Here is a 54,891-nt window from a genome sequence, read left to right as displayed (position 1 = left end):
GCCCCCAGGGATCGATGGCCAGCGCATGGCCCCAGGTTTCGCGCTGCGTACCGGCAACATGGGCGTGCCGCCCCACCTGTGCGGGGGCCAGCACGAAGCTGCCGGTCTCGATGGCCCGCGCCCGCAGCAGGCTTTCCCAATGCGCCCGCCCGGTGGGCACCGCAAAAGCCGCGGGCACGGTCAGCACCTGTGCCCCGCCTTGCGCAAGCGCCCGGAACAGCGGCGCGAATCGCAGGTCATAGCAGATCGCCATGCCGATGGTGCCAAAGGGCGTCTGCGCCAGCACCGCGCGATCCCCCGGCGCAAACCCATCGGATTCGCGGTAGGTCTCGGTTTCGGACAATTGCACATCGAACATGTGGATCTTGTCATAGCGCGCGGCAATCGCCCCGTCCGGCGCGATCAGGAAGCTGCGGTTGGCAAAGCGTCCGTCCGCATCCCCGGGGCGTTTCAGTGCCAGCGAGCCGATCAGCAGCCAGACACCCGCCTCCACCGCCGCCTCGCGCAGCCCGGCCAGCACCGGATCCTCGGCCTCGGGGCGCAGCACATCGGTCATGTGGCGGCGGCTGGCGGACATGCAGTTGGTCACCTCGGGGGTCAGCACGAAGCCCGCCCCCTCGGCCGCCGCCTGCCGCACGAAGCCGCGCGCCGTGGACAGGTTGTCCAGCGGCTGGTCGGAACTGGTCATCTGGACAAGGGCTGCGCGCATCGTCTCAGCCCTTCAACAGGCGATCAAGCTTGCCGGACCGGTCCAGCGCATAGAGATCATCGCAGCCGCCCACATGGGTCTTGCCCACGAAGATCTGCGGCACCGTGTGGCGGCCATTGGCGCGCTGCATCATCTTCTGGCGCAGCCCCGGCGTGCGGGCCACGTCGTACTCGGTAAAGCTCACGCCCTTGGAGGACAGCAACCGCTTGGCGGCGTGGCAGAAGCCGCAGGTGGGGCTGGTATAGATCTCGATCGTCTGCATGGTCGGTCATCCTTTGTGGTGCCCCTGATTTAGGCATCCCGGACCGCGCGCGCCAGTGCGATCACGCGGACGTTGGCCGCGCCTTCCGCCAGACAGACCCGCGCACAGGCATCCAGCGTTGCGCCCGAGGTCATCACGTCGTCCACCAGCAGCACCTCGGCCCCGTCAATCCGCGCCCCATGCCGGTCCGACAGGGCAAAGGCCCCGGCCATGGCGGCATATCTGTCGCCGACGCTCTTGCGGTCCTGCGGCTGGGTGGCGCGCGGACGGCACAGCAGGTCGGGCAGCACCGGGCGGTCAAGCCGGGCCGCCAGGGCCGTGGCCAGCACCGCCGCCTGGTTATAGCGCCGCCGGAACAGCCGCCAGCGATGCGCCGGCACCGGCACGATCAGAGTATCCGCGCGCAACAGCGCCTGGGCCTGCACCGCCATCCAGCCCGCCAGCGCCGGCGCCAGATCCAGCCGATCGCCATGTTTCAGCGCCAGCACCAGCCGCCGCGCGCCGTGGTCGTAGATCATCACGCTGCGGCCCTGCACCCAGGGCCGGTCCAGCCCCCGGCAATCGTCGCAGGCGATGGAAAAACCAGGATCTTCCCCCGGCAACGGAACCCCGCACAGATCGCAGCGCAGCCCGTGACAGAACGGCGTGTCGCGCCAACAGGGGCCGCACAAGCCGCCTTCGGTCTGGACAAGCGCCCCGCAAAGCAGGCATTGCGGCGGGAAGACTGTCGCCAACCCGGCCCGAACCACGGCGCGCAGCCGCGCCCCGCCTTGCAAGGATCCCGAGGATGCCATCCGATCAACGCCCTCCGCTTACCGACCGTACCGCCCTGCGCAAGCATCGGGCCCGCGCGCGGGCCCGCAGGGCCCCGGCGCTGTTCCTGCACGAAGACGTGCTGGACGAGGTTCAGGAGAGGCTCGCCGAGGTTAACAGGACGTTTACCCGGCCCGCGATCGTCACCGGCTTTCCCGAGTTCTGGCAACGCGCCTTTCCCGATGCGCGGGTGGTCGAGGATACCGACACGCTGGATCTGGAACCCGGTGCCCATGACCTGGTGATCCATGCGCTGGCCCTGCACTGGGCCAATGATCCGGTGGGCCAATTGATCCAGTCCCGCCGCGCGCTGTGTCCCGACGGGCTGTTCCTGGGCATGGCCTACGGCGGCCAAAGCCTGCAGGAGTTGCGCCAGTGCCTTGGCAGCGCCGAAGCGGAACTGCGCGGCGGCATGTCCCCCCGCGTGGCCCCCATGGGCGAGATCCGCGATCTGGGCGCGCTGCTGCAACGGGCGGGATTCGCGCTGCCGGTGGCCGACAGCTGGCGGCGTGACGTGCTGTACCCCTCGCCGCTGGGCCTGATGTGGGATCTGCGCGCCATGGGCGAAACCAACGCGCTGACAGGCCGCGCGCGCAGCTTCACCCCCCGTGCGGTGATCATGCGGGCGATCGAACTTTATGCCCTGACCTTCGCCCGCCCCGACGGGCGCATCGCGGCCACCGCCGAGATCATCGCCCTGACCGGCTGGGCCCCCGCCGAAGACCAGCCCAAGCCCCTGCGCCCCGGCAGCGCCGCTGCACGCCTGGCCGACGCCCTGAACACCGATGAGGTCAAGCTGCCCGGCGACGGGTCGGATTGACGACCCCGGCGGTGCCTCTACCTCCCCTATGCACCGCTTGAACACAGACCGACGCCACCTATGCTGGGCGCAACAGCCACCGGGAAGCCAAGACACATGAAAGACCAGACCACCGACGGTTCCAATCCGCACCTGCCGGGCGATCACCCGCCGGTCCGCGCCCGTAAGCTGGGCATCCTGCTGGCCAATCTGGGCACGCCCGATGGCACCGACTATTGGTCGATGCGCCGCTACTTGAATGAATTCCTCTCGGATCGCCGGGTCATCGACTACAGCCCGTGGTTCTGGCAACCCTTGCTGCAACTGGTGATCCTGTCGAAGCGGCCCCGCACATCCGGCGAGGCCTACGAATCGATCTGGAACCACGAGGCCGGTGAAAGCCCGTTGATGACCATCACCAAGGCCCAGACCGCCAAGATCACCGACGCCTTGAAAGCGCGGTATGGTGACGCCGTCGAAGTCGATTTCTGCATGCGCTACGGCAATCCGTCCACGCCTTCAAAAGTTCGTGAGATGGTGGCCAAGGGCTGCGACAAGATCCTGTTCTTCCCGCTGTACCCGCAATACGCGGGCGCCACGACGGCCACGGCCAACGACCAGTTCTTCCGCGCCCTGATGAAAGAGAAGTGGCAGCCGGCGACCCGCACGGTACCGCCCTATTTCGACGATCCGGTCTATATCGACGCGCTGGCGCAGTCGGTCGAACGCGCCTACGGGCAGATGGAGCAGCGCCCGGATGTGCTGGTGTGCTCGTACCACGGGCTGCCGCACCGCTACCTGATGGAAGGCGATCCCTATCACTGCCAGTGCCAGAAGACGACGCGCCTGCTGAAGGAGCGGCTGGGCTGGGAGGATGACGCCATCACCACCACATTCCAGTCGCGCTTCGGTCCCGAGGAATGGCTCAAGCCCTATACGGTGGAAGAGGTCGCAAGACTGGCAAAGACCGGCAAGAAGCGCATGGCGGTGATTGCCCCGGCCTTCTCGGCCGATTGCATCGAAACCCTTGAGGAAATCAACGAAGAGATCCGCGAGAGCTTTGAAGAGGCGGGAGGCGAGTCGTTTACCTACATTCCCTGCCTGAACGATGACGATGCCCATATCGACGCGCTGACCGGCGTCATTGCGCGCAACCTGGAAGGCTGGATCTGATCCGCGCGGACCGAAACCGTCCCCGGAAAATGTAAAGGGCGGCCCGTGAGGGCCGCCCTTTTGCATTCGTGTTCCTAAAGATTAGGAAGCAGCTGCGGCACCGATCAGGGCCAGCAGAACCACGGGGATAACCCATGCGCCGCCCGAACCCGACGTATCTTCTTCGATGATGACCGGCTCGACGACCGGCTCATCCAGGCCGCCAGCGTAAGCTGCGGTGGAAGCGGTGACTGCGAGTGCGGCAGCAAGTGCAAGTTTCTTCATGTTGACCTCCAGTAGTTGCCGCCCGCTGAAATGATTGAGGACTACGGACGACGGAAAACTGTACCTCGTGTGAATCCTATAGCCGTGGATTTCCGACCAACGCAACAGAAGTTACGCACAATCAACGAGGTGATGCAATTCCGCCTCAGATAAGCAGAACCTGTGTACCGACGTTCGCCATCCCGAAAAGCTCGGCGATATCTTCGTTGTAAAGCCCGATGCAGCCGTTCGACGACTGACGCCCGATCTTGCGCGTGTCATGGGTGCCATGGATGCGATAATACTTCCACGACAGGTACAGCGCATGGGTGCCAAGGGGGTTGTCCGGCCCCGGCGGCACATAGTCCGGCCATTCCGGATTGCGCTTTTTCATCGACGGTGTGGGCGCCCAGCCGGGGCCTTCGACCTTCTGGGTCACGCTGGTGCGGCCCCGCCGCGTCAGTTCCTCCGACAGGGGCACCGACGTGGGGTACACCCGGAAAATGGTCTCGTCATCAGACCAGTAGTGCAGGGTGCGCGATTTGGTATCCACCAGGATCGCCCCGTTTCTCAGGCTGTCGAAGTAGGGCTGCCATGTCTGGGCCCGGAATCCGGACACGTTGCGTCTGACTGGCGCGTCCTCCTCATCAAGTGGCAGGCTACCGTCCTGCGCGCGCAGAATCGCTGGTGTGGCGACAAAGCCTGCTGTCATCATCAACAGCTGGCGCCGTTTCACGTCTTTATGGCTCGATTGTGACATCTGGTTCCAACTCTCAAGGGATCTCTTGCGTCTTCTATAGTGTTGGGGCGAAACATCCTCAAATCAACTCGCCGTAAATTCGTCAGACTGTTTGTGTTGCTTCTGGATGCGCGGTAGGGATTCGGGACCTGACGGAGGATCAAGATGAAGCGCCGTGCCTTTCTGGTAATGCTGGCCCTGGCCGCCTGTGACGCAGGCCCCAGCGTAAACAAGTCCGGGGTCTATGTGTTGCGTTCCGGCGACAAGGCGGAAGTTCAGTACCGAATGCTTGATTCGGTCAATGCGCTGCGCGCCGGCAGGGGGGCCCCGCCCCTGCGTCTGAACGCCCAGCTGACCTCGGCCGCCGAGACCCATGCCAACGACATGTCGCGGCAGGGCCGGGCCTGGTCCTATGGATCGGATCGTTCGAACCCCTACAACCGCGTGGCGCGCTCGGGCTACAACGGTGCGCTGGTGGCCGAGATCTATTCCCAGTCCTACGAGACCGAGCTGGAAACCCTCGCCGCCTGGGTCGATGATGGCGCCTGGGGCGACGAGATCCTTGATCCGGCGGCCACCGACATGGGCTTTGGCTGGAAACAGGACAGTTCCGGGTTGATCTGGTGGTGCATCACGCTGGGCAGCGCCGGCGGTGCCATAGCCCCAAGCGCCGGGTTCTGAACCAAAAATCGCGCCCCAAGGGGCGCGATATCCGGATTTTCCGTTGTCATGCCGTCACATCTGCCACGCCCCGCATCAGGGCGCGATATAGATCGGCGTGCCGTCCTTCACCATCGCGTAGATCTCTTCGATCTCGTTGTCGTCTACGGCAATGCACCCGGCGGTCCAGTCGCCGCCATTTGGGCCCTTGCTGTTGGCTCCGTGGATGAAGATATCCCCGCCAGGATCCAGCCCCACCGATTTGGCCGCCTCGATATCGCGGCGGTTCGGATACGAGATGCCCAGCGACAGGTGATAGGTGCTGTTGGGGTTGCGGCGGTTGATCAGGTAGAACCCTTCCGGCGTCCGCCCGTCTCCACGCATCTGCTTGTGGCCTTCAGGCGCGAATCCCAGCTTGATGTCGTAATCCGCCAGAACGTCCTTGCCGTTCAGCAAGTACAGCTTGCGATTCTCCTTCGAGATGAACAGCTGCGTCACCTCGGGCCCGTCATAGGATTTGAACTTCGAGGAACTGCAGGCCGATGTGCTGAGCACACCGAAAAGCAGAAGTACGGTCAATAATATGCGCATGTGTATAGCCTGCTCGACTGTTGTTTTCTTACGCACCACCAACATAGGGCGACGCGGGCCGCGAAGGAAGACTCAACCGTCACGATGGTGCATCTCGCCCAGATCGGCTTCGATTCGTTTCAGCCGTTCCAGCACTTCGTCGCGGTAGTTTTCGGTTTGTTCGATTTCCTCCGCCGAATGGGCGTCCTGCATCGAGTTCACGATCAGACCGACCAGCAGGTTCACCACGGCGAAGGTGGTGATCATGATGAAGGGCACGAAGAACAGCCAGGCGTGGGGGTAGACCTCCATCACCGGGCGCACGATGCCCATCGACCAGCTTTCCAGGGTCATGATCTGGAACAGGGAATAGGCCGACAGGCCCAGCGTGCCGAACCAGTCGGGAAAGGCCTGGGCGAACAGCTTGGTGGCCATGACGCTGGAGATGTAGAAGATCATCCCCATCAGCAGGAAGACCGAGCCCATCCCGGGCAGCGCGTTGACGAAACCCTCGACCACCCGGCGCAGCGCCGGCGCCACCGAGATGACCCGCAACAGGCGCAGGATCCGCAAGGCCCGCAGCACGGACAGCCCCTGCGCAGCGGGGATCAGGGCCACGCCGACGATGAGAAAGTCGAACAGACTCCAGCCATCGCGGAAGAATCGCAGCCCACGGGCATAGATCTTGGCGCCGATCTCGATCACGAAGATGGTCAGGCAGAGCCGGTCCAGCGTGACCACCAACCCGCCCGCATGGGCCATGATCGTGTCCGAAGTTTCGACCCCCAGCACGACGGCGTTGAACAGAATCACGCCAATGATGAAATTACGCACGGCCGGGCGATCCAGCCATTGGCCCACGGTGTCCCGGGTCAAACCCACGTCAAAGCTCCAGTTCCAATCCAGTACAAGGGCAGCACGGCCTATATGGGCGCTGACAGCAGGCCGCCAAGTCCCGACTTCAAATCAATCTCGAACGAATCGCGCCACCAGTTCCACATGCGGCGACCAGCGGAACTGGTCGACCACCTGCACCCAGTCCAGACGAAAGCCCCCCGCGATCAAGATCTCGGCATCGCGGGCAAAGCTGACCGGGTTGCAGGACACCGCCGCCACCACCGGCACGGTCGAGGCCGCCAGTTCCGTCACCTGCGCTTGTGCGCCCGCGCGCGGCGGATCGATGACCACGGCGTCGAATCGCTTCAGATCGCCGGCCATCAGCGGACGACGAAACAGGTCGCGCACCTCGCCCGACACCGCGTGCAGGTCTTGCCCGGCGCGCCAGCCGGCATCCAGCGCGGCAATCATCGCGCCATCGCCCTCCACCGCATGCACTTGCGCCCGCCGCGACAACGGCAAGGCAAAGGTGCCGCAACCCGCAAACAGATCGGCAATCTGGCGCGCCGCGCCCACGGCTTGCGTCACCCCGTTGCGCAGGGCGGTCTCTCCGGCCACCGTGGCCTGCAAGAACGCCCCCGGCGGCAGCGTCACCGCGACCCCGTCAAAGGCGACCTGCGGCGCGGTCAGGGTCACCACCGGTTCGCCGTTCCAGCTCAGCCGCGCCAGACGGCCCGCATGGGCCAGCCGCACCAGATCGGCGTTCAGCGCCGGATCCATGGGTTTGCCCCCGGTCGCGGCCACATCCAGCCCGCCCCGGGTCTCGGTGACGGTATAGGCGATCTCGCCCTTGCGCGATCCACCTGCCCGCGTCATCTCGATCAGGGTCTCCCGCGCCGCCAGGATCGCGGGCGTCACCAGAAGACACTCGGGCACCTCGATCACCGTGTCCGACCGGCGCGCGTGAAATCCGACCAAAGCGCCCTTCTTGGTCCGCCGTCCCGACAGAACCGCCCGCCGCCGCGACCGCGCGGGCGAGGTTACGATCGGCCGAAACTCAGCCGCGACCTTGCGCGCAGTCAGCGCCGCACGCACAACGCCCTCTTTCCAACCGGCGACGAACCCATCCGCGCCATGCTGCAATCCGCAGCCGCCACAGGCCGGAAAATGCCGGCACGGTGCCGCCACGCGCTCCGCCGACGGCGTCACGATGGCCGGTGCCTCCATGCGCCCGCCCGTCACCTCGCCCCGAACCACCTCGCCCGGCAAGCTCAGGGGGACAAGGGTGCCCTCATCGGCAATCCCGTCGCCCAGATGCCCCAAACGGTTGATCGTCAACTCTGCCATGACGCGTCCCTACCGCAGCCCGGAGGCAACGGAAACGGATTTCTTCTTGGCGAAAATACTCCCGCCGGAGGCAAGAAATCCCTGCCCGTCCTCTCACTCTGCCGCGTCGGGTGGGCAAATGAACCCGCCCGACTGCCGCTGCCAGTAGCGCGCATACAGGCCGTTCTGGGCCAACAGCGCCTCATGAGGCCCGGTTTCCACGATCTGCCCGGCTTCCAGCACCACGATCCGGTCCATCTGCGCCAGCGTTGACAGGCGATGCGCGATGGCCAGCACGGTCTTGCCCTCCATCACCTGATCCAGCGCGTGCTGGATCGCCGCCTCGACCTCGCTGTCCAGCGCCGAGGTCGCCTCGTCCAGCACCAGGATCGGGGCGTCCTTCAGGATGGCACGGGCCAGGGCGATGCGCTGACGTTGCCCGCCCGACAGTTTCACGCCGCGCTCGCCCAGATGGGCGTCATAGCCGCGCCGGCCCGTGTGATCCTCCAGCCCGAGGATGAACTCATGCGCCTCGGCCCGGCGCGCCGCCGCGATCATCTCGGCCTCGCTGGCCTCGGGGCGGCCATAAAGGATGTTCTCGCGGGCCGAGCGGTTGAACAGCGCGGTTTCCTGCGTGACCATGGCGATCTGGTGGCGCAGGCTGGCTTGCGTAACCGCGCGCACGTCCTGCCCGCCGACCAGAACCCGGCCCTCCTCCACGTCGTGCAGGCGCAGCAGCAGGCCCACCAGCGTCGATTTTCCCGCGCCAGAGGCACCGACGATCCCGACCTTTTCGCCCCGACGCAGCGCCAGATCGATGCCAGACACCCCGCCGCGCGCCCGGCCATAGGCAAAGCTGACCCCGTCAAAGCGCAGGTCGGCCGCCGTGGCAGGCAGATCGGGGGCCCCCGGCGCATCGGTCAGCGTGTGCGGCGGCGACAGGGTGCGCATCCCGTCCTCGATCTCGCCCAGGTTGGCGTAGATCCCCATCAAGGTGAAACTCACCCAGCCGGTCATCTGCGAAATGCGGATCGCGATGGTGCCCGCCGCCGCGATATCGCCGGGTGTGGCACTGCCACGGGACCAGAAATACAGCACCCCGCCCACCAACAGCACCGGCACCACCCCGGCAATGGCCATCAGCGACGAGCGGAACAGCGTCGAGGCATAGCCGAAGGTCAGCGCCTTGGTCCGGTAGCCCGCAATCGCCGCCATCGCCTTGCCGTCTTCCAGCGGATCATTGGCGAACAGCTTCACCGTCCGCATGTTGGAAATCGTGTCGACCACAAGCCCCGAGGCCGCCGCCCGCGCCCCGGCCCGGCCCGCCGCCCGGCTGCGGATCTTCGGCAGCCACCACGAGATGAACTTCAGGTAACCCGCGATCCACAGGGTCAGCAGGGCGGCGATGCGCCAGTCGATCGCGATCAGGACCACCGCCGCCGCCAGCAGCGAGGCCAGCGCGAATACCACCGTGTTCAGGCATTCCACGGTCACATCGGCCACCGCACGGCTGCACTGCATCTCTTTCTGCGAGATCCGGCCGGCAAAATCGTTGTCGAAGAAGGTAACGGCCTGCCCCAATGTCCACTTGTGCAGACGGCTCAGCGCCAGGGTGCTGACGTTGGGCGCAATCACCACCGTCTGCATCGCCGAGGAAATGCCAAGGATCAGCGGCCGCACCAGCAGGATCACCAGGGCCACGCCGACCAGCAGCGGCCAATGGGTGGCAAACAGCCCTTCGGCGCCATGATCCAGCGCGGTGTCGATGACCACGCCCAGAAGCACCGCGTTGAGGACCTCAAGCCCGCCCGCCAGCCCGGCGATGGTTGCGGCCACCGCCAGATGCGGGGTGGTGCCGCGCAGGCACCAGCGCAGGAACGGCCACAACTGGCGCGGCGGCGGTCCCTCTGATGGCGCGAAAGGATCGATCAGGGCGCCCAGCCGATGCAGCCCCATGCGCCGGGACAGGATGTCGATGGTCAGGCTCACGGCGCACTCGCTCCGTCCGGGTCGGTGCCCAGAAACCCGCCCGATTGCCGCGCCCAGAAGCCTGCGTACAACCCGCCGCGCGCCAGCAGTTCCTCGTGGCTGCCCTCCTCGGCGATGGTGCCGGCGTCCAGCACCAGAATCCGATCCATCCGGGCGATGGTGGACAGGCGATGCGCGATGGCGATCACCGTCTTGCCCTCCATCATGCCGTACAGCGTGTCTTGGATGGCGGCCTCGACCTCGCTGTCCAGCGCGCTGGTGGCCTCGTCCAGAACAAGGATCGGCGCGTCCTTCAGAATCACCCGCGCCAGCGCAATCCGCTGGCGCTGCCCGCCCGACAGTTTCACACCGCGCTCGCCCACATGGGCGTCATAGCCGCGCCGGCCTTCCGGGTCCTGCAACCCAAGGATGAAGTCATGCGCCTCGGCGCGCCTTGCGGCGGCGATCATCTCGGCCTCGCTGGCGTCGGGACGACCATACAGGATGTTGTCGCGGACCGAGCGGTGCAGCAGGCTGCTGTCCTGTTGCACCATGCCGATCCGGGCGCGCAGGCTGTCCTGTGTGACGCAGGCAATGTCCTGCCCGTCGATCTCGATGCGCCCGCCTTCAGGCTCGTAGAACCGCAGCAACAACTTCACCAGCGTCGATTTCCCGGCCCCGGACCGGCCCACCAGACCGATCTTCTCGCCCGGTTTCAGGGTGAAGCTGACCTTGTCCAGCCCGCCGCTGCCGCGTCCGTAATGGTGGCGCAGATCGCGCACGGCGATCTCGCCCGCGCGCAATTGAAGGGGCTGCGCGTCAGGGGCATCCAGCAGGGTGATCGGCTGGGCGATGGTCTCCAGCCCCTCGGCGACGATGCCCAACGACCGAAAGAACGTGCTGACCGCCCACATGATCCAGCCGGTCATGGCATTCAGGCGCAGGGTCAGTGCCGTCGCTGCCGCCACCACGCCAACACTGGCCGAACCCTGCATCCACAGCGCGAAGGCCCAGCCCACCACACCGATGATCAGCAGCCCGTTCAGCGCCGTCAGCGCCACATCCATGATCGTGAACACCCGCATTTCACGAATGAAGGTCTGCCGGGTCTCCTCGATGGCTTCCTTGGCATATTCCAACTCGCGATCGTGATGGGCGAACAGCTTGACCGAATGGATATTGGCATAGCTGTCCACCACCCGCCCGGTGGTCATCGACCGCGCGTCCGAGGCCGCCTGCGACGCCGGACCGACATGGATCACCGTCCAGCGCACCAGCACCACGTAGAAGCCGAACCAGATCAGCAGCGGCACCGCCAGCCGCAGATCAGCCTCGGCCAGCAGCACCGCGGCCCCGATCAGATAGGCCAACGAGAAGGTCAGCGCGTCGAAGACCTGGAACACCGCCTCGCCCGCCGCCGGGGGGGCCTGCATGATGCGGTTGGCGATGCGGCCGGCGAAATCGTTCTCGAACCAGCCCACCGACTGGCGCAGTACCTGCCGATGTGCGCGCCAGCGAAACAGCGTGCCATAGCTGGGCAGGATGCCGTTGTTCAACAGCATCACGTCCACACCCTGCACCAGCGGGCGCAGGAACACGATGAACAGGGCGATGGCGATCAATTCGACGCGATGCGCTTGCCAGACCTCGCCCGGCGCCCCGCCCGACAACAGATCGACGATGCGGCCCATGTAGTAGATCAGCCCGACCTCGACCGCTGCCACGACGATGGACAGCACAGCCGCCACGACGAACACCCGCCGGAACGGGCGGGAATAGGCGCGCAGAAACGGCCAGAGCCGACGCGGCGGGGCGTCGACCTCTTCATACTCCACATAGGGATCGACCAGATTTTCGAAAAAGCGGAACACGGGGGGCAGGCCTGCCAATGAGAAGGACAATGCCTCAGACCTAGCCCGAAACCGGGTCTTGGGAAACCGGGGGGGCGCGTGGAATCCGGCCGGGGCCGGGCGGAAGGCCGCTCAGCCCGCTTCGGGCAATTGCAGCAGGGCGGATTTGTCCAGCGTGAACCCCGATGCGATCCAGCGTGCTTCCAGCGCGGTCAGCGCCGTGCCCAGGGCCTTGCCCTGAAGCCGGGGCATCAGGTCGGCGGCCTTGATCGGAAAGCGCGCTGCCCCCCCCCGCGCCAGATCGGCCTCCAGCGTCGCAGGCAAGGGCTGTTCCAGGCTGGCGGCCAGCAGCAAGGCGATGTCGCGCGCCGCATCGGGACCATGACGATAAGCGGCCTCAGCCACCGGGCACGGATCGGCCAGCCCCTGCTGCAACAGGTCCAACCGGCGGGCCTGCGTGCGGCTGAGTCGCAACCGGGTCGAGACATCTTCGCCCCCCAGCACCGCAAGACGGCGCAGCGGATCGGCGGGCAGATCGCCTTCCAGGTGGATCAGCACCGGCAGCGCGTGGGCCGTCGCGCCGGGCAGCACGCGGGACAGAAGGCCCGCCTGTTCCATCGCCGCCACGGCGGGGCCGGGATCGGGGGCGGCAAGGAGTTTCAGAATTTCCTGCCCCACCCGCTCTGCCGCCAGCCGGTCCAACCCCTCGGCCCCGGCGGCACAGGCGGCCAGGGCCTCGGCGTCCATGCCGCCTGCGGGGTCGGCATACCACGCATGGAAGCGGAAGAATCGCAGGATGCGCAGGTAATCCTCGGCAATCCGCTGATCGGCGTCGCCGATGAACCGCAGGCGGCCGGCGCGCAGATCCTCCAACCCGCCCACGGGATCGAGGATCTGACCGTCGGGCGTGGCGTATAGGGCATTCATGGTGAAATCGCGCCGCGCCGCGTCGTCTTCCAGTTTGTCCGAAAACCGCACCACCGCGTGACGGCCATCGGTCTCGATGTCATGGCGAAAGGTGGTGACCTCGAAGCCCTGCCCCCCGGCGACCAGCGTGATGGTGCCGTGATCCTTGCCGGTCGGCACCGACTTCAACCCGGCGGCGGCAGCAGCAGCCTCGGTCTGTTCGGGTCGTGCATCGGTGGCCAGATCCAGATCGCTGACCGGGCGGCCCAACAGCGTGTTGCGGACGCATCCGCCGACGAAATAGATCCTGTGCCCGGCCTCGGTCAGGGCCGCACAAACCGCGCGCGCCGCCGGGTCCGCCAGCCAGTCGGCGTCAATCCGGGTCACGGGACCTGCGCCAGCCGGTCCGCCAGCCCCCGCAGAATGCGCGCCGTGGCGCCCCAGACATAGTACGGCCCGAAGGGCACGGTGTAGTAATGGCGCCTTGCGCCGCGCCAGCGTCGGCCCTCGACCCGGTAGCGGGCCGGATCAGCCAGATGGCGCAGCGGCACGGTGAAGACCTCGTCGACCTCGCCGGGTTCGGGCCGCAACGCGAAAGGCCGGGTGATTTGCGCCAGCACCGGCGTCACCCGGAAACTTGTGACGGTCTCGTGGCAAGGCAGCCGGCCCAGGATGGACACATGAGAGGCGGGCAGGCCGATCTCCTCGCGTGCTTCGCGCAGGGCCGCGGCTTCGATCCCGCTGTCGGTGGCATCGACCTTGCCGCCGGGAAAGGCAATCTGGCCGGGATGATGCGCCAGATGCGAGGCGCGCTTGGTCAGATAGATCTGCGGCCCGTCGGCGGTGTCCAGAACGGCGACCAGCACCGCCGCATCGCGCAGCTTGCGGCCCGGGGGCAAAACCGCATCCGGGTTCAGATCGAAATCCGACGAGGCCCCGGTCTGCAGGGTCAGCGCCGCCCGAAGGCGGCGCCCGGTGTCACTGGCCGGCATCGCTGTCGGCATCCGGCGCGGCGGTGGCTTCGAACCCCAGGGTCGCGGGGTCGAATTCATAATGCGCGCCGCAGAACTGGCAATCGGCGGTCACCGTGCCTTCCGGCGTGGTCATATGGCCGATGTCCTTGGCCGAATAGATCGACAGGCTTTGGCGCACCCGATCAGAACTGCAGGTACAGCCGAAGGCCACCGACTGGGCATCAAAGACGCGTGGCTGTTCCTCGTGGAAGAGCCGCACCAGGAGTTCGGTGGGCTGCACCGAAGGGCCGATCAGCTCCAACTCGTCCACTGTGTCCAGCAGCAGGTTGGCGCGCGACCAGTTCTCTTCGGCGTCGCCGTCCAGCAGATCCTCGGCCTGCATCAGCCCGGCATCTCCCGAACCGCCTTCGCCCGACGCCGGGGCCGCGCCCTTGGGCATCATCTGCAGCATGACGCCGCCTGCGCGCCAATGCGGCGTGCCACCGGCTTCGGTCGATTCGCCGAATGTCAGGGCAAAACGGGTCGGCAACTGCTCGGACTGGGCGAAATAGGTCTCGGCGCAGCCCTTCAGCGAGGTGCCCGCAAGCGGCGTGATCCCCTGATAGGGTTTGGTGCCCTTGCCCTGATCGATCAGGATCGCGAAATAGCCCTTGCCCACCTGCGCGAAGGCGGTGTCATCGGTCAGCTTGTCGGCGTCATAGCTGGCATAGGCCCGGATCCGCGCCGGAGCGCCATCCTCGGTCGGGGCATAATAGTCGGTGGCGATCAGCCGTGCCGCGCCGCTGCTGCGCACTTGCAGCGACAGCTTCCAGCGCAGCTTGATGGTCTGGCCAATCAGCGCGGTCAGCAGGGCCATCTCGGCCACAAGGGCTTCGATCTGGGGCGGGTAATCGTGCTGGGACAGGATGCCATCCAGCACCCCGTCCAGACGCGCGACGCGGCCCCGCACATCGGTGCGGTCAAGTTGAAATGGCAGGACGGTGTCGTCCCAGGCAATCTTCGATCCAAGGGTCATGGGGTTTCCTTCGCCCGATTAGGGGGGCATACCGCGTCCATATAGGCACGACAACCGAAGGTCCAAGGGATGCGCAGATACGGAGACCCGGTGGATGGCTCGCGTCGCCACGTGGCGCGGCCCGGCGTTTACGCCATTCTGGCGCGCGGCGACCAGGTTTTATTGACCCATCAGATGGCGCCGGTGCCCGAGTTTCAGCTTCCCGGTGGCGGCATCGACCCCGGTGAACAGCCCCTGTGCGCCCTGTATCGAGAAGTGTTCGAAGAGACCGGCTGGCACATCGGACGGGCCACCCGGTTCGACGCGCACCGGCGGTTCACCTTCATGCCCGAATACGACATCTGGGCGGAAAAGATCTGCCTGATCTACGTGGCGCGCCCGGCCCGCGCAGTGGCGCCACCGCCCGAGGCCGGTCACACCGCCGTCTGGCTGCCCGTGGATACCGCTGCAAAACTGGTCGGCAGTCCCGGCGACCGCGCCGCCTTGCGCCGCTATGCCCGAAAGATCGGGCTTTAACGACCCGGCTCGGCCCCGCGAAACTCGAACATCGCGACGGAGACGTCGTCGGGAAACTCCGACACGCCCGAGAAATCCTCCAGATCGGTCACCAGACCGTCCAGCAATGCCGGTCCCGCCAGAGACTTGCGTGCGGCCAGCATGGTCTGAAAGCCTGCGTCTTCCAACTGCCCGCCGCTGCGACCGGGACATTCAGTGATCCCGTCCGAGGCCAGCAGCAGCCGGTCGCCGGGGCACAGCTTGACCCGCACGGGGGCATAGTCCGCCGCGTCGATCAGGCCGACGGGCAACCCGCCCTGCCCGTGCAGTTCCACCGATCCATCGGCGCGCTGTACCACCGGGTGCGGATGGCCGGCCTGGCAGAAATCCACCACCCCGCTGTCGAGATCGACGATGGCATAGGCGATGGTGAAATAGAGATCCGTCGAGATCACCGTGGACATCAATTCGTTGAACCGCCGCACGACTTCATCCGGCGGAAGCACGCGGTAGAAATCCCCGGCGGTGTGCGACAGGGCGATATTCTGGCGCGGGCTGGCGGTGTTCAGGTGCCCGGCCAGCCGCGCGGTCATCAGAGCAGAGCTGATGCCATGCCCCGAGACATCTATGGAATAGAGCCCCACCTGGCTGGCACTGGCGCGGAAAAAACCCACCAGGTCGCCGCCCACATGGCCGCTGGACCGCAACAGAAGCGACACCTGCCCGGTGCCGAAATCGCGAAACCGCTCGCGCACCAGCGCTTCCTGCAGTTTCTGGGCTTCAAGCAGGTCTTCCTCGATCTTGCCGTAAAGGCCCTGAAGTTCGGACAATGTCTGGCCGATCAGGCGGTTCTTCTCGGACAATTCGTGCTGCATGGCGATCACCCGCATCCCGGCCTTCAGCCGCGCGCGCAACTCGTCGCCGTTCACCGGCTTGGTCAGGAAATCGTCGGCCCCGCGATCCAGCCCGTGGGCAATATCCGCCCGTTCGCTTTTTGACGTCAGCAGGATGAAATAGGCATAGCTGAGATCGGGATCGGATTTGACCCGATGACACAGTTCCGGGCCGCACATGCCCGGCATCACCCAGTCGCTGAGGATCAGCCGGATCTCCTGGCTGCGGCAGACTTCAAGCGCGCGTTCGGCACAATCGGCCTCAAGCACGTCAAAGCCGAACCGCCGCAATTGCGCCGCCATCAGCATCCGCTGCGCCGGGCTGTCGTCCACGATCAGGATCCGGGGCCGCGCCCCGGCGGTCGTGTCGGCGCCCACGAAAGGCAAGGTGTCATGTCTGGTCATCGGAACCCCCGAATGATCCTCCAGTGACAGCGCAGTGTTAACAAAAAGTGAAACCGACAATTCTACGGGTTTTATCAGTGGGTTCTTAAGGCGGCTCCGCTAGGCTCCGGGCCGGGTAATAGGTGTGGGAGTTTGGCGCATGGATTGGGCGCGACTGGATGAATTGCGGGACGAAGTCGGCGCAGAGGCGCTGGACGAGATCGTCGAGATGTTCATGGCCGAGATCGAGGAGTTGGCCACCAAGCTGCGCGCGGGGCCGGATCCGGCCACTCTGGGCGCGGATCTGCATTTCCTCCGCGGAGCGGCCCTGAACCTTGGGTTCACGCCGCTGGCCGAGGCTTGCCAGGCCGGCGAACTGCTGGCCCGACAGGGACAGGCCGATCAGGTCGATCTGGCGGGCATCCTGGCGCGATATGACCAGTGCCTGCAGGCTTTGGCCGAGCATCGGTCGGCGGCCTGAAGCTCAGATAAGGAATTCGGCCAGTGTCGTGTTGCGGGTGATGTCCTGATAGACGAAGCCATGCGCATCAAGCCGGGCAAACAGATCGTCGAAATTGCCCGCATCGGGGGTTTCGATCCCGATCAGGACCGACCCGAAGTTGCGCGCCGACTTCTTCAGGTATTCGAACCGGGCAATATCGTCATCCGGCCCCAGAAGGTTCAGGAAATCCTTCAGCGCGCCGGGCCGCTGCGGCAGGCGCAGGATGAAGTACTTCTTGATGCCCGAGAATTTCAGGGCCCGTTCCTTCACCTCCGGCAGACGTTCGAAATCGAAATTGCCCCCCGAGGTGACGCAGACCACGGTCTTTCCGGATATGTCCTGCGTGATGTCGGCCAGGCTGTCCACGGCCAGCGCGCCCGCCGGTTCCAGCACGATGCCCTCGACGTTCAGCATCTCGACCAGCGTGGTGCAGATGCGATCCTCGGGCGCCGTCAGCACCTTTTCCGGCGGCGTTGCTTTCAATACCTCGAAGGTCAGCGCGCCGATCTGGGCCACGGCCGCGCCATCGACGAAATTGTCCACCTTGGCCAGCTTCACCGGCGCCCCGGCAGCCAGCGCCGCACTCAGGCTGGCACCGCCCTGCGGCTCCACCAGACGCAGATCCACCGCCGGTGCCACTTCGGACAGATACCGTCGCGCCCCCGAGGCAAGACCACCCCCGCCCACCGGCAGCACCATCAGATCGGGTGATTTTCCCAACTGGTCCAGGATCTCGACCGAGACCGAGGCCTGTCCTTCGATCACATCGGCATCATCGAAGGGGGCCAGAAAATGGCCGCCGATCTCGCGGCAGTACGCCTGCGCCGAGGCTAGCGTGTCGTCGAAATAATCCCCTGTAAGCCGCACCTTGATGGCGTCGCCGCCGAAAGCGCGGGTCTTCTGGATCTTCTGTTGCGGTGTGGTCACCGGCATGAAGATCGTGCCGCGCACCCCGAAATGCTTGCAGGTAAAGGCCACGCCCTGCGCATGGTTGCCGGCGCTGGCGCAAACGAACTGATCCTGCTCGGGTGTCTCGGCGCGGACCTTGCGCATGGCGTTGAAGGCCCCGCGGATCTTGTAGGAGCGTACCGGCGACAGGTCTTCGCGCTTCAACCAGATGTCCGCGCCGTATCTTTCCGACAGAAAGTCGTTGCGCAACAGGGGCGTGGGCGGAAACAGGGCCCGCATGCGGGCGGTGGCGGCAAGGGCGGCATCGGCAAATGAGGTCATGGTCGCATCTGCCGCCAAGCACGTCGGATTGGCAAGGGAATTGTCCGCCCCCGGCGCACGCCACACGCCTAGCTTTGGCAGGTCAGGGTGTTGAGCTTTGCAACCAGCGCATCACCGGCCGCGGGTTCCAGAAAGCGGCTCCACCCCAGACGGGCCTGATAGCCCTCTTCATCCCGGTTGATATATTCCCACAGCAGGCTCTGGTCCGCATCCAGCGCGAACAGCCGCCCGGCATTCTGTTCCTCGATCATGATTTCGCCCGAGGCACGAATTTGCTGCAATCCCTCGGTCGCGCTGCGCAACGCCATCTCGGCCAGCACGTCCCCCCACGGCGAGGTGACCGTCTGGGTGTCGAAGTCATAGACCAGCACCTCGGAATGATCGGGAATCCACGGGATCGGATAGGCTTCGTAAGAGTTGTTGTTGAACACCGCAATCCGGTGATCGTCCAGCACATCGACATCGTGCTGGTGGCTCCAGGGACCGGACTTGGACCAGACGATGCGATCCTCGGACGGACGGTACAGCGCGATCATCGACGGATTCCGCAGGCTCAGGAACAGGTCGCCCTTCTTCCAGTAGGGGCCATCGGCCGTCACCGGCTGGATGTCGTTGAGGTGAATGGGATTGGCCAGATACTCATCCCGGCCGAAAACGAAATTGTGCATCCCCTGCTTGAGCAGAATATCGGCCACCGAACGCACCATCAGAACCTCCCCCTCGGCGCTGACGTGGGTGATGGCGTCGTCGAGAAATTCCTCCTTGTTCACACGGGCGATCGAAGGCGGATTCAGCACCGTGGCCACCCAGAGCGAGCCATCGGTGTCGACCTCGGTCGAATGGTGAAACAGGTAGTCGTCGTTGATCCAGACGATGCGGTTGCAGGCATCTACGCGGGACAGGGGCGTGCGCGACTTGATGACGATATCGCCGTTGGGCAGGATCGCCGGATGGCGCGGCAGAAAACGGCTCTGGTTCTTGTCGCGGGCCAGATCCATGGTGTCGCTCTTGAAATCCGTGGCCTGTCGGTTGATTTCGTCGATGGGCGGCAGCCAGACGTGCAATTCTGTCTGGGCGTTGAGGTCCCACAATTCGATGACGCCGCGCGCCCGATCCGGATCGTAGCGGCTGAGCAGCAGGTACCCGGCATCGACGCGAATGCCCGGCGGATAGGCAAAGGTGAACCCCGAGCGGCCCTCGAACCGCCGGTTCGAGATTTTCAGGTAGCGCTCGGCCGAGACAAGGCTGTTGAGGAATTTCGGGATGTTCGAGACCGCAAAGATCATGTCCCCCGCGACCCCGGCCTTGCGCCCGCCTTGCGCTGTGTGCACCGCGATATTGGAAAAAGCGATCGTGCCGATCAGGCCAAACACCACCAGAAGGCCGACGGCCCAAACCGGCACCCTGCGGGTTACGAAGCGCTCAAAACGGCTCATTCACTCCTCCGGAAGTCACGAAAGGAATCAGCGGAAATGGACTTTGCGGTGACATGTCAGAAAAAGGTTAACGCTAACGTCACCTTTTACAAAGCTCTGTTGAACGCCGGGACGCCACCGGCATGAATGCGCCGTTTTCCGTCTGGGCTGACGAATGTTCCGGATGGCGGACCTTCTGACCACCAGCCTCACCGCCGGGCAGAATTCAGGGGGCACGTGTCTGCCCTGTTACGAAGGGAGCCAACCGATAGAGCCTTCGCGCGGTCTGGCCGAAGATATCCTCCAGCTCCGCACGGGAACGCCCGCCAAGCACCCGTGCGAGGCTGGCAAATTGCCGGGGCACCGGGCAGTTGACCCCTTCCACCGGCATGTTCGAGCCATATAGCACCCGCTGAGACCCGAGACAGGCCAGAAGATGATCGACGAAAGGCTGCAGAACCTGCGGATCCCATGTCTTGTCGACGGTCCACAGCCCGGACAACTTGATGGAAACGTTGGGACAATTCGTCAGTCCGGCGATTCCGGCCTCCCAGGCATCAGTATTGCCAGGCTGCGACGGCTCAAGCGTCGCGAAGTGGTTGACGGCGATCCGCAAGCGCGGATGCGCGGCGGCGAAATCCGCCAACTCGCCAAGCTGTTCGGGCACCACAACCATCTCCAGGCACAGATCATGGTCGGCCATATGCGCCGCCGCCGCGCGAAATCCGGCGTCCGACAGCACCTTGGGGCGGTCGGCCACGCGCCAGCGCCCGGCGGCGTCCCAGGCCACGGGCGTGCGCAAGCCGCGCAGGGCCGCAAACGCCCGGTGCCGGTCGATGGATTGCCGCGCGTCGGGCGCGGCCAGATCAACCTGCCCAACGATGGCCGTGGGCCAACCGGTGCGGTCGGAAAGGTCTTGCAGCCAGCGGGTTTCCGCGACGGGATCCGCCCCGCAATTGGCCTGCACATGCACGCTGCCCTGCAGCGGAAGTCCGGCGAAATCGGCCAGATACTGTGGGGGCAGGTAGTCACCCGCGATGCCCGCCTTGTCCCCAAACCGCGCGGCCGGCGCCGAAGGATCCAGCCAGCGATAGGGAAACCGGCCAATCTGCCAGTAGTGGTGATGCCCGTCGATCAGCGCGATGCCCCGCAAGAGGTCTGAAGCCTCCTGCGAAACACCTGCCGTTTCAGCCGCCGTCACGAAACGGCCGCTCAATAGGTCGCGCGCCCGCCGGACAGATCAAACACCGCGCCGGTGGTAAAGCTGTTCTCCGGCGAACACAGCCAGACGATCATGGCCGCGGCCTCGTTCAGCTCCAAGAACCGGCCGCGCGGGATTTTCGACAGCATATAATCGATATGCTCCTGCTTCATCTGGTCGAAAATGCGCGTACGCGCCGCCGCCGGGGTGACGCAGTTCACCGCGATGTCCAGATCGGCAAGCTCCTTGCCCAGCGATTTGGTCAGTCCGATGACCCCGGCTTTCGACGCGGAATAGGCCGAGGCATTGGGATTTCCCTCTTTCCCGGCGACCGAGGCGATGTTGACGATGCGGCCATAGCCTTCGGCCACCATGGCGGGCACCACGGCGCGATTGGCGTGGAACGCACCGATAAGGTTGATCTCGCAGATCCTGCGGAACTCCTCGACCGGATAGTCAGCCAGCGGCGCGTTGGACCCGGCCACCCCCGCCGAATTCACAAGGATGGCAATCGGGCCGCCCTGCGCCTGCGTTGCGGCCATGGCCTGCTGCACGCTGTCCCAGTTCGAGATATCGACGGCACAGGCGAAGGCGCCCCCGCCAATCTCCTGCGCGGTTTTTTCGGCCAGGTCTGCGTCATTGTCCCAGATGGCAATGCGGGCGCCCGTGGCGGCAAGTTTCTCGGCGACGGCGCGGCCAATGCCCTGCGCGCCGCCGGTTACGATGGCAATCTGTTGCATGTCTGATGTTACTCCGTAGGGGCCGCCGGGGCGGTGGTGATGGTTTGCCGGGCGCCGCCCGAATGGGCCGATCCCAGAAGGGCGTGCAGAACCTCGACCGCGCGGGCACCGACATCGCCGGGGCTTTCGTTGCGGCCCTTGCCAAGGGCGATATCGGCCAGCCGGTTGGCGGGGCCTTCGCAGCTGTAGGTCCAGGCGCCGGGCGGCACCGTCGCGGTTTCGGAAACCCCGTCGGGCAGTTTCAGGGTCAGCCGCTGGGTTTCGATATCCAGCAGGACCGAGCCGGTGCTGCCGTAGATCCGCAGATCAACCTCGAACCCATGGCCCTGGGGCACCCCGCAACTGCCCGAAAACACCCCGGTCGCGCCGGTGGCAAAGCGCACGGTGGCGGCGTCGTGCAGATCGATGGTGGTCGGCGCATCATAGGTGATCGCCTGGATCTCGGCGGCGCGCAGGTCGGTCAGCCAGAACAGGATGCCCAGCGCGTGCGACAGTTGACCGTAAGCGTAACCACCGCCCTGATCTGGGGATTCCCACGTCGAGCGGTCCGGCTGGATCGCTACATGCTGCCATCGGCCCAGCGCGCCACCCGAGAAGATCGCCCGCGTGAACGAAGCCATGTGACAGACCACATGTTCGATCTCGCCGATCTTGCCGACCATCTCGCGCATCCGATCCAGACCGGGCTTGTAGTTCCAGCCATAGGCGACCAGCAACTCGCGGTCGGCGCGGCGCGCGGTTTCGACCAGATCCCAGGCTTCGGCGGGATCAAGGCACATGGGCTTTTCGACAAGGACGTGACAGCCCTTTTCCAGAAACGCCTTGGCCTGCGCGTAGTGGAAGTTGTGCGGCGAGGCGATCACGGCAATGTCGATGTCGCGTTCCAGAATCTCGCGCCAATCTTCGGTGGCAAAGGCAAACCCGAATTCGTCGCGGATCAGGTCTAACTCTTCCCGGCCCAGACGGCAGACACTGTCCAGAACCACCTCGGGCCGCGCAGCCAGAACCGGGATGTGCATGCGATAGGCGAAATGACCAGCGCCGATGATGGCAGCTTTTACCATGATCGGCCTCCGTTGGCCGCGAAACCACTGGCCCGGCGTGAAAGCTTCATGTGCTGCTCCTGATCTGTAACTGAAATCCGACGTCCTTGACGGTGCGATCCGCCGGGGCGCCCTGCAGCCGCTGCAATGTCTGCGCCGCGGCGGCCTCGCCGATCTCGCGACCGCGAATCTGCACTGTCGTCATGGGGACCGGCAGCAAGGCGGACAGGCTGAGATCCCCGAACCCGGCAATCGCCACATCCCGGGGCACCCGGACACCGTTCGACAGGCACCACAGCATGGCGCCCTGCGCGGGAAGTTCGGCAAGGAAGAACACCGCATCGGGCTTGCGGTCACGGGCCAATAGGCTGCGAATCAACGGGCCGCCGCTTTCGATGGTGGCGGGATTGTCGAATTCGACGATGGTCTCCGGCCCCACCTCGCGGCCCGCAGCCGTCATCGCATCGATGACCCCCTGCGTCCGGTCGGCGGCCTGGTCGTTGTTGACCGAACTGCCGCCCACCATCACGATGTCCCTGTAGCCCTTGTCGATAAGATAGCGGGTCATGTCCGCCGCCGCCGCGTGGTTGTCAAACCCCACGGCACTGTCGATCACGTTGTCGCGTGTGTTCCACGCCTCCACCACCGGCCCGTCGTACCGGTCCAGCAGCCGCCGCGCGGCATCGGTGTGGGAAAAACCGGTCAGGATGATCGCATCGGCCTGCCGCGCGATGAAGGTGCGAATCGCCTCTTCCTCTTTCTCGGGCTGCCAGTTGCTGACCGCCAGCAGAACCCGCTGGCCTTGCGGCTCCAGCGCCTTGGACACGCCCTCCGCGAAATCGGCAAACAGCGAGCTGGCGAGAATCGGCACAACGACCCCGATCATGTCGGAGCGTTGCGAGACCAGAGAGCGCGCGGCGAGGTTTGGAATATAGCCCAGCTCATCGATGGTTTTCTGAATCTTGGCGCGGGTGTCCGCGTGCACGGTCTGTGGCTGGCGCAGGGCGCGCGACACGGTGATCAGCGACAATCCGGACGCCTTTGAGACATCTTTCAACGTCACCTTCTTGCGAGTCTCTCCTGCCATCGGCCCCAGCCCTTTCACCGGTTCAAACACCCCCGGGGGTGCCCTGGCCGCCCTTCCACCGAGGGAACGAAAACGACCGTATTAGCAATTGACACACGAATATCATTGCCCTTAGGTTCCGTCAATATCGAATGATACACGTATATCATCGAGATTCGGAGGCGACAGTCCTGTCGCCACATCACCTGGGAGGATCTACCATGATCAATGCAATCAACCGTCGCCGCTTCCTTGGCACGACGGCCGTTGCCGGGGCCGTGACCCTTGCAACCGTCGGCGGCGCCTATGCGCAGTCGGGCGAACTTTCGGTCTGGAAATTCGGCGGTACGCCCAACGAGGTTGAACAGTGGGCCGGCCGGAACGACGCGTTTTCCGAAGCCAACCCCGACGTCGAGCTGAACTACTCTTACTTCAACGGCCAGATCCGCCGTCAGAAGATCCTTGCTGGGTTCCAGACCCGTCGCCTGGCCGATGTGATCGTGGCCTTCGGGCAGGACATCCCTGAATTCGTCGGCTTCGGCATGGTGCAGCCGCTGGACGACATTGCCGGTGACAGGATCGACGGCTGGAAAGAGCGCATCGTTCCCGAGGTGCTGGAATCCGGCATGGAAGACGGCAAGCTCTATGGCCTTCCGACCTATGTCGACATGGCGAGCTTCCTGGCCGTCAATCTGGACGCGCTGGAAGAAGCGGGTTTCGACCGCCCGCCCGCAACCTGGGACGAGCTGCGCAAATACGCCAAGGCGATGACCAAGCCCGGGCGTCCCGGCATTGCCTTCCCGGCAACCACCGCACCCGTGGACATCAACATCTTCGAAGGCATCGCCTATGCCAACGGCGGCCGGATATTCGACGATGAAACCGGCAAGGTCACCCTGAACGATCCCGGCATCGTGGATGCGCTGCAGCTTTATGTCGATCTGATCGCCGATGGCTCGACCCCGGCAGCCACCTCGCTGACCGAGACCTTCTTCCGCGACACCGCGCAGCTTTTCGGACAGGGCCGCTCGGCCATGTGGATCGGCCTGTCGTGGCTGAACACCCCCTGGGGTGTGAATGAAGACGTGCGCTGGACCGGCGTCCCCTTCCCCCGTCCGGATGAGGCCACCGGCTCCTTCCCGCCGGTGAACGCGATCATGGATCCGACCGCAATCCTGATGGTCTCCGCGCGCTCGGACAATCCAGAAGCGGCCATCGAGTACCTCGATTTCTGGTCGCAGAACGAGCAGCTGGAAATCTGGGGCGGCCAGCCCGAGATCGCCCGCATCCCCGCCGGCGTCGCCGCCTGGGACAATGCCGAGCTTGAGGCCGTCTGGCCGAACTGGGTGAAAGCCTACAACGAAGGCACGCTCTTCGAAGGGGCGGCCCCGATGCCGCGGTTCATCGGCGTTTCCGCCATTGAATCGGCGCTTGGCACCGCCATTCAGGAAGCTGTGCTCGGCCAGAAGACGCCGCAAGAGGCGTTGGACGACGCGACCAAGGCCGCCCAGACCCAGATCGACCTGATCCGCGGATAATCTCTCGGCCGACAGAAGAAAGGGCCCGAAGACAATGCAGAATGATCGCCTCTTGGCGTATTTCATGATTTTGCCCGTGGTGATCGCCGTTCTGGCGTTCGTCATCGGGCCCACCTACAACGTTGCCACGCTCAGCCTGACGAAGATCGTCATGGGGCAGGAGCGCGGCTTTGGAACCTTCAGCAACTTCACGTCGCTGACCGCCGATCCGGTGTTCTGGCTGGTGATGAAAAACACCGCCATCTGGATCCTGGGCGGCACCTGCCTGTGCGTGCTCGTCGGCCTGGGTGTCGGCACCTTCCTTGCCGTGGACAGCAAGCTGACCGGCACCCTGCGGGCACTGATCCTGCTGCCCTGGGTGCTGCCAGACGTGGTCACCGCCATGGCCTGGAAATGGATGCTTCACGGTCAGGTCGGCATCATTGGCCAGACCCTGGAATCGACAGGGATGACTGAAGGCACGATATCCTTCCTGGGCGATCCCAACCTTGTCATGTGGGCCCTGGTCGTGGTGCTGATCTGGCGCAAGATGCCGCTGGTGGCACTGATCCTGTGCGCCGCCATCCGATCGGTTCCCGATGATCAGATCGAAGCCGCGCGCATGGATGGCGCCAGCCCGTTGGAGCGGTTCCGCTTCGTCATCATCCCCAACATCGCGTTTTCGCTGACCGCCGTGACCGTCATCTCGATGATCTGGATCACCGCTGAATTCGCGCTGCCGTGGATCATGACCGGGGGTGGCCCGGCCAATGCCAGCCAGATCATGTCGACCTACATCTACCAGCAGAGCTTCGAATTCTTCAACTGGGGCGTGGCCTCGGCCATGTCGGTCATCAACCTGGTGATGCTGGCCTCGATCGTCGCGCTGTATCTCTACATCAACCGCCGCTCGTGGGCCTCGGAGGGTTCGGAATGAACGAGTCTCCCCGCACATTCTACTGGATCGCGCTCAGCCTTGTGGGCGTCGTGATCGCCATCTACATCCTGTTCCCGATCTTCTGGCTGTTCCTTGCGTCGTTCAAGACGCAGGCCGAATTGGCCCAGCTTCCGATCTCGTTCTGGCCGCAAACGCCGACACTGGACGCCTACAAGGCGCTGTTCTCGCCGACGCACCAGAAGGGGCAACTGCTGGACTGGCCGCGCCTGATCGGCAACAGCTTCTTCATCGCGATCACCTCGACGGTCCTTGTGGTCTTCTTCGGAACCCTGGCCGGCTATGCCTTCGCGCGGCTGAAATTTCCGGGCCGCGACCTGATCCTGGGCGGGCTGCTCATCAGCCGCATGTTCCAGGGGGCCGCCCTGCTGTTGCCGACCTACCGGCTGATGAACATGATCGGTCTGCAGGACAGCCTGATCGGTCTGGTGCTGCTTTATTCCGCCTTTGGCCTGCCCTTCGCGACCTGGATCATCGCCTCCAGCCTGCGGGAAATTCCGCGCGAACTGGAAGAAAGCGCCATGATGGACGGGGCGACCCGTATTCAAAGCATGGTCATGGTGGTGCTGCCGCTGGCGACCCCGGCGCTGATCACCGCCGCCATGTGGCACTTCGTGGGAGCGTGGTCCGAGTTCGCCTTTGCCTCTATCCTGCTGGAATCCAACGACAACAAGACCGTCACCATCGGTCTGGCCAGCTTTGTCGAACTGTTCACGCTTGAGTTCCAGTACGTCGGCGCGGCAGCAGCCATCGTGGCCCTTCCCATCATGCTCGTGTTCTTCTTCGGTCAACGCTACTTCACGCGCGGACTTCTGGCCGGGGCCGTGAAAGGATGAAGATCCGGTCCATCACTGCCCGGGCCGTGGATTGCGGCTTCCAGAAGCAGACCTTGCAAACCACAAGGATCGCGTCGCCCATGTCGCGCTTCCCCCGGTTTGCCGAGTCTCGCGCAAGCTGGATGTGGCCGACCAAGAAGGTCTTTGTCCGGGTCGAGGGCGAGGATGGCCACATCGGCTGGGGCTGCACCAATGGCGGCGAGGTTGTCGAGATGATCGTCAATGCCCATCTGGCGCGGCTGCTTACCGGCGAGGATCTGGGCGATGTGGCGCTGTTGCAAGACCAGATGACAGCCTCGCTTCTGCCCAACGATCGCTCGGGCTTTGCCATGATGGCGGTGGCCGGGGTGGATATTGCCCTGTGGGATCTTCAGGCCAAGGCCAGCAGCCAGCCGCTGGTGGATCTGCTGGGCGGCAGTGCGCAGGACACCCTGCCGGTCTATGTGACCACGCCGCGGCCCGAAGCCTTCTCCGGCGGGCCGTGGCACGGGCTGAAGGCGGCAGCACCTTACGGACCCGAGGCCGGGCAAGAGGGGCTGGAGGCCAATATCGCCCTGATGCGCCGCTTTGCCGAGGCCGCCGGTCCCGATGTACCCATCATGATCGACGCCTTCCTGGCGTGGGATGCGGATTACACCCTGCGGTTTGCCGAAGCCGCCGCCGGTCTGCCGCTGGCCTGGATCGAGGATCCGATCCCGCCGCAGAACATCGAAGACCTGCAACGGATCCGAAACGCCCTGGATCCGGGCATCGCGTTGGCGCTTGGCAACTTCGCCTTCTCGCGGGTCGATTGCGCCGACCTGTTGCGCAGCGGCGTGGTCGGGGTGTTGCAGCCGGATGTGGCCTGGGCGGGCGGCATCACCGAAACCCTGGCCGTTCTCGACATGGCCGCCGGTGCCGATGTGGCGGTGATCCTGCACAACACCTGCGAACAACCCTGGGCGCTGGCGATGGCCGCGGCCTGCCAGACCGGGGCGCAGGTGGAATGCGTCGACCGTGGCGAGACTTCGCCGCTGTACAGCCTGATGGGGCCGCGCCCCGATCTTGCGGGCGGCCAGGTGGCCGTCCCCCGTGACCCGGAGGGCAACCGCCCTCCCCAGTTTGTGCTGCCTGCGTTCGACGCGGGTGCTGAAATTTCCAAGGGAGGATGATCCGATGGGATCAGTAGCGCTTAGAAACATCCGTAAATCCTATGGCGCGGTCGAAGTCCTGCACGGCATCGACCTCGACATTTCGGACGGCGAATTCACCGTGCTGGTCGGCCCCTCGGGCTGCGGCAAGTCCACGCTTTTGCGCTCTATCGCCGGGCTGGAAACCATCTCGGGCGGCGAGATCGTGCTGGACGGCACCGTCATCAACCGGCTGCAGCCCAAGGAACGCAACATCGCGATGGTGTTCCAGAACTACGCGCTGTACCCGCATATGGACGTGGCCAAGAACATGGCGTTCTCGCTGCGGCTGGCCAAGGAATCCAAGGACGAGATCGCCCGCAAGGTCAACGCCGCGGCCGAGATCCTGGACCTCGTGCCACTGCTGGAACGCTTCCCGCGCCAATTGTCGGGCGGCCAGCGTCAGCGCGTGGCCATGGGCCGGGCCATCGTCCGGGATCCGGAAGTGTTCCTGTTCGACGAACCGCTGTCGAACCTCGACGCCAAGCTGCGGGTGCAGATGCGCGCCGAGATCAAGGAATTGCACCAGCGTCTGAAGACCACGACGATCTATGTCACCCACGACCAGATCGAAGCCATGACCATGGCCGACAAGATCGTCGTCATGCGCGGCGGTCATGTGGAACAGATCGGCTCGCCGCTGGACCTGTATGACCATCCGGCGAATGTCTTCGTGGCCGGGTTCATCGGCTCGCCCGCCATGAACTTCCTGCCCGCGAAAGCGTCGGCAGAGGGGCTGCGCACCGCCTCGGGGGTGATCCTGGGCTCCGCTGGCACCCAGTTGAAAGACGGTCATGACGTCATCGCGGGCTTCCGCCCCGAGGATCTGCGCCTGGCCGACACCGGCATTCCCGCCAAGATCGTCGTCATCGAACCCACCGGCGCGGAAACCGAAATGGTGCTGCGCACGCCGGATGGCACCGTCACCCTGACCACCCGCGACCGCATTCCTCATGCGCCGGGCGACCAGGTGCATCTGTCGATCGTTCCCGGCAAGATGCATTGCTTCGACGCGGCCACCGAAGTGGCGCTTGGTCAGGTCGGCGGCGCGTCATGAAGATCAGCGACGTCAAGGTCACGCGGTTCCGCACCTACGCGGACCGCTGGGACATCGGCCATGCCCGGCTGAAACCCGGCGCCGAGGTGATCCAGACCGTGACCACCATCGAGACCGACGCGGGGCTGGTCGGCCATTTCTTCGGCGGCGGCAAGCATGGCGATCAGGACGGCATGACGCCGGACGAACAGCGCCTGATCGAAGGCCAGGTCCGCGACATGATCCTTGGGGCCGACCCGTTCGACCGCGAACTGATCTGGAAATGGATGTGGGTGCGCAACACTCCCGAAGTGGCGCAAAGCGTCATCGATTGCGCACTGTGGGATCTGGCGGGCAACCACGCCGGCCTGCCGGTCTACAAGCTGATGGGCGGGGCACGCGACAAGGTGCCCGCCTATGCCTCGACCTATCCCAACATCGGTCCGCCGCAGGTCTATGCCGAGCATGCGCTGGCCTGCAAGGCCGAGGGCTACAAGGCCTACAAGATCCATCCGCATTATTTCTGGAACCCGGACACCGGCAAACCCACCAACGGCCGCCCCTCGAACATCCGCGCCGATATCGAGACCATCAACCTGGTGCGCGAGGCGGTCGGGCCGGACATGGTGCTGATGTACGACGTCTGGGGCACCTACCACACGCTGGAAGAGACGATCAAAGTCGGCCGCGAGCTGGAGAAGCTCGACTTCTACTGGTTCGAACATCCGATGCCCGAATACCGGGTCGAAAGCTATCGCCGGCTGTGCCGCGAACTGTCGATCCCGATTTTGGCCCCCGAAATCGCCGCAGGCGGCGTTTTCACCCGCGCCGAATGGATCCTTCAGGGCGCCTCGGACATGAGCCGGATGGACATTCGCCGGGGTGGCATCACCGGCTGCCGCAAGACCGCCGTGGTCTGCGAAGCCTTTGGCCAGCGCTGCGAGATTCACATGGCGGGCTGGGGCAACCTTCAGGTCATGGGCGCCACCTCGGAAGACACCAGCGAATGGTACGAGAAAGGGCTGCTGGCCCCCGGCGTCGACTATGACGCTCCGCACCCCTATCTACGCCGCAACTGCGATCCGATGGATGCCGAGGGCTATGTGGCGATGCCCACTGGTCCCGGCCTGGGCTACGATGTGGTCTGGGACTACATCGACGACAACCGGGTGACGTCATGACCCTGCATCGACGCGCCTGGACCATGCGCCTGAAGGACGGCGCGGAAGCGGCCTATGACAAGGCCCATGCCGCCGTCTGGCCCGAGCTTCTGGACCAGATGACCGCAAGCGGCATCCGCCAGTTCCACCTGTTCCGCACCGGCACCACGATCTTCGCCTTTCAGGAACGGGACCGCCCGTTCCCGGCCCCCGGTGCACCGGCCAGCGAAACCACCACCCGCTGGTGGAACGAGATGGCGCAACTGATGGTGACCGACGCCGACGGCCGCCCCGAGCACTACCCCCTGAAACCCGTATTTTCCCTGACCCTGACGGAGAGCGCCGAATGACTGGGCTGACCGGAATCGTCCCGATCCTGCTGACCCCCTTCACCGCCAATGGCGCCATCGACTATGGCAGCCTGCGGCTGGAGGTCGATGACATGCTGGAGGCCGGTGTACACGGCATCGGCATCGCCATCGGCAGCGAGATCTTCAAGCTGACCCAGCAGGAACGGCGCGTCATGCTGAGCGCGGTGGCCGATCAGGTCGATGGACAGATGCCGGTCATCATGAACGTCTCGGCGCCCGGCACCCATGTGGCCGTGCAACTGGCCACCGAGGCCGCCGAGGCCGGCGCCACCCGCCTGATGATCTGGCCGCCCGATTTCTTCCCCAGCGGGCCAGACGCGGTGATTGAACATCTGCACCAGATCGCGTCGGCCACAGGTCTGCCCATTGTCCTTCAGGATGTACCCCAATCGCCGATCCCGCCGGCGCTGGCCCTGCGCATCGCCGACGCCGTGCCGCTGGTCGACACCATCAAGGTGGAAACCCAGCCCACCGTCGCGCAGGTGCAGGCCATGACGACCGCCGTTGGCGACAAGCTGGCGATCCTGGGTGGTGCGGGCGGCGGCACGCTGGTCGAGGAATTCCGCCGTGGCGCGCGGGGCACCATGCCCTTTGCCAGCCAGGCACGCGAATTCATGCTGGTCTGGAACGCCCTTTGTGCCGGTGAATTTGACACTGCCGCCGCATTGGTTGAAACCGGGATACTGCCGGTCAGCCGTCTGGGCTTTCAGTCGGGCGATCTGTTTTATCACATTCACAAGGCGTTGCTGGTGCAGCGCCGCATCTTCAAATCCGCCTATGTGCGACCGCCCACCAGCCAGCCCGACGCCATCACTGCCAAGGAACTGGAACAAATGGTGCAGCGGGTCGCCGCCAACACAGCGAAACACAAGGAACTGACATGAAACTCATGCGCGTCGGCCCCAAGGGCCAGGAACGTCCCGCAGCACTGCATTCCGATGGATCGATTCGTGACCTGTCGGGCGAGATCGAAGATGTTGCAGACGCAGCACTTCTGCCTGAAACCCTGGACCGCCTGCGCGGCCTGTCGCTGGACAGCCTGCCGGTGATCGACGCCGACAGCCGCATCGGCGCCTGCGTCGGCAATGTCGGAAAATTCATCTGCATCGGCCTGAACTACGCCGATCACGCCGCCGAAAGCGGTATGGAAGTGCCGAAAGAACCGGTGATCTTCATGAAGGCGACCTCGGCCATCATCGGCCCCAACGACACCATCGTTCTGCCGCGCGGTGCCGAGAAGGGCGATTGGGAAGTCGAACTGGGCGTGGTCATCGGCACGGAAGCCAAGGATGTGTCCGAAGAGGACGCGCTGGACCATGTGGCGGGCTATTGCGTCGTCAACGACCTGTCCGAACGCGCGTTCCAGCTGGAGCACGGCGGCCAGTGGGTCAAAGGCAAATCCGCCGACACCTTCGGCCCCATCGGCCCCTGGATGGTGACGCGGGACGAGGTGGCCGATCCGGCGCAACTGTCCATGTGGCTGGAGCTGAACGGCAAACGCGTGCAGGACGGCTCGACCCGCACCATGGTGTTCGGCGTTGCGCACGTTGTGTCCTATCTGTCGCGCTACATGTCGCTGCAGCCCGGCGACATCATTTCGACCGGCACCCCTCCGGGCGTGGGTCTGGGCATGACGCCGCCGCGTTTCCTGAAGGAGGGCGACGAGATGCGTCTGGGTATCGAAGGGCTGGGCGAACAGCATCAGCGCGTCACCGCCAGCTGACCCGAATGATGAGGCGTGTGGACGACGCCTCATCCAGACCACCGCGCGGCGTCCTCCCCGTCGCGCGGTGATGTCCCGTTTCGGCAGGGGGCGCTTGGCGATTGCGCGGCCACCCGCCCATCAGGCCCTATGACAGGGTGATCGCGGCACAGGCTGCCGTGTTGCCGATATGGGCGCACATGGCGTTGTCGGCCCGTACCCCGTCGCCTATCCGCAAGGCCGACAGGATCTCGCCACATCAGGCCGTCTTGGACTCGGGCGTTTCCGGTTCCGGTTCGACGCGTGGATCCAGTGCCATGGCAACCGGCGAGATGTCTGGCAGCGGCACGAACTTTTCGCTTCCTTCGGCGGGCAGATCAGGCCGCGCCCGGACACAGAACAGAACGAAGATGGCGTAGGAAATCGCGACGGCGGATTCGAACAGAAAGAACGAATAGGGCCCGTAGATCGACATCAGCGTTGACGCAAGCAGCGGTCCGATCGTCGCGCCGATGGAATAGACCATCAGCAGACGCCCCGACGCCGCGACGTAGTATTTCCGCTCCAGCCGGTCAAAGGTCTGGGCGACGCAAAGCGGGTAGACACTGCTGATTGTACCCCCGAAGGGCAGCGCCAGGACCATCAGCCAGGACAGCGGAACCCCGCTGGCAATCGAGTTCGACAACAACCCCCAGGACAGCCCGACGGCGATCAACATGCAGGCCATGACAATGCGTCGGTCGAACCTGTCCGCCAGCATGCCGACCGGCACCTGGAAAGCAAGACCGCCGATCACCACGGTACTCATGAACATGGCGGCTTCGGTCACGCCCAACCCGATCTGACGGGCAAAGACTACACCCATGGCGTAGAACGAACCGACAAGAATTCCGGCGACGGCCGCGCCGATCACCCCAACCCGCGACGCGGCGTACAGTTTCTTGACGCCCAGAACGCGCAGATCACCAAGCTTGGGTTCGCCCAGCCCGGTCATGGCGATCGGCACCAGCGACAACCCGATCAGCGCCGCGGAAATCATCAGATGATCACTGCCGCCAACCGGAGCAACGTTCACCAGGGTCTGGCCAAACGCAATCGCAAGATAGAACGCCAGCATGTAGAAGCCCAGAACGCGCCCCCGCGTTGCATTGCTGCTTCTTTCGTTGAGCCAGCTCTCGATCGAAGTTGTCATCCCGGCGATGCAGAAACCGTTGAGAACCCGCAGGGCCACCCAGGCAGCCGGCGTGAAGAAAAAGTCATAGGCAAGGCATGTGGCCGCGGTCAGCGCCGCGAAGGCGGCGAAGGCGCGGATATGTCCGATCCGAAGGATGACATGCTTGGCCTTGTAGCCACCAAGGGCCAGCCCCAGATAGTAGGCCGCCATGATCGCGCCGATCAAAGCCACGGAATAGTCCGCCGCCTGCATCCGAAGCGGCAGCACAACACCCAGCAGGCTGTTGCCGGCCATGAAAGCGATGGTGCCGCCAAGCAGGGATTTTACAGGCGACAGCAGACTGCGAAAATTATGGGGCACGGCTTGATCGGGAATCTTCTGTCTCCAGCAAACGGTTTAGGGCGGGCTGTCATGCTGCCCCAAGCGTAGATTGCCCCCGTCAGGAACGCACCAAAAAAAAGCCCCGGCTATAGCCGGGGCTGATCTGACGGGCATCGTGGTGCCCGCGTGGACCTAGGACGCGATCGCGCGCAGCATCCAGGCCGCCTGTTCGTGGAAGCCGGCACGTTCGGTGGCAAGGTCCGCGGTCACCGGATCCTGCGCGGACTCTGCGGTTTCGACCAGCGCACGCATGCTTTCTGCCAAAGCCTCGTGGTCGGACAGAAGGTCCTTGACCATCTCTTCCGCCGACAGGCCTGCGTTCAGGTCCTGCCCGTCCGGCCCCGCAGCCAGACCCGCCGGACTGATCAAGGCAGGCTTGCCCAGGGCCCGTATGCGCTCGGCCAACACATCAGCGGCGGCGAACATGTCGGTATACTGTTGCTCGGTGATGTCGTGGACCGAAACGAACAACGGGCCGGTCACGTTCCAGTGGTAGACGTGGCTTTTCAGAACAAGCCGGTAGGTGTCGCTCAGAACCTTGCCCAGGGCATCAGACACGGACAGGGCGTTCGACAGATCGGTCTTGGAGTCTTTGGTTTGCGGGTTTTGTTTCAAAGTGTTCGTCATGGGAACCTCCTATTTCGAGCGTTATTGGGTATCGGTCTTGGTGCCACCGGCCGCCCATGTGCCAGTCCAGTCTACATCCCGGATACAGGCATCGAGCGGCGGCCGACCAGCACATCGCAGGCAGCGTCGCGCAGCAAGCTTTGGGTCACACTGCCCATGAACACGCGCCTGACCAGACCGGACCGGTTGGGTCCAAGCGCGATCAGGTCCACATCAGCGTCCTGCGTCACACGGGTGAGTTCCGCCGACGGCTCGCCAAGCAACACCTGCCAGGTCACACCGGTCTCAAGTGCGCCCGTCAGCGCGCGAAGGTGGCTTTCGGCGGCCTGTGCAAGGACATCGTGATGCGCCACCAGGTCGGACCGAGGCAGCCCCACACGCAGCATTGACTCTTCAAGCTGTTGTGCCACTTCGACGGCCTGAACCAGGTGCAAGGCCGCATCCGGCAACAGCGCCCCCACGAAAGACAGCGCCGCCGGTGCCGCGTCGGGTCCGTCGATCGCCAGCACCACGCGTCCGTACGGCTTTTCGACGGGGTGCCGGACAAGTAGGACCGGCACGATGTCAGCGGCGATCACCTTTTCGGTGGTCGATCCGATCAGCTTCTTGACCAGCCAGGGCTTGTGATGCGCGCGCATCACGGCAAGCGCCGGCTTCAGACCTTTGCAGATCTCGACAAGAACCCGCGGGGGGGAACCGGTCTCGATCCATATCTCGGTGTCCGCCGGATCGAAACCATGCCGGTGCAACGCCGTTTCGATCTCGTCACGCGCGACGGTTTCCGCCGTATTTCGAGAAGAAGGGGCCGCCGGATCATCGGGCGTTTCCAACACATGCGCGATGGTCAGCGGCACACCGTGGCGCGCTGCAATCTCCATACCGCGCTGCAGCACCGCGTCGTCATCCGGAAACCGGCCGACCGCCGCGAGAATGCGCATGGCCTTCATGGTCAATCCTCCTTCTGGAACATGAACCCAACGGTTCGGCGATTAAAACGCCATGCGCCGGTCCGCTGACATCGACCCGAGGGCCGACAGCATCGTCCATGCGGCGGCATAGGCCATCGCGGCCGGCATCACGGCGGCGGCGGCACCTTCCGAGGCGTTCCCCAGATTGTCCGGATCATGGTGCGGCTCGCGATCGGAAACCACACGGCCTTGCCAGGGCGAGGGCCGTCTTTTGCCAGCGTTGTCATCCGGGCGCGCGCTGATCGACGCGCTGTCAGGCATTGCCACCTGGCTCACTTCGGGGGCCGGCTCGGCCGGGAACAGTTCGGGAAACAGCTCTTCGAAATCGGCTCTACAGATCATCATCTCTTCGGTCCTTTCCGATCGAAACAGGTCACATGCAAGTTTGGGGCTCGCGTCACCGGAACCCGGTGACGCGATGGTCACGTTCAAGGCCGGTCAGGCCGCCATCTGCTGCGGTTCAAGGCTTGCCCGGACTGGCGCTGCGGGCTGTGCCAAGGGCGCCATGCCCAATTCGCGATCATCGAACTCGTTGACCACGCGGACAATATCGCGGCGGTTGAGGCCGATATCCCTGAGCGTGTTGTTATCCAGGGACTCGAGCATTGCGATCATCTTGCGACGCCGCAAACTTCTGATTGCGCGGCCGAACAACCGCCGGAAGGGATTGCTGTATTCCTCACCGCCATGCTTTCCGGAAGCGGGGGCGATATCTTGACGGGTGATGTAGATGGACATGTCATCCTCCAATCCTGAAACTGCTGGTATCAAGACGTTGGGTGTCAACGCGCACAGTTGGACACGGTGGTCCGCATATCCTGCGTGAACGCCTGCGTCTTGCTTGATTAATCTAAGGAAGATCAGAGAACCCCGAGGCGTGAACAAGCACGGCTGCCTGCCCGCCCGGGGTTACCGGCGGTTCAGTAGCTTTCCTGCGTTGAGCAGGAACCTCATATGGAAGCTGAACATCATCATGGTCCTGATATGGTCACCGCAACGGTGGCTTTCAATACGGTCGCTGAGGGGTGCGACCTTTCGGCCAAAAAGCGCCCGAATCCGTCGGTCACGATGTGCGGCACGAACTGTATGGCGGTTGCCGATTGACTATTGGGAACCGGATACCTACCTCAAGGATCATGATGGCACATGCAGATCATTTCCGATTTCGTCTGTTGAACCGCCCGTTTCCCCGGGCGGTCTAGGCGCGTTCGCGCCTGCCGAACCACCCGGGGTCTCCTCATTGTCCTGAAATGAACACGCGGCGACGCAGTCGTCCGAGGAGAAATCATGAGCTGCATCCAAGACACCTTGCGGACCAACACCCAGACCCGATCTGACCTGCGCGCGCAGCCGGTCGTTCAGGCCCCCGCCGCCACCTGACAACGGCCTTCGTGCAGGACCTGCACGACAGGAACGCAAGACCAGAACCTGTCCGCGAGCGGTATGGCGCCGCGCGGAACCCGTGCTGAAACCCAGATAGTCCCCAACAGCGAACGGCACCCCGCCTTTCGCCTTCACGCACTCACATCGAGGAGGCCTTTCAATGATGGTCGAAATGAACAAACCCGCCAAAAAGCGTAGCCTTCGGGCTCCAAAAGTCATGATCAGTGCCGATGATCTTGCGCATATCGAAGCCCTGGCCGAAGGCGCTTTGCACCGCAATCCCGCACTGGCGGACCGCCTGTTGGACGAACTGGGACGGGCCCGGATTGTCGCGCCGTCCAAGATGCCGGCAAATGTCGTGTCAATCGGCAGCACCGTGACCTACCGCGACGAGACCACCGGCCTTGAGAAACGCGTGACGCTGGTGTTTCCCGAAGATGCCGACATCACGCAACAACGCGTGTCGGTCCTGACCCCCATTGGTGTCGCGCTGCTGGGGCTGGCCGAAGGCGCCGTTTTCCACTGGGACACGCGTGCCGACCAACGGCGGATGCTGACGGTGATCCGGGTAGAGCCACCCGCGGTCAAGGGTAGGGCATGACACCACGACAACCGTGAGGGCGGCCCCCATCTGGACCGCCCTTTCAGGAAATCGTTGACGCAAGACGATCGCCGATGGACCCTCCGGGGGGCACGTTGAGTGCCGATACCACCCTGCGTGAAACGGGCCGCCCGGAGGCACCGCTATGACCGATTGCCAGACCCGCGCGACCGGCACCGCCCGAAAGGCACCGCTTCGGTGTGCGCCTGCCGGCCCTCGCCCAACGTGCGGTCGCGCCCGGTTCGCCGCGACGCTTTCGGGTTTCCCCCCACGGGCCGCACCCGCGCCGCCCCATCCGCCGGGCCAAGGCCGGTCCTCATCCCAACCGGCCCTGCCTGGTCCTTGCGCCCCCCGCAGTCCAACCAGCCGAAAGAGCACCTGCCATGACCGTGATGCATCACATCCGCCGACTACTCTGGCCCGTCATTCTGGCGGTTGTCAGCCTGGGTCTGTTGCTGTTTCCGGCGCGGGTGGCCGTGGTTTTCGGAACCAGCGAGACCGTGACGCTTGCCGTCACCGCGCTGGCGTATTTCGCGGCGGCCTGGCTGGTCAGCCGTATCGCGGGACTGGCCTTCGACCAGGCGGCGGTGCGGCGTCGTCCCTACCCGCGCCTCCTCAAGGACATGGTGGCGGCCCTGATGTTTCTGGCCGCCTTTGTCGCGACCACCTCGCATTTCATGGGGCAAGGCGCGGTCGGAGCGCTGGCGGGGTCCGGCCTTGTGCTGGCCCTGCTGGGTTTCGCCATTCGAAACGTCGTCGCCGACACGCTGTCCGGGATTGCCCTGGGCGTTGAGGGGCCGTTTCGCATCGGCGACTGGGTCGACATCGAAGGGTTGGCCCGTGGCAAGGTGATCGAGATCGGCTGGCGCACCACGCGTCTTCTGACCCGCGATGCTGCCTATGTGATCCTGCCCAACAGCCAGATCGCGCGCCAGCGCATCACCAACTATTCCGCACCAAAGCCGAAGTACCGCGCCCAGGTCAGCATCACGCTCGACCACAGCGTGTCGATCGCACGCGCCCGCGAAGTGATGCTGGCGGCCCTGGAAGCCGCGGAACTCATCCAGCAGGACCCTGCGCCGGACGTTCGGGTTCTGGCCTATGAGGAAGGGGGGATCACCTATGCGCTGCGCTATTGGCTGTCCCGCTTCGACCGTGACATCGATTGCCGGGACGAGGTCTTTACCCTTGTGGACGAAGCCCTGCGCAAGGCCGGATTCGTCGCGCCCTATCGCCGTATAGAGGTGATACCGGCGGTATCATCCAAAGACGCATAGTCGCCCGACACGCCCCCTTAGAGCAGGGGTTGCTTGGGTCGCCGACCGGCGCGCCGCTCGCAGGCGTCTGGGATGCGCCCCGGGGGCAATGCCGGCGAAAGTGTTGCAGCCGGCCCAGCAGATGCGGGCCGGCTGCAAGGTCGTGTCAGTCCGTGATTGCCAGGCTCTCGCCATCCCATTGCAGCAAGAAGACCTCGCTGCGCGCGTTCCGTTCTGCATCCTCGCCGCCAACGACAAGAAGCCCGTCCTCGACGGTGAAGGACCCGCCATAGGCGAGACCGTCGGGCAGTTGCCCGATCTGCGCCCACTGACCATCCTTCAATGCGAACACATCCGAGGCCCAGTTCTTTGAAAGGCCCTCATGCGCGTACCAGTTGCCGGCATCGGCTGCCGCGCGCGCACCCAGGAAGTTTGCACCGCCAGCGACCAGGACATAGCCGTTCGACAGGCCGCCATAGGCCCCTGCGAGACCTTCTTGCACGTCGCTGCCGTCCGGGGCGGGCACCGGCGCAATGGCGGACCATTTGGCCGCATCCCCATCGAACGTGACGGATTTGACCGCGTCGGTGCGCAGACCCGGTTTGATTTCGCCGTTGATGACCAGGAAGGTGCCGGGCGCGGTCTCGACAACCGCCGATCCGGTGTTGGGAAGTTCCGGGTTGGCACCCAAATCGCCCCAGGCATTCGCGGCGGGATCGTAGGTCAGCACCATGTCGTTCCAGCGGTAGTCTTCCGGCGCCATGCCCATGTAGGCATCCACGACCGCGTTCCATCCGTCAGGGTCGGTCGCCTTGTCGATGGCAAGGACCTCGGCCAGATAGGTGTCGAAAAGCTCCTTGTTGTATCCGCCCAGGATGGCGATGCGGCCATCTTCCAGCGTTACGGCGCTGGCTCCCAGAAGGCCGACCGGCGTCGTCGTATCCAGCGTTTCCCAAGTGTTTGCTTCTGGGTCATACCGGCTGACCGCGTCGAAGATGATCGGGGATGCCGCGTCGGGCGTCGCCTTGCCAGAGCCACTGAAGACATAGAGCGCGCCATTCGCCACCGCGGTGGCGGGCTGCCCGGGCGCAGGGCCGTCAAAGTCCGCAAGCGCCTGCCAACCTGCCGCCGTATCGTTCAGATCCAGCGCGAAGACCTGCGCACCAGCACTGCCCAGGCCGACGATCAGCTTGTCGTCGATACGTGCAGCGATGCCGTTCTTGACCCCGACGGGCAGGTCCGGCCAGGTTTCTGCCATGGCGGTTGCGGCCGTCGTGGCGAGCATGAGCGCGCTCACCCCGCCGAGTATTTGTCTGCGTCGTGACATTGAACCTTCTCCTCCTGAAGTCGTGTCTTTGGTGTCCGGTGCCGGGCTTCGTGCTGTGAAGGTCTGGCTCAGACGAGCCAGGCCTTGATCTCGGGGCGCTCCAGAACCGCGCGCATGTGCGCCTCGGCCTTGGCGTCGGACATGCGCAGGCTCATCGGCGCACGGGTCTTGCCGCAGTCGATGCCAAGAATGCGGAACGCCGCCTTCATGCCCGGCAGAACGCCGGTGTCCAAAAGCGCCTCGACAAAGATCTGCGACGCGTCCTGCAACTCTTGCGCGCGGCTCAGGTCGCCGGCCCGCAGTGCGGCATCCAGCGCGACATAAAGCTTGCCAAGGATGTTGTAGGTCGTCCCGATCCCGCCATCCGCGCCCAGCACGCCGCCGGTCAGGTAGATTTCGTCGAAGCCGAAGAAATAGCTGCTGTCGGGACGACGGCGGCGCAGCATCGAAAGCTTGAACAGGTCGGTCGAGGTAAACTTGATGCCGGTGACGTTCGGCAAGTCGAGGATCCGCTCCAGCGAGTCCAGCGGGATCGGACGCCCGGTGCGGATCGGCACCTCGTAGACGATCAGCGGAAGGTCGGTTGCCCCGGCCAGGTCGCGGTAATAGCCTTCAATCTCGGCATCGCTGAACGGGTAGGAATGCGGAGGAAGGGCAGACAGACCATGATAGCCAAGATCCGACGCGCGCTGCGCCAGGCGAATGGAATCACGCAGGTTGGGCATCCCGACATGGGCGATCAGCTTGGCATCCGTGCCCTTGGCGCAATCGGCGACGACGCCTTGCTGTTCGGCCAGTTCATCAACACCCAGCAGCCCCGATTCGCCGCTGCTGCCGCCGACGTAGAGCCCTGTCAGCCCCTGCTTCAACACATAGCCGGTCAGGCTGCGCTGCCTGCCTTCGTCGAATTCTCCGGCATCGTCGAGGCCGGTCATCAACGCGGCATACATTCCAGTCAGTTTCTCGGTCATTCGAACCTCTACCTATTGCTTGGCAGGCCATCGCGGAAAGCCAGATTTCCATTTGGCCTTACACATAGCAGGCCAAATTCCATCATCCGCAATATACAATCAATCTTTGGTTTGACAAGAATTGATTGATGTAATACCAAACTAGCGAGAGGAGACGCCAGATGCCCGCGACCACCGACGATGATCTCGCACAGCGGCGAACGCCGGACGTGATCGCCGATACGCTGATCGCCGAGATCCGCAATGGCGAGTACCAGCCCGATGCCCCCCTGCCGACAGAGCGCGACCTGTGCGAACGGTTTTCCGCTTCGCGCCCCACGGTGCGCGAAGCATTGGTTCAGATGCAGATACGCGGCTATGCCGCCACGGGCGCAGGCAGACGGCCGCGCGCCGCACTCCCGTCGATTGCAACCGTGCTGAAGGGAACGGGCGACCTTATCCGCGATATTTTCGGCGACGCCGAAAGCGGCGCCCACCTGGAACAGATGCGCCAGTTCATCGAAACCGGGGCCGCGCGCGAGGCCGCAATGCGCGCCGACAATATCCAGTTGACCAAATTGCAAACCGCGCTCGAGCGCAACTTCGACGCCGTTGGCACCCCCGATTTCGCGACCACCGACATTGCGTTTCACCGCGCGTTGGTCTCTGTTGTTGGCAACCCGGTGATCCTGACGCTGCACGACATGTTTGTCAGCACGATGATCGCCCATCGGCCGCCGACGGATGATGCAATGCGTTACGACCGGATCGCCTATGATGAACACCGCAAGATCTATCAGGCGATCCTGGATGGCGATGTCGTGGCGGCGACCGACGTGATGGATCGCCACCTGGCCCGATCCTATCGTGCCCGTCTCAAGGCCCCGAAGCTTCCACCAGCCAATGACGAGCGTTTCTCACACTGACACCCGGCGGGTGCTCCCGCCGTATATCAATCACCAAGGAGGATACCATGAAACTTAAGACCACTTTGCTTGCCTGCGCGGCGACCCTGGCATTGGCCGCCCCGGCCATGGCCGAACGCACGTTGACATTCGGCCTGCAGGACAACGAAAGCTCGAACGTCTACAAGGGCGCTCAGGAATTCGCCAGCAAGCTGGAAGAAGTCTCGGGCGGCGAAATGACCGTGAAACTGTTCCCCTCTTCGACCCTCGGCGACTTCAAATCGATGGTTGCTCAGCTTCAGGCGGGCGAGTTGGACATGGTCATCACCGGCTATCCCGACATGAGCTATATCATTCCGGAACTGAACCTGATCGGCGCGCCGTATGTTGCCGATGATTTCGCCCACCTCAAGGAAATCATCGCCGGCCCGTGGGGTCAGGAGATGGCGGCGAAGTTCGAGGACAAGGGCGTTCACCTGCTGGACGTGTGGTACTACGGCACCCGTCAGACCACGTCGAACCGGGCCATCGAATCCATCGATGACATGGCGGGCCTGCGGCTGCGCACACCCAACGTTCCGTTCCTGATTGCCTATGCCGAGAACGTCGGCGCCACCCCCGCCCCGGTCGCCTTCGCAGAAGTCTACCTGGCGCTTCAGACCAACCAGGTTGACGCCGAAGAGAACCCGCTGCCCACCATCGAGGCAATGAAGTTCTATGAAGTGCAGTCGCATGTGGCGATGACCAACCACTTCATCGCATCCGCTGCGGTTCAGATTGCGGACGACCTGTGGGACAGCCTTAGTGCCGAGGAACAGGGCTGGTTCAACGAAGCGGTGGCCGCCGGTGGCGAGTTGAACAACAGCCTGACCGAACAGGCCGAGAACGACCTGATCGCCACGTTCGAAGGGCGCGGCCTGACCATCACCCGTCCTGACCTGGCCCCGTTCCGGGCTGCGATGAAGCCGTACTACGACACGCTTGAAGAGCAGTTCGGCGAAGGCGCCATCGCCCGCGTTCGCGGCGAGTAATCAACCCCTCTGCGGGCGCTTTGGCGCCCGCAGAGTTCATCTGCCTGTAGGGGGAAAGCCGTTGAAGACTCCGCGCAAGTACAGCATCGAAGGCATCGTCGCCTCTTTGTTCTTCATCGTCCTGATCGGCGTTGTGCTGATCCAGGTCTTTGGCCGCACCCCGTTGTTTCGTGGCCCCGTCTGGACAGAGGAAGCCGCACGCTGGCTTTGGGTCTGGATGGCCTTCATCGGCATCGCCGAGGTCGAACGCCAGGACGGCCAGTTGCGCATGGCGTTTCTGGCCGAGCGGCTGCCCGCGCGCGCCCGCCTTGTTCTCTATACGGTGATCGACCTGATCTACCTGGGAATCGTCGGCCATCTCATCTGGATCGCCTACAAGACAGTTCTGCGGACCGCCGACAACACCACTGTCACCCTGCCGACCACTGACGCGGTGCTGTACGCTTCCGGTCTGGTTGCCGCCATCCTTATCTTTCACCGGATTGTCCGCCGCCTGCTGGGCCGCCGCAATGTCACCGTCTCTCGGGAGCCCACGCTATGATCCTTGCCATCGTCGGAATCCTGTGGCTGGTCTTCGTGCTGATCGGCGTGCCCATCGGGGTCGCCATGATCTTCGTATCCATGGGGTATTTCTATTACACCGGCATGGGCATCAGCTTTGCCATGCAACGCATGACCGACGGGCTGAACAGCTTTCCGCTTTTGGCGGTGCCGCTGTTCATCCTCGCGGCGGGGGTTCTGAACTCTGCCGGGATCACCAACCATCTCTTCGGCTTTGCGCGGTCGCTTGTTGGCCATATCACCGGCGGCCTGGGTCACGTCAACGTGCTGGCATCACTGTTCTTTTCCGGCATGTCCGGCTCGGCGCTGGCCGACGCCGGCGGCCTGGGCAAGATGGAGATCGAGGCCATGCGCGAGGCCGGCTATGACGATGACTTCGCCGGGGCCGTGACCGCCGCATCGTCGATGATCGGCCCGCTGGTGCCACCGTCGATCACCATGGTTCTGTATGGGGTGATTGCCAACGTCTCCATCGGCAAACTGTTCCTTGGCGGCATCATTCCCGGCGTCATGTGTGCGGCGGCCTTGATGGTCATGGTCTGGTTCATCGCCCGCAAGCGCAACTATCCCACCGACACGCGCAGCAGTGCCGGAGAGGTCGGCACGCTGTTCGTGAAATCCCTGCCCGCGCTGATGACCCCCGTGGTCATCGTCGGCGGCATCTTTTCCGGCCTGTTCTCACCCACCGAAGCCGCGGCGATTACCGTCCTCTACGCGATCCTGATCGACCTGGTCTTCTACCGCGAGCTGACCTTCCGCAAACTGTGGGATGCGATCTATGAAACCACCACGACATCGGCGTCGATCGCCACCATCGTCGCGGGCGTGGGGTTGCTCAGCTTCATCATGGCGCGTGAACAGGCCCCGCAGCAGATCGCGACGTTCTTCCTGTCCATCGCCGACAGCCCGATCACCTTCCTGATCGCCGTCAACGTGATGATCTTCTTCCTGGGCTGCTTCATCGAGGCGCTGGTGATCCTGCTGGTGGTTGTGCCGATCCTGGTGCCGGTGGCCATGGGCTTTGGCATCGACCCGGTGCACTTCGGCATCATCACCGTGCTGAACCTGATGATCTCGATCCTGACGCCGCCCATGGGCATGGCCCTGTTCGTGGTCGCACAGGTCGGGGGCATCCCGTATCAGCGGCTTGCCAAGGCGATCCTGCCCTGGCTGATCCCGCCGTTCGTGGTGCTGATCCTGGTCTGTGCCTTTCCGATCCTGTCAACCGGCCTGCCGAGCCTGATGGACTGACATGACCATGACCCTGCTTGATACCCTGCGCGGCGGCCTTGTCGTTTCCTGTCAGCCTGTCGATGACGGACCTATGGACCACCCCGATATCGTCGCCGCCATGGCCGCTGCCGCCGTGGCAGGCGGGGCGGACGGGCTGCGGATCGAAGGCGTCGAAAACCTGGCCGCGGTGCGCCCGCGCGTCTCGGTACCGATCATCGGCATCCTCAAGCGCGACCTGGACGACAGCCCGGTGCGCATCACCCCCTATCTGGCGGATGTCCGGGCCCTGGCCGAGGCAGGCGCCGACATCATCGCCTATGACGCCACCGACCGGCCTCGCCCGGAATCCACCGCCGCGATCCTGGCCGCGATCCATGCGGCCGGCGCACTGGCCATGGCCGATTGCTCTACGCTTGCGGACGGGCGGCGGGCCCTGTCCGAAGGCGCGGCGATCCTTGGCACCACCCTGTCGGGCTATACCGACGAAACCGCGGGCCGGACCGAAGGCCTGGATACGGTGTTGATCGGCGCATTCCGGGACCTCGGCGGCTTTGTCATGGCCGAGGGGCGGGCCAATACGCCCGCGCTTGCCGCCCAGGCGATGGCCGCCGGGGCGGACGCCGTAACGGTCGGCACCGCGCTGACGCGGCTGGAGCATGTCACCGGCTGGTTCCGTGATGCCGTTTCGCAGGCCATCGAGGAACGGGCATGAAGATCATTCAGCGCGACGCCCTGAATGGGTTCGCTGCCGATCTGGGCGGCACCAAGATCGCCGCCGCCCGGATTGAAAACGGCAAGGTCGTCGAGCGGCTTCTGGCCCCCACTGACCCCGCCGCCGGACCCGAGGCTCAGATTGCCGCCATTCGCACGTTGCTGGACCAGTTGGGCCACAGCAAGGGCGCGCCCCTTGGCGCTGCCGTCACCGGGCGGGTCGATCGCGCGGGGGCCTGGCACGCGGTCAACAGCGGGACACTGCCCGCGATCCTCGGGTTTCCGCTGGAACAGGAACTGGTGCGCGCCCTTGGCGCCGCCACCTGCCTGAACGACGCCGCAGCCGCCGCCTTTGCCGAAGGGCTTTTCGGCGCTGGCGCTACCAGCGACAGCTTTGCCTACATCACGGTCTCGACCGGGGTTGGCGGTGGGCTGGTCATCGGCAACCGCCTTGTTTCAAGCGAAAACGGCCTTGCGGGGCATGTCGGGTTCGTTTCCAGCCGCCACGCCAACGGCCCCTGCGGCAGCGGCCGCATGGCAACGGTCGAAAGCACCGCGGGCGGGCGCGGTATTGCCGCCGCAGCGGCGGCCGCCGGTCACCAGGGCGTCGATGCCCGCGCCGTGTTCCTGGCCGCGTCCGAAGGCCAGGACTGGGCCGACCGGATCGTCGCCACTTCGGCCCGCGCGGTGGCCACGCTGATCGGTGACCTGACCGCTATTCTGGGCCTCGATACGGTGGCGATGGGCGGCAGCATCGGCCTTGCACCCGGATACATCGAACGCATGCGCAGCGTGCTGAGCGATGAACCCGAACTGTTCCGCCCGCGCCTTGTTCTTGCCGAACTTGGCCATGACGCGCCGCTGATTGGCGCGCTGGCTGCCCACCTGGGAAAGGAAAACCCATGAAGGTCCTGATCCTTCCTGACGAACAGGCCGCGATGCAACGCGCCGCCGATCTGGTCGCCCGCACCGTGCAAGCCAAGCCCGCCGCGGTGCTGGGGCTGGCGACCGGCGGCACCATGCTGCCGCTCTATCAGGCCCTTGCCCAGCGTCACCGTGACGACGGGCTGTCCTTTGCCGAAACCACCAGCTTCAACCTGGATGAGTACATCGGCCTGGCGCCGGACCACCCCTGTTCCTACCACAGCTACATGCAAGAGGCGTTCTTCGGGCTGGTCGACATCGACCCGACGCGCACCCATCTGCCCAAGGGGGACGCCGCCGATCCGCAGGCCGCCTCGGCGGACTACGAGGCCCTGATCGAGGCCGCGGGCGGCATTGATCTGCAACTCCTCGGGATCGGTCACAACGGGCATATCGGCTTCAACGAACCGACGGCCAGCCTTGGCTCGCGCACCCGGATCAAGACGCTGACAACAAGCACCCGCCGCGCCAACCAGCGTTACTTCGCATCCTTCGAAGAAACGCCGCGCTACGCCATCACCATGGGCGTGGCCACCATTCTTGCATCGCGGGCCTGTCTGTTGCTCGCCACCGGAGAGGCCAAGGCCGATGCCGTCGCCCGCATGGTCGAAGGCCCGCTCAGTGCAGCCTGCCCGGCCTCGGCACTGCAACTACATGCCCGCGCCACGATCATCCTTGACGAAGCCGCTGCCGGCGCGCTGACCCTCTCCGAATACTACGAAAACGTTCACCCACAGGGCCGCGACAGCCCCTTCGACTGACCCGGGCCAACCGCAGCGTTTTTTTCAGGGCAACCCTGCGACAGCGTGGGCGACGTCCTGCGCGCCCATCAGGGACCAAGATGACGAAGAGTGCATCGCCCTGCCGGTCTGCCCGGGGGGGTGAGCTGCGCTGTGCCGCCTGCGGCCTGAAGACCCTCGCCCACGGGCGCGGTCCGTCCCCGGCGTTCGAAGACCCAAAGCAGGATCGCGGGGACCGGTCGGTCTTTGCCGTGGCCGGTTTGGCCGGCCTCTGATCAGTTTGGCCCATGCTTCGACGCACCTGTGCCAGTTCGATATGCCGCATCGATTCCCTTCTTTTCGTGGCCCGGCGCAGGGCCCCGGACGATAATATCTGTGACCTTTTGAAAAGATTTGGATATTCTGACCTTTCTTGGGAACTGACGGTGCGCGAGCGACATCCTTGACTTTCGTTTCATTTGCAACGATAAACGTTTCATATGAAACATTGTGAAGAGTAACGCCGAAGTTCCCACCCATTCCGTTGCCCCGAACAACGAAGCACCCACGGAGAAACACATGGCAAAGGCATTCGCATCGCAGGGAGACCTGGGAGAGAAAACGATCAGTTTTACCGAAGTGGGCGACGGGCTCTGGGCCTTCACCGCCGAAGGCGACCCGAACTCGGGTGTGATCATCGGCGATGACAGCGTGATGATCGTCGAAGCACAGGCGACGCCGCGCCTGGCAAACAAGGTGATCGAAAAAGTTCGCGAAGTAACGGACAAGCCAATCTCTCACCTGGTCCTGACGCATTACCATGCCGTGCGGGTTCTTGGCGCTTCGGCCTACGGGGCAAGCCAGGTCCTCATGTCGGACAAGGCCCGCGCGATGGTGGCTGAACGCGGCAAGGAAGATTGGGACAGCGAGTTCCAGCGCTTCCCGCGTCTGTTCGAGGGACACGAGAGCATCCCAGGGCTGACCTGGCCCACCACCACCTTCAAGGACAGGATGTCGGTCTTTCTAGGCAACCGCCGCGTGGACCTGATGCATCTGGGGCGCGCGCATACCGCCGGTGACATCGTCATTCACGTTCCGGACCAGAACGTGATGTTCACCGGGGACATCGTCGAATACCACTCCGCCTGCTACTGTGGCGACGGGCATTTCAACGATTGGGGCGGCACGCTGGACAATATCGCCGGCTTCGACGTCGATGCCATTGCACCGGGCCGCGGCGATGCGCTGGTTGGCAAGGAAATGGTCCATGCCGCGATCGAAAGCACCCGCGATTTCGTCGAGAGCACCTATCGCCCCGCAGCCCGCGTGGCCGCACGCGGTGGCAGCCTGAAGGACGCATGGGACGCGGTGCGCGCCGCCTGCGATCCGAAATTCGCGGACTACGCAATCTACGAGCACTGCCTGCCCTTCAATGTCGCCCGCGCCTACGATGAAGCGCGGGGCATCGATACGCCGCGCATCTGGACCGCGCAGCGTGACATAGAAATGTGGGAACAATTGCAGGGCTGAGACGTCAGGGGAGGAGACCCGACATGTTTGATGACAGATACAAGCTGGCCTTCAAGGCCTATCCGTACGAGAGATCGCCCGACCAGGATGCCGAGGCGCCAGTGCGCCATCCGGTCGTGGTCATGGGCGGCGGTCCGATTGGCGTGGCCACCGCGCTTGACCTCGGTCGCCAGGGCATCCCTGTCGTGGTGCTCGACGATCACGAAGGAATTGGCATGGGCAGCCGGGCAATCTGCTTTGCCAAGCGTTGCCTGGAAATCTCGAACCGCTATGGCTGCGGGACACCGATGCTGGAAAAGGGCGTCGTCTGGAACCTTGGCAAGGTGTTCCACCGCGACGACATGGTTTTCGAATTCAACCTGCTGCCGGAAGAGGGTCACCAGTATCCCGCTTTCATCAACCTGCAGCAGCCGTATTTCGAGCAATTCCTGATTGACCGGGCCCGCGAGCTTCAGTCCGCGGGTGCGCCGATCCAACTGCGGGGCAAGAACCGCGTCGATGCGGTAGAGGTCCGGGACGACCACGTGGTCCTGACCGTGATGACACCCGACGGCCCCTATGTCCTTGAGGCTGACTGGCTGATCGGCTGTGACGGCGCAAGCTCGCCGCTGCGCGGGATGCTCGACCTCGACTTCAGCGGGCGCGTGTTTCAGGACAGCTTCCTGATTGCCGACATCAAGCTGAAGGGCGAAAAACGCTTCCCGACCGAAAGGTGGTTCTGGTTCGAACCCAGCCACGGATCGGGCGCGTCGGCGCTGCTGCACAAACAGCCCGACGATGTCTGGCGGATCGACTTCCAGATCGGCTGGGACGTCGACCGCAAGGAGGAAATGAAAGAGGAAAACATCCGCCGCCGGCTGGACGCGATGCTGGGCGATGTCGATTACGAGATGGTCTGGTCCTCGATCTACACGTTCCAGTGCAAGCGGATGGACAGCTTCCGATCCGGCCGCGTTCTTTTTGCCGGAGACGCCGCGCACCAGGTTTCGCCCTTCGGGGCACGGGGTGCCAACTCCGGCATGCAGGATGTGGACAACCTCGGCTGGAAACTGGGCCTTGTGATCGAAGGCAAGGCTCCCGAAAGCCTTCTGGACAGCTATGACGTTGAGCGGGTCCACGGAGCGGATGAGAACATCCTGAACTCCACGCGCGCGACCGACTTCATCACGCCGAAAACCGAAACCAGCCGGATTTTCCGGGATGCGGTGCTGGGCCTGAGCAGGGAGTATGCGTTTGCCCGGCCAATGGTCAATTCCGGTCGGCTCAGCGTGCCTTGTGTCTATGACGGATCAGGCCTCAACTCTGCGGACGCGCTGTTGGGTGGCCCGTCGCGCACACGCCCCGGGGCCCCTTGTCCGGATGCCCCCCTGGGCGACGACTTCCTGCTGTCGAAGCTCGGCGATGAATTCGTGATCCTGACAATCGACGCGGATGCGCCCGAAACACTGGAAGAAGACGGCATCACCGCGCGGCGGATTGCCCTTTCGGCCAGCGACGACCCGTCGGGGCGACTCAAGGAGCGCTATCTGGGCGAGGCCACATCGGCGGTCTACCTGATCCGGCCCGATCAGCATGTTGCCTCCCGCCGCAGCGAATTCAACGAAGCCCTGATGCGCACCGCGCTGCGCCGCGCCACCGGAAAGGAGTCCGTCTGATGAGCGATTTGATCCTGACCCCCAATATCGACGGGACCGACGATTTCTATGCCGATCTGCTGGCGATCCACGAAGGAAAGGACAAGGCCGAGAGCGATGCGATCAACGCCCGGCTGATCCTGATACTGGCCAACCACATCGGCGACCGGGAGGTCCTGAACCAGGCTCTCGCTGCCGCCAAGATCTGAAACACCAAGGGAGGATACCATGAAAATCAAGTTTAAAGGCACAGCACTGCTGCTCGCCGGCGCAGCCAGCGTCACCATGTCGTTTGCGTCGATGGCCATTGCCGATACCACGCTGGCGCTGTCCAGCTGGCTGCCGCCGCGCCACCCCATCGTCGTGGACGCCATCAAGCCCTGGGCCAAACAGGTGGGCGAAGTTACCGACGGCCGCGTGACGGTCCGCGTGCTGGCCAAGCCGATGGGGCCGCCGCCGACGCATTACGACATGGCAGCGGACGGCATCGCCGACATCACCTATGGCCTGCATTCCTTCACCACCGACGATCGCTTCAGCCGGTCCCGCATTGGCCAGTTTTCCTTCATCGGAGACGACGCCGTTGCCGGGTCCAAAGCCTTCTGGAACGTTTATTCCGGTCCGCTCAACGCCCAGGAAGAACATGACGGCGTCAAGCTTCTGGGCCTGTTCGTGCACGGGCCCGGCGTGTTGCACAACAACGCGCGCAAGATCGAAACCCCCGAGGACTTTGCCGGTCTGAAGATCCGGGTTCCCGGCGGCTACATCTCTGACATGATGTCCGACCTGGGGACGACCACGCTTTTCATGTCCTCGGGAGAAGTCTACGAGAAGCTGTCGCGCGGGGTGATCGACGGTGCGACCTTCACCTATGAAGCCCTGACCGCCTTCAAACTGACCGACGATCTGAAATACTCCATGACCGTCCCGGGCGGCATCTACAACACCACCTGGTTCCTGGTGGTCAACGACGAGAAATGGGCCGAAATCTCTCCGGAAGATCAGGCCGCGATCGAGGCGATCTCTGGCGAAGCCTTTGCCGAGCTGGTCGGCGAAGCCTGGAACAACGCTGACGACAAGGCCATCAGCAAGATCCAGGACGCCGGCATCGAAATCTACGAAGCCCCGCCTGCGGTTCTGGACGGGATCAAGTCGATTGCCGCCCAGTACGAACAGTCCTGGTCCGACGAAATCGCTGCGGATGGCTATGACGGCACAGCAGCCCTGGCCGAACTGCGCAAACAAGCCGGCGTGGACTTCTGATCGATGGAGCGGCTTCGCCATCGTTTCCCCGACCGGCCCCCTGAAGAAGGGGGGCTGGATATCGGGCTGCTGCTCGACAGGTCACTGGGCGTCGGAGCTGCTCTGATCCTGTTCAGCCTGATCCTGATCACCTGCGCCGATGTCGTCGGGCGCTACTTCTTCAACGCGCCGCTGGCCGGCGCGTTCGAACTCACCGAAATCCTGCTTGCGGCGCTTGTGTTCCTGGCGCTGCCGCTTACCACCGAACGGCGCGAACACGTCGAGGTGGACCTGCTGAACATGGTTCTGGGAGCCAAGGCGCAACGCCTGCTTGCGGCCTTCGCCGGACTGTTTTCAGCGGCGCTTCTGGCCACATTTTCCTGGCGGCTGTTTACCCACGCAGCCAGGGCGGCCCATGACGGCGCGGTGAGCAACGCACTCGAGATCCCGCTGGCGCCGTTTGGCTACCTTGCAGGGGCCTCCTGCATGGTGTCGGCCTTCATCGCCTTCCTGCGGGGCGTGCAACCGCCCCCCGAACACAATACCGACAAAGACCACCTGGAGGCGACACCATGATCGAGTCCCTGATCGGTTTCGCCGTACTTCTTGGCCTCATCCTTCTGCGGGTGCCGATTGCCTTCGCGATGGCGGCTGTGGGCGGGTTTGGCTTTGCCTTCATGCGCGGCTGGGAACCTGCATGGGCCATGACCGGACAGGTCGCCTTTGACACCACCCTGTCGTACAGCCTGTCGGTCATCCCGCTTTTCATCTTCATGGGCAACATCCTGGCGGGTTCTGGTGTCGCGCACGGCCTGTTTGCCGGGGCCGACCGGCTTTTTGGACGGTTTCGCGGCGGGCTGGCCATGGCCTCGGTCTTCTCCTGCGGTGGCTTTTCGGCGGTCTGCGGCTCGTCACTGGCAACGGCGGCGACGATGTCCAAGGTGGCCATGCCTTCCATGCGCCGTTTCGGATATGATGATCGTCTCGCCACAGGCTCCATTGCCGCCGGCGGCACGCTCGGCATCCTGATACCGCCGTCCGTGATCCTGATCATCTATGGCCTGCTGACGGAAACCAATATCGCCAAGCTGTTCATCGCCGGCATCGTGCCGGGGATCATCGGAGTGCTGCTCTATCTTGGCGCCGTATTGGTGGCGGTTCGGATCAACCCGGCCCTGGCGCCGGAAAAGGCAAGCACCGAACCGATGAGCCGGGATGACGTTATCGGGGTCGTCTGTGTGCTTGGCCTGTTCATCTTCATCATGGTCGGGATCTACGGTGGCTTCTTCACGCCAACCGAGGCCGCGGGCATGGGCGCGGGGGCTTCGGTTCTGATCGCTCTGGCGCTCAGGACGATGACATGGTCGGGGTTCTTCTCCGCCACGCTGGATTCGATCCGGGCCACGGCGATGATCTTTGCGGTCATCATCGGTGCCGAGCTCTTCACCAACTTCATCAACTTCGCCGGCTTGCCAGATGCGCTCTCGGGCTTCGTGCTCGACAACCAACTGCCGGTCTGGGCGGTGATCGCCTTTATCATCGTGGTCTACATGGTGCTTGGCTGCGTGCTTGAAAGCCTGTCGATGATCCTGCTCACCGTCCCGGTCTTCTACCCGCTGATGTTCGAGCTGGAGTTTGCCAACGAGTTGTTGCTCGACCCGGAGAACGCCCTGATCTGGTTCGCCATCGTCGTCGTCGTGGCGACCGAGATCAGCCTGATCACGCCGCCCGTCGGCATGAACGTCTTCGTTCTGAAGGGTGTGCTGCAGGATGTCTCGCTGGGCACGATCTTCAAGGGGGTGTTCCCCTTCTGGATCGCCGACGTGATCCGGCTGGCGCTGCTCATCCTCATCCCGTCGCTCTCGCTCTGGCTTGTGGGATTGATGTGAACCGGCGGGGCAGCGCCGTCTGCCCCGCCACTCTGGCACTGCCCCCAAAAGGGTGGGCCTGAAACACGCCGGTTGGCTGCACGCGAGGGAACTCGAGGGGAACAATTGCTCCCTGGGGAATGCACCCTCGCCCGCCCCCTCCCTGACATGAAGCGCACCGAGCGACGTGGGAACCAGCCCGCAAGAGCGATCCCCCGGACCGCCGCTGCCGGATCAATGACGCCATTCGGCGTGGCAACCTGATCCCTGCCGACAGGAACGCGACCGGCATCCTGCGTTCAAAGGCAAGGACCTGGAAACGCGATCAGATCAACCGGAGTGTCCCGCGCAACCCCTTCGAAGAGGTTGGCAGGGTGACCGGACTGCCCGGAAAGCGTCGGCCGCCATCAAGGTGCCAATCTCTCACGTGCACGTAAGACCCTGATCGCCGGGTTTCGGTAACAGCCCCTTCTGGCAGCGGCTTCACTGTCTGGACGTCAAGACCCGGTTGCCGCCTTCAAAAGCGCAGAGACACCACGGTTGAGGGCCACCCGATCCTCGTCAGACATGGACATCAGCATTTCCTGCGCACGGGCTTCGACCTGCGGCAGGAGTTCATCGAAAAGCCGATGGCCCTCCGGCGTGCAACTGTAGACCCTGATACGGCGGTCGCCTTCAGAAATGGCACGGGTGATCAGACCCTTGTCTTCCAGCCGCTGCGCAGCGCGATGGACCTGCACCTTGTCGAGAGTCGTGCGTTGGGTAAGCTCCCGCGATGTCAGGTTCTGGGCATCGGCCAACAGGAACAGAAGGCGCCACTCTTCCCGCGACAAGCCAAATCCCTGCTGGTAGACCTCGGTAAGCTTCCGCGAGAAGGCTTCCGAAGCGACGGCGAGACGATATGGAAAGAATGAATCTAGCTGCATTTCACCAGACATTGTAGCGGGTTTTGTTTCGCTTGCAACGAACCTCTGTCCGGTGACCTGGCAACAATGGCGTGGCTTTGCTCAGCCGGCGGTCGAGGGCAGCGTCGATCTCGGCACACATCTACCGTCGCCACGCCGCTCTCCTGCTGCTTCAGGATCGCAATGATCTGCTCTTCGCTGAACCGTGATCTCTTCATTCTGTCCGTCTCCTCGTTCGGGACGGAATCTACCTCAAACTGGAGGGAAGTCGGGTCTCAGGTCAGACTCGTCCAACGTTGATGTGGCGTTGATGTAAAACGCGACATCAAAAACTTGATCGGCTGGAGCCGACTTCAAGTCTTTGATATTCTGTTAAATTTTTGGTTGCGGGGGCAGGATTTG

58 protein-coding genes and 1 pseudogene (1 of these 59 only partly in view) are annotated in these 54,891 nt (G+C 64.1%); 30 read left to right on the top strand and 29 right to left on the bottom strand.

Annotated elements, in window-relative coordinates:
- The 3 genes in view from H8B03_RS18335 to H8B03_RS18325 are tightly spaced (at most 29 nt apart) and all read right to left on the bottom strand, a layout consistent with a single transcriptional unit that may run on beyond the window.
- Positions 1-709, bottom strand: the 5' portion of a protein-coding gene (locus H8B03_RS18335; protein ID WP_193143340.1) for a carbon-nitrogen hydrolase family protein. The gene continues 125 nt to the left of window position 1, outside the view; only the first 709 of its 834 coding nucleotides appear in the window; its start codon is at positions 707-709; its stop codon lies off the left edge, out of view.
- Positions 710-713: 4 nt separating this feature from the next.
- The gene (gene grxC / locus H8B03_RS18330; protein ID WP_193143339.1) at positions 714-971 is read right to left on the bottom strand and encodes a glutaredoxin 3; all 258 of its coding nucleotides are present in this window, start codon (positions 969-971) and stop codon (positions 714-716) included.
- A 29-nt stretch (positions 972-1,000) separates the two neighbouring features.
- Complete coding sequence (locus H8B03_RS18325) at positions 1,001-1,765, bottom strand: ComF family protein (RefSeq protein ID WP_193143338.1); 765 nt, start codon at positions 1,763-1,765, stop codon at positions 1,001-1,003.
- Between H8B03_RS18325 and H8B03_RS18320 the strand changes: the two genes are divergently transcribed.
- Positions 1,759-2,604, top strand: coding sequence for a methyltransferase domain-containing protein (locus tag H8B03_RS18320; RefSeq protein ID WP_193143337.1), 846 nt, complete (start codon positions 1,759-1,761; stop codon positions 2,602-2,604). The two genes, H8B03_RS18325 and H8B03_RS18320, sit on opposite strands and share 7 nt — an antisense overlap.
- Before the next feature lie 96 nt (positions 2,605-2,700).
- Positions 2,701-3,756 carry a ferrochelatase gene (gene hemH, locus H8B03_RS18315; RefSeq protein WP_193143336.1) on the top strand — a complete coding sequence of 352 codons (1,056 nt, stop codon included), beginning with the start codon at positions 2,701-2,703 and terminating at the stop codon, positions 3,754-3,756.
- 81 nt (positions 3,757-3,837) lie between these two features.
- On the opposite strand, the gene H8B03_RS18310 is transcribed toward hemH, so the two are convergent.
- Positions 3,838-4,020 (bottom strand): hypothetical protein, encoded by a 183-nt coding sequence (locus H8B03_RS18310; protein ID WP_193143335.1) that lies wholly within the window; start codon positions 4,018-4,020, stop codon positions 3,838-3,840.
- A gap of 145 nt (positions 4,021-4,165) precedes the next feature.
- On the bottom strand, positions 4,166-4,759 hold the full coding sequence (locus H8B03_RS18305) for a L,D-transpeptidase (RefSeq protein ID WP_193143334.1): 594 nt from the start codon (positions 4,757-4,759) through the stop codon (positions 4,166-4,168).
- Between the two features lie 144 nt (positions 4,760-4,903).
- Here H8B03_RS18305 and H8B03_RS18300 point away from each other — a divergent pair, with 144 nt between their 5' ends.
- Complete coding sequence (locus H8B03_RS18300) at positions 4,904-5,419, top strand: CAP domain-containing protein (protein WP_193143333.1); 516 nt, start codon at positions 4,904-4,906, stop codon at positions 5,417-5,419.
- A 75-nt stretch (positions 5,420-5,494) separates the two neighbouring features.
- Here H8B03_RS18300 and H8B03_RS18295 read toward each other — a convergent pair whose 3' ends face one another.
- The 8 genes from H8B03_RS18295 to H8B03_RS18260 all read right to left on the bottom strand — a co-directional run bounded on the left by H8B03_RS18295 (position 5,495) and on the right by H8B03_RS18260 (position 14,844).
- On the bottom strand, positions 5,495-5,989 hold the full coding sequence (locus H8B03_RS18295) for a murein L,D-transpeptidase family protein (RefSeq protein ID WP_193143332.1): 495 nt from the start codon (positions 5,987-5,989) through the stop codon (positions 5,495-5,497).
- A gap of 72 nt (positions 5,990-6,061) precedes the next feature.
- Positions 6,062-6,850: an ion transporter gene (locus tag H8B03_RS18290; RefSeq protein ID WP_394355488.1), complete on the bottom strand. Its 789-nt coding sequence runs from the start codon at positions 6,848-6,850 to the stop codon at positions 6,062-6,064.
- An 84-nt stretch (positions 6,851-6,934) separates the two neighbouring features.
- Complete coding sequence (locus H8B03_RS18285) at positions 6,935-8,152, bottom strand: class I SAM-dependent RNA methyltransferase (RefSeq protein ID WP_193143331.1); 1,218 nt, start codon at positions 8,150-8,152, stop codon at positions 6,935-6,937.
- A gap of 93 nt (positions 8,153-8,245) precedes the next feature.
- Positions 8,246-10,087: an ABC transporter ATP-binding protein gene (locus tag H8B03_RS18280; protein ID WP_193143365.1), complete on the bottom strand. Its 1,842-nt coding sequence runs from the start codon at positions 10,085-10,087 to the stop codon at positions 8,246-8,248.
- Positions 10,088-10,116: 29 nt separating this feature from the next.
- Complete coding sequence (locus H8B03_RS18275) at positions 10,117-11,970, bottom strand: ABC transporter ATP-binding protein (RefSeq protein WP_193143330.1); 1,854 nt, start codon at positions 11,968-11,970, stop codon at positions 10,117-10,119.
- 111 nt (positions 11,971-12,081) lie between these two features.
- Positions 12,082-13,242, bottom strand: coding sequence for a CCA tRNA nucleotidyltransferase (locus tag H8B03_RS18270; RefSeq protein ID WP_193143329.1), 1,161 nt, complete (start codon positions 13,240-13,242; stop codon positions 12,082-12,084).
- Complete coding sequence (locus H8B03_RS18265; RefSeq protein ID WP_193143328.1) at positions 13,239-13,847, bottom strand: CoA pyrophosphatase; 609 nt, start codon at positions 13,845-13,847, stop codon at positions 13,239-13,241. Before H8B03_RS18265 ends, H8B03_RS18270 begins: the two co-directional genes overlap by 4 nt.
- Entirely contained in the window at positions 13,834-14,844 is a 1,011-nt protein-coding gene (locus tag H8B03_RS18260) for an Hsp33 family molecular chaperone HslO (RefSeq protein ID WP_193143327.1), read from the bottom strand. The genes H8B03_RS18265 and H8B03_RS18260 overlap by 14 nt, the downstream gene beginning before the upstream one ends.
- A gap of 69 nt (positions 14,845-14,913) precedes the next feature.
- On the opposite strand from H8B03_RS18260, the gene H8B03_RS18255 reads away from it, so the two are divergent.
- Complete coding sequence (locus tag H8B03_RS18255; protein WP_193143326.1) at positions 14,914-15,360, top strand: NUDIX domain-containing protein; 447 nt, start codon at positions 14,914-14,916, stop codon at positions 15,358-15,360.
- On the opposite strand, the gene H8B03_RS18250 is transcribed toward H8B03_RS18255, so the two are convergent.
- Positions 15,357-16,637 (bottom strand): PP2C family protein-serine/threonine phosphatase, encoded by a 1,281-nt coding sequence (locus tag H8B03_RS18250; RefSeq protein ID WP_193143325.1) that lies wholly within the window; start codon positions 16,635-16,637, stop codon positions 15,357-15,359. The genes H8B03_RS18255 and H8B03_RS18250 overlap by 4 nt on opposite strands.
- 139 nt (positions 16,638-16,776) lie before the next feature.
- Between H8B03_RS18250 and H8B03_RS18245 the strand changes: the two genes are divergently transcribed.
- On the top strand, positions 16,777-17,097 hold the full coding sequence (locus H8B03_RS18245) for an Hpt domain-containing protein (protein ID WP_193143324.1): 321 nt from the start codon (positions 16,777-16,779) through the stop codon (positions 17,095-17,097).
- Between the two features lie 3 nt (positions 17,098-17,100).
- On the opposite strand, the gene ilvA is transcribed toward H8B03_RS18245, so the two are convergent.
- From ilvA to H8B03_RS18215, 6 genes are all read right to left on the bottom strand, one after another.
- A complete protein-coding gene (ilvA, locus tag H8B03_RS18240; RefSeq protein ID WP_193143323.1) occupies positions 17,101-18,348 on the bottom strand; it encodes a threonine ammonia-lyase IlvA in 1,248 nt (415 codons plus the stop codon).
- A 68-nt stretch (positions 18,349-18,416) separates the two neighbouring features.
- The gene (locus H8B03_RS18235) at positions 18,417-19,784 is read right to left on the bottom strand and encodes an arylsulfotransferase family protein (protein ID WP_193143322.1); all 1,368 of its coding nucleotides are present in this window, start codon (positions 19,782-19,784) and stop codon (positions 18,417-18,419) included.
- Positions 19,785-19,989: 205 nt separating this feature from the next.
- The gene (locus tag H8B03_RS18230) at positions 19,990-20,916 is read right to left on the bottom strand and encodes an amidohydrolase (RefSeq protein ID WP_193143321.1); all 927 of its coding nucleotides are present in this window, start codon (positions 20,914-20,916) and stop codon (positions 19,990-19,992) included.
- A gap of 59 nt (positions 20,917-20,975) precedes the next feature.
- The gene (locus H8B03_RS18225; RefSeq protein ID WP_193143320.1) at positions 20,976-21,704 is read right to left on the bottom strand and encodes an SDR family NAD(P)-dependent oxidoreductase; all 729 of its coding nucleotides are present in this window, start codon (positions 21,702-21,704) and stop codon (positions 20,976-20,978) included.
- 8 nt (positions 21,705-21,712) lie between these two features.
- Entirely contained in the window at positions 21,713-22,768 is a 1,056-nt protein-coding gene (locus H8B03_RS18220; RefSeq protein WP_193143319.1) for a Gfo/Idh/MocA family protein, read from the bottom strand.
- Positions 22,769-22,814: 46 nt separating this feature from the next.
- Positions 22,815-23,834 (bottom strand): LacI family DNA-binding transcriptional regulator, encoded by a 1,020-nt coding sequence (locus H8B03_RS18215; protein ID WP_193143318.1) that lies wholly within the window; start codon positions 23,832-23,834, stop codon positions 22,815-22,817.
- Between the two features lie 200 nt (positions 23,835-24,034).
- Between H8B03_RS18215 and H8B03_RS18210 the strand changes: the two genes are divergently transcribed.
- The 9 genes from H8B03_RS18210 to H8B03_RS18170 all read left to right on the top strand — a co-directional run bounded on the left by H8B03_RS18210 (position 24,035) and on the right by H8B03_RS18170 (position 32,580).
- Positions 24,035-25,351: an ABC transporter substrate-binding protein gene (locus H8B03_RS18210; protein ID WP_193143317.1), complete on the top strand. Its 1,317-nt coding sequence runs from the start codon at positions 24,035-24,037 to the stop codon at positions 25,349-25,351.
- 64 nt (positions 25,352-25,415) lie between these two features.
- Positions 25,416-26,267, top strand: a complete 852-nt coding sequence (locus H8B03_RS18205) for a carbohydrate ABC transporter permease (protein ID WP_193143316.1) — start codon at positions 25,416-25,418, stop codon at positions 26,265-26,267.
- Positions 26,264-27,121: a carbohydrate ABC transporter permease gene (locus tag H8B03_RS18200; protein WP_193143315.1), complete on the top strand. Its 858-nt coding sequence runs from the start codon at positions 26,264-26,266 to the stop codon at positions 27,119-27,121. The genes H8B03_RS18205 and H8B03_RS18200 overlap by 4 nt, the downstream gene beginning before the upstream one ends.
- A gap of 80 nt (positions 27,122-27,201) precedes the next feature.
- Positions 27,202-28,272 carry an enolase C-terminal domain-like protein gene (locus H8B03_RS18195; protein ID WP_193143314.1) on the top strand — a complete coding sequence of 357 codons (1,071 nt, stop codon included), beginning with the start codon at positions 27,202-27,204 and terminating at the stop codon, positions 28,270-28,272.
- Positions 28,273-28,276: 4 nt separating this feature from the next.
- Positions 28,277-29,347 carry an ABC transporter ATP-binding protein gene (locus H8B03_RS18190; protein WP_193143313.1) on the top strand — a complete coding sequence of 357 codons (1,071 nt, stop codon included), beginning with the start codon at positions 28,277-28,279 and terminating at the stop codon, positions 29,345-29,347.
- Entirely contained in the window at positions 29,344-30,507 is a 1,164-nt protein-coding gene (locus H8B03_RS18185) for an enolase C-terminal domain-like protein (RefSeq protein WP_193143312.1), read from the top strand. The genes H8B03_RS18190 and H8B03_RS18185 overlap by 4 nt, the downstream gene beginning before the upstream one ends.
- Positions 30,504-30,836, top strand: coding sequence for an L-rhamnose mutarotase (locus H8B03_RS18180; RefSeq protein ID WP_193143311.1), 333 nt, complete (start codon positions 30,504-30,506; stop codon positions 30,834-30,836). Before H8B03_RS18185 ends, H8B03_RS18180 begins: the two co-directional genes overlap by 4 nt.
- Positions 30,833-31,741 (top strand): dihydrodipicolinate synthase family protein, encoded by a 909-nt coding sequence (locus tag H8B03_RS18175; protein WP_193143310.1) that lies wholly within the window; start codon positions 30,833-30,835, stop codon positions 31,739-31,741. Before H8B03_RS18180 ends, H8B03_RS18175 begins: the two co-directional genes overlap by 4 nt.
- Entirely contained in the window at positions 31,738-32,580 is an 843-nt protein-coding gene (locus tag H8B03_RS18170; protein WP_193143309.1) for a fumarylacetoacetate hydrolase family protein, read from the top strand. The genes H8B03_RS18175 and H8B03_RS18170 overlap by 4 nt, the downstream gene beginning before the upstream one ends.
- Before the next feature lie 238 nt (positions 32,581-32,818).
- Here H8B03_RS18170 and H8B03_RS18165 read toward each other — a convergent pair whose 3' ends face one another.
- The 5 genes from H8B03_RS18165 to H8B03_RS18145 all read right to left on the bottom strand — a co-directional run bounded on the left by H8B03_RS18165 (position 32,819) and on the right by H8B03_RS18145 (position 36,447).
- Entirely contained in the window at positions 32,819-34,093 is a 1,275-nt protein-coding gene (locus tag H8B03_RS18165) for an MFS transporter (RefSeq protein WP_319022506.1), read from the bottom strand.
- 153 nt (positions 34,094-34,246) lie between these two features.
- Positions 34,247-34,741, bottom strand: a complete 495-nt coding sequence (locus tag H8B03_RS18160) for a Dps family protein (RefSeq protein WP_193143308.1) — start codon at positions 34,739-34,741, stop codon at positions 34,247-34,249.
- Positions 34,742-34,812: 71 nt separating this feature from the next.
- Positions 34,813-35,688, bottom strand: a complete 876-nt coding sequence (locus tag H8B03_RS18155; protein ID WP_193143307.1) for a universal stress protein — start codon at positions 35,686-35,688, stop codon at positions 34,813-34,815.
- 42 nt (positions 35,689-35,730) lie between these two features.
- On the bottom strand, positions 35,731-36,054 hold the full coding sequence (locus H8B03_RS18150) for a hypothetical protein (RefSeq protein ID WP_193143306.1): 324 nt from the start codon (positions 36,052-36,054) through the stop codon (positions 35,731-35,733).
- Positions 36,055-36,147: 93 nt separating this feature from the next.
- A complete protein-coding gene (locus H8B03_RS18145; protein WP_193143305.1) occupies positions 36,148-36,447 on the bottom strand; it encodes a DUF1127 domain-containing protein in 300 nt (99 codons plus the stop codon).
- 216 nt (positions 36,448-36,663) lie between these two features.
- Between H8B03_RS18145 and H8B03_RS18140 the strand changes: the two genes are divergently transcribed.
- The 3 genes from H8B03_RS18140 to H8B03_RS18130 all read left to right on the top strand — a co-directional run bounded on the left by H8B03_RS18140 (position 36,664) and on the right by H8B03_RS18130 (position 38,970).
- Positions 36,664-36,813 (top strand): hypothetical protein, encoded by a 150-nt coding sequence (locus tag H8B03_RS18140; protein WP_193143304.1) that lies wholly within the window; start codon positions 36,664-36,666, stop codon positions 36,811-36,813.
- A 442-nt stretch (positions 36,814-37,255) separates the two neighbouring features.
- Positions 37,256-37,693 carry a nucleoside diphosphate kinase regulator gene (gene rnk / locus H8B03_RS18135; protein WP_226926129.1) on the top strand — a complete coding sequence of 146 codons (438 nt, stop codon included), beginning with the start codon at positions 37,256-37,258 and terminating at the stop codon, positions 37,691-37,693.
- A gap of 383 nt (positions 37,694-38,076) precedes the next feature.
- A complete protein-coding gene (locus H8B03_RS18130) occupies positions 38,077-38,970 on the top strand; it encodes a mechanosensitive ion channel family protein (protein ID WP_193143303.1) in 894 nt (297 codons plus the stop codon).
- Between the two features lie 145 nt (positions 38,971-39,115).
- Here H8B03_RS18130 and H8B03_RS18125 read toward each other — a convergent pair whose 3' ends face one another.
- Together H8B03_RS18125 and H8B03_RS18120 are read right to left on the bottom strand one after the other, a co-directional pair.
- Positions 39,116-40,276 carry an N-acetylneuraminate epimerase gene (locus tag H8B03_RS18125; protein WP_193143302.1) on the bottom strand — a complete coding sequence of 387 codons (1,161 nt, stop codon included), beginning with the start codon at positions 40,274-40,276 and terminating at the stop codon, positions 39,116-39,118.
- A gap of 68 nt (positions 40,277-40,344) precedes the next feature.
- Entirely contained in the window at positions 40,345-41,247 is a 903-nt protein-coding gene (locus H8B03_RS18120; RefSeq protein WP_193143301.1) for a dihydrodipicolinate synthase family protein, read from the bottom strand.
- 161 nt (positions 41,248-41,408) lie between these two features.
- Between H8B03_RS18120 and H8B03_RS18115 the strand changes: the two genes are divergently transcribed.
- From H8B03_RS18115 to H8B03_RS18055, 13 genes are all read left to right on the top strand, one after another.
- Positions 41,409-42,152, top strand: coding sequence for an FCD domain-containing protein (locus H8B03_RS18115; protein ID WP_193143300.1), 744 nt, complete (start codon positions 41,409-41,411; stop codon positions 42,150-42,152).
- A 47-nt stretch (positions 42,153-42,199) separates the two neighbouring features.
- The gene (locus tag H8B03_RS18110; protein WP_193143299.1) at positions 42,200-43,162 is read left to right on the top strand and encodes a sialic acid TRAP transporter substrate-binding protein SiaP; all 963 of its coding nucleotides are present in this window, start codon (positions 42,200-42,202) and stop codon (positions 43,160-43,162) included.
- A 61-nt stretch (positions 43,163-43,223) separates the two neighbouring features.
- A complete protein-coding gene (locus H8B03_RS18105; RefSeq protein ID WP_193143298.1) occupies positions 43,224-43,703 on the top strand; it encodes a TRAP transporter small permease in 480 nt (159 codons plus the stop codon).
- On the top strand, positions 43,700-44,974 hold the full coding sequence (locus H8B03_RS18100; RefSeq protein WP_193143297.1) for a TRAP transporter large permease: 1,275 nt from the start codon (positions 43,700-43,702) through the stop codon (positions 44,972-44,974). Before H8B03_RS18105 ends, H8B03_RS18100 begins: the two co-directional genes overlap by 4 nt.
- Positions 44,975-44,981: 7 nt before the next feature.
- Positions 44,982-45,668 carry a putative N-acetylmannosamine-6-phosphate 2-epimerase gene (locus H8B03_RS18095; protein WP_193143296.1) on the top strand — a complete coding sequence of 229 codons (687 nt, stop codon included), beginning with the start codon at positions 44,982-44,984 and terminating at the stop codon, positions 45,666-45,668.
- Complete coding sequence (locus tag H8B03_RS18090; protein ID WP_193143295.1) at positions 45,665-46,573, top strand: ROK family protein; 909 nt, start codon at positions 45,665-45,667, stop codon at positions 46,571-46,573. Before H8B03_RS18095 ends, H8B03_RS18090 begins: the two co-directional genes overlap by 4 nt.
- Complete coding sequence (nagB, locus tag H8B03_RS18085; RefSeq protein ID WP_193143294.1) at positions 46,570-47,352, top strand: glucosamine-6-phosphate deaminase; 783 nt, start codon at positions 46,570-46,572, stop codon at positions 47,350-47,352. Before H8B03_RS18090 ends, nagB begins: the two co-directional genes overlap by 4 nt.
- A 537-nt stretch (positions 47,353-47,889) precedes the next feature.
- Positions 47,890-48,840 (top strand): MBL fold metallo-hydrolase, encoded by a 951-nt coding sequence (locus tag H8B03_RS18080; RefSeq protein WP_193143293.1) that lies wholly within the window; start codon positions 47,890-47,892, stop codon positions 48,838-48,840.
- Positions 48,841-48,863: 23 nt separating this feature from the next.
- Positions 48,864-50,495, top strand: coding sequence for an FAD-dependent oxidoreductase (locus tag H8B03_RS18075; RefSeq protein WP_193143292.1), 1,632 nt, complete (start codon positions 48,864-48,866; stop codon positions 50,493-50,495).
- Positions 50,495-50,683, top strand: coding sequence for a DUF2783 domain-containing protein (locus H8B03_RS18070; RefSeq protein WP_193143291.1), 189 nt, complete (start codon positions 50,495-50,497; stop codon positions 50,681-50,683). Before H8B03_RS18075 ends, H8B03_RS18070 begins: the two co-directional genes overlap by 1 nt.
- Positions 50,684-50,702: 19 nt before the next feature.
- Positions 50,703-51,737: a TRAP transporter substrate-binding protein gene (locus H8B03_RS18065; RefSeq protein ID WP_193143290.1), complete on the top strand. Its 1,035-nt coding sequence runs from the start codon at positions 50,703-50,705 to the stop codon at positions 51,735-51,737.
- Positions 51,738-51,740: 3 nt separating this feature from the next.
- Positions 51,741-52,292, top strand: coding sequence for a TRAP transporter small permease (locus tag H8B03_RS18060; protein WP_193143289.1), 552 nt, complete (start codon positions 51,741-51,743; stop codon positions 52,290-52,292).
- A complete protein-coding gene (locus H8B03_RS18055) occupies positions 52,289-53,605 on the top strand; it encodes a TRAP transporter large permease (RefSeq protein ID WP_193143288.1) in 1,317 nt (438 codons plus the stop codon). The genes H8B03_RS18060 and H8B03_RS18055 overlap by 4 nt, the downstream gene beginning before the upstream one ends.
- A 476-nt stretch (positions 53,606-54,081) precedes the next feature.
- On the opposite strand, the gene H8B03_RS18050 is transcribed toward H8B03_RS18055, so the two are convergent.
- Both H8B03_RS18050 and H8B03_RS18045 read right to left on the bottom strand, forming a co-directional pair.
- Complete coding sequence (locus tag H8B03_RS18050; protein WP_226926120.1) at positions 54,082-54,522, bottom strand: MarR family winged helix-turn-helix transcriptional regulator; 441 nt, start codon at positions 54,520-54,522, stop codon at positions 54,082-54,084.
- Between the two features lie 98 nt (positions 54,523-54,620).
- Positions 54,621-54,707 (bottom strand): annotated as a pseudogene (locus tag H8B03_RS18045) (transposase); the annotation flags it as partial.
- Positions 54,708-54,891: the final 184 nt, after the last annotated feature.

The organism is Meridianimarinicoccus sp. MJW13, from assembly GCF_014901205.1.
Taxonomy (GTDB): Bacteria; Pseudomonadota; Alphaproteobacteria; order Rhodobacterales; family Rhodobacteraceae; genus Meridianimarinicoccus.
This window is presented reverse-complemented; position numbering and strand designations above follow the sequence as displayed.

What these genes read in the sequence shown, in the direction of transcription:
- grxC (WP_193143339.1), bottom strand. Translation starts at nt 971, where the DNA reads ATGCAGACGATCGAGATCTATACCAGCCCCACCTGCGGCTTCTGCCAC.
- H8B03_RS18320 (WP_193143337.1), top strand. Translation starts at nt 1,759, where the DNA reads ATGCCATCCGATCAACGCCCTCCGCTTACCGACCGTACCGCCCTGCGC.
- H8B03_RS18325 (WP_193143338.1), bottom strand. Translation starts at nt 1,765, where the DNA reads ATGGCATCCTCGGGATCCTTGCAAGGCGGGGCGCGGCTGCGCGCCGTG.
- hemH (WP_193143336.1), top strand. Translation starts at nt 2,701, where the DNA reads ATGAAAGACCAGACCACCGACGGTTCCAATCCGCACCTGCCGGGCGAT.
- H8B03_RS18310 (WP_193143335.1), bottom strand. Translation starts at nt 4,020, where the DNA reads ATGAAGAAACTTGCACTTGCTGCCGCACTCGCAGTCACCGCTTCCACC.
- H8B03_RS18305 (WP_193143334.1), bottom strand. Translation starts at nt 4,759, where the DNA reads ATGTCACAATCGAGCCATAAAGACGTGAAACGGCGCCAGCTGTTGATG.
- H8B03_RS18300 (WP_193143333.1), top strand. Translation starts at nt 4,904, where the DNA reads ATGAAGCGCCGTGCCTTTCTGGTAATGCTGGCCCTGGCCGCCTGTGAC.
- H8B03_RS18295 (WP_193143332.1), bottom strand. Translation starts at nt 5,989, where the DNA reads ATGCGCATATTATTGACCGTACTTCTGCTTTTCGGTGTGCTCAGCACA.
- H8B03_RS18285 (WP_193143331.1), bottom strand. Translation starts at nt 8,152, where the DNA reads ATGGCAGAGTTGACGATCAACCGTTTGGGGCATCTGGGCGACGGGATT.
- H8B03_RS18280 (WP_193143365.1), bottom strand. Translation starts at nt 10,087, where the DNA reads ATGGGGCTGCATCGGCTGGGCGCCCTGATCGATCCTTTCGCGCCATCA.
- H8B03_RS18265 (WP_193143328.1), bottom strand. Translation starts at nt 13,847, where the DNA reads ATGCCGGCCAGTGACACCGGGCGCCGCCTTCGGGCGGCGCTGACCCTG.
- H8B03_RS18260 (WP_193143327.1), bottom strand. Translation starts at nt 14,844, where the DNA reads ATGACCCTTGGATCGAAGATTGCCTGGGACGACACCGTCCTGCCATTT.
- H8B03_RS18255 (WP_193143326.1), top strand. Translation starts at nt 14,914, where the DNA reads ATGCGCAGATACGGAGACCCGGTGGATGGCTCGCGTCGCCACGTGGCG.
- H8B03_RS18250 (WP_193143325.1), bottom strand. Translation starts at nt 16,637, where the DNA reads ATGACCAGACATGACACCTTGCCTTTCGTGGGCGCCGACACGACCGCC.
- H8B03_RS18245 (WP_193143324.1), top strand. Translation starts at nt 16,777, where the DNA reads ATGGATTGGGCGCGACTGGATGAATTGCGGGACGAAGTCGGCGCAGAG.
- ilvA (WP_193143323.1), bottom strand. Translation starts at nt 18,348, where the DNA reads ATGACCTCATTTGCCGATGCCGCCCTTGCCGCCACCGCCCGCATGCGG.
- H8B03_RS18235 (WP_193143322.1), bottom strand. Translation starts at nt 19,784, where the DNA reads ATGAGCCGTTTTGAGCGCTTCGTAACCCGCAGGGTGCCGGTTTGGGCC.
- H8B03_RS18225 (WP_193143320.1), bottom strand. Translation starts at nt 21,704, where the DNA reads ATGCAACAGATTGCCATCGTAACCGGCGGCGCGCAGGGCATTGGCCGC.
- H8B03_RS18220 (WP_193143319.1), bottom strand. Translation starts at nt 22,768, where the DNA reads ATGGTAAAAGCTGCCATCATCGGCGCTGGTCATTTCGCCTATCGCATG.
- H8B03_RS18215 (WP_193143318.1), bottom strand. Translation starts at nt 23,834, where the DNA reads ATGGCAGGAGAGACTCGCAAGAAGGTGACGTTGAAAGATGTCTCAAAG.
- H8B03_RS18210 (WP_193143317.1), top strand. Translation starts at nt 24,035, where the DNA reads ATGATCAATGCAATCAACCGTCGCCGCTTCCTTGGCACGACGGCCGTT.
- H8B03_RS18205 (WP_193143316.1), top strand. Translation starts at nt 25,416, where the DNA reads ATGATTTTGCCCGTGGTGATCGCCGTTCTGGCGTTCGTCATCGGGCCC.
- H8B03_RS18200 (WP_193143315.1), top strand. Translation starts at nt 26,264, where the DNA reads ATGAACGAGTCTCCCCGCACATTCTACTGGATCGCGCTCAGCCTTGTG.
- H8B03_RS18195 (WP_193143314.1), top strand. Translation starts at nt 27,202, where the DNA reads ATGTCGCGCTTCCCCCGGTTTGCCGAGTCTCGCGCAAGCTGGATGTGG.
- H8B03_RS18190 (WP_193143313.1), top strand. Translation starts at nt 28,277, where the DNA reads ATGGGATCAGTAGCGCTTAGAAACATCCGTAAATCCTATGGCGCGGTC.
- H8B03_RS18185 (WP_193143312.1), top strand. Translation starts at nt 29,344, where the DNA reads ATGAAGATCAGCGACGTCAAGGTCACGCGGTTCCGCACCTACGCGGAC.
- H8B03_RS18180 (WP_193143311.1), top strand. Translation starts at nt 30,504, where the DNA reads ATGACCCTGCATCGACGCGCCTGGACCATGCGCCTGAAGGACGGCGCG.
- H8B03_RS18175 (WP_193143310.1), top strand. Translation starts at nt 30,833, where the DNA reads ATGACTGGGCTGACCGGAATCGTCCCGATCCTGCTGACCCCCTTCACC.
- H8B03_RS18170 (WP_193143309.1), top strand. Translation starts at nt 31,738, where the DNA reads ATGAAACTCATGCGCGTCGGCCCCAAGGGCCAGGAACGTCCCGCAGCA.
- H8B03_RS18160 (WP_193143308.1), bottom strand. Translation starts at nt 34,741, where the DNA reads ATGACGAACACTTTGAAACAAAACCCGCAAACCAAAGACTCCAAGACC.
- H8B03_RS18155 (WP_193143307.1), bottom strand. Translation starts at nt 35,688, where the DNA reads ATGAAGGCCATGCGCATTCTCGCGGCGGTCGGCCGGTTTCCGGATGAC.
- H8B03_RS18150 (WP_193143306.1), bottom strand. Translation starts at nt 36,054, where the DNA reads ATGATGATCTGTAGAGCCGATTTCGAAGAGCTGTTTCCCGAACTGTTC.
- H8B03_RS18145 (WP_193143305.1), bottom strand. Translation starts at nt 36,447, where the DNA reads ATGTCCATCTACATCACCCGTCAAGATATCGCCCCCGCTTCCGGAAAG.
- H8B03_RS18140 (WP_193143304.1), top strand. Translation starts at nt 36,664, where the DNA reads ATGGAAGCTGAACATCATCATGGTCCTGATATGGTCACCGCAACGGTG.
- rnk (WP_226926129.1), top strand. Translation starts at nt 37,256, where the DNA reads ATGGTCGAAATGAACAAACCCGCCAAAAAGCGTAGCCTTCGGGCTCCA.
- H8B03_RS18130 (WP_193143303.1), top strand. Translation starts at nt 38,077, where the DNA reads ATGACCGTGATGCATCACATCCGCCGACTACTCTGGCCCGTCATTCTG.
- H8B03_RS18125 (WP_193143302.1), bottom strand. Translation starts at nt 40,276, where the DNA reads ATGTCACGACGCAGACAAATACTCGGCGGGGTGAGCGCGCTCATGCTC.
- H8B03_RS18120 (WP_193143301.1), bottom strand. Translation starts at nt 41,247, where the DNA reads ATGACCGAGAAACTGACTGGAATGTATGCCGCGTTGATGACCGGCCTC.
- H8B03_RS18115 (WP_193143300.1), top strand. Translation starts at nt 41,409, where the DNA reads ATGCCCGCGACCACCGACGATGATCTCGCACAGCGGCGAACGCCGGAC.
- H8B03_RS18110 (WP_193143299.1), top strand. Translation starts at nt 42,200, where the DNA reads ATGAAACTTAAGACCACTTTGCTTGCCTGCGCGGCGACCCTGGCATTG.
- H8B03_RS18100 (WP_193143297.1), top strand. Translation starts at nt 43,700, where the DNA reads ATGATCCTTGCCATCGTCGGAATCCTGTGGCTGGTCTTCGTGCTGATC.
- H8B03_RS18095 (WP_193143296.1), top strand. Translation starts at nt 44,982, where the DNA reads ATGACCCTGCTTGATACCCTGCGCGGCGGCCTTGTCGTTTCCTGTCAG.
- H8B03_RS18090 (WP_193143295.1), top strand. Translation starts at nt 45,665, where the DNA reads ATGAAGATCATTCAGCGCGACGCCCTGAATGGGTTCGCTGCCGATCTG.
- nagB (WP_193143294.1), top strand. Translation starts at nt 46,570, where the DNA reads ATGAAGGTCCTGATCCTTCCTGACGAACAGGCCGCGATGCAACGCGCC.
- H8B03_RS18080 (WP_193143293.1), top strand. Translation starts at nt 47,890, where the DNA reads ATGGCAAAGGCATTCGCATCGCAGGGAGACCTGGGAGAGAAAACGATC.
- H8B03_RS18075 (WP_193143292.1), top strand. Translation starts at nt 48,864, where the DNA reads ATGTTTGATGACAGATACAAGCTGGCCTTCAAGGCCTATCCGTACGAG.
- H8B03_RS18070 (WP_193143291.1), top strand. Translation starts at nt 50,495, where the DNA reads ATGAGCGATTTGATCCTGACCCCCAATATCGACGGGACCGACGATTTC.
- H8B03_RS18065 (WP_193143290.1), top strand. Translation starts at nt 50,703, where the DNA reads ATGAAAATCAAGTTTAAAGGCACAGCACTGCTGCTCGCCGGCGCAGCC.
- H8B03_RS18060 (WP_193143289.1), top strand. Translation starts at nt 51,741, where the DNA reads ATGGAGCGGCTTCGCCATCGTTTCCCCGACCGGCCCCCTGAAGAAGGG.
- H8B03_RS18055 (WP_193143288.1), top strand. Translation starts at nt 52,289, where the DNA reads ATGATCGAGTCCCTGATCGGTTTCGCCGTACTTCTTGGCCTCATCCTT.
- H8B03_RS18050 (WP_226926120.1), bottom strand. Translation starts at nt 54,522, where the DNA reads ATGTCTGGTGAAATGCAGCTAGATTCATTCTTTCCATATCGTCTCGCC.